Source organism: Streptomyces sp. NPDC033216 (genome assembly GCF_055577115.1).
The window spans coordinates 1-53,532 of sequence record NZ_JBVIQK010000033.1; the positions used below are offsets into that span (position 1 = coordinate 1).

General features: G+C 71.3%; 54 protein-coding genes and 1 pseudogene. 29 read left to right on the forward strand and 26 right to left on the reverse strand.

Annotation, left to right across the window (positions count from 1 at the left end; translation table 11 throughout):
* Positions 1-255: 255 nt before the first annotated feature.
* A complete protein-coding gene (locus ACZ5Y0_RS33550) occupies positions 256-834 on the reverse strand; it encodes an RsiG family protein (RefSeq protein ID WP_469132435.1) in 579 nt (192 codons plus the stop codon).
* A gap of 156 nt (positions 835-990) precedes the next feature.
* Here ACZ5Y0_RS33550 and dtd point away from each other — a divergent pair, with 156 nt between their 5' ends.
* Positions 991-1,416, forward strand: a complete 426-nt coding sequence (gene dtd, locus ACZ5Y0_RS33555; RefSeq protein ID WP_469132436.1) for a D-aminoacyl-tRNA deacylase — start codon at positions 991-993, stop codon at positions 1,414-1,416.
* Between the two features lie 13 nt (positions 1,417-1,429).
* On the opposite strand, the gene ygfZ is transcribed toward dtd, so the two are convergent.
* From ygfZ to ACZ5Y0_RS33570, 3 genes are read right to left on the reverse strand one after another with little or no spacing between them, the layout of a single operon-like run.
* On the reverse strand, positions 1,430-2,395 hold the full coding sequence (gene ygfZ / locus ACZ5Y0_RS33560) for a CAF17-like 4Fe-4S cluster assembly/insertion protein YgfZ (protein WP_469132437.1): 966 nt from the start codon (positions 2,393-2,395) through the stop codon (positions 1,430-1,432).
* Positions 2,396-2,405: 10 nt separating this feature from the next.
* The gene (locus ACZ5Y0_RS33565) at positions 2,406-2,867 is read right to left on the reverse strand and encodes a Fur family transcriptional regulator (RefSeq protein WP_469132438.1); all 462 of its coding nucleotides are present in this window, start codon (positions 2,865-2,867) and stop codon (positions 2,406-2,408) included.
* A 36-nt stretch (positions 2,868-2,903) separates the two neighbouring features.
* On the reverse strand, positions 2,904-3,479 hold the full coding sequence (locus tag ACZ5Y0_RS33570; RefSeq protein ID WP_467512186.1) for a heme-binding beta-barrel domain-containing protein: 576 nt from the start codon (positions 3,477-3,479) through the stop codon (positions 2,904-2,906).
* Positions 3,480-3,827: 348 nt separating this feature from the next.
* Here ACZ5Y0_RS33570 and ACZ5Y0_RS33575 point away from each other — a divergent pair, with 348 nt between their 5' ends.
* On the forward strand, positions 3,828-4,190 hold the full coding sequence (locus ACZ5Y0_RS33575) for a DsrE family protein (RefSeq protein WP_469132439.1): 363 nt from the start codon (positions 3,828-3,830) through the stop codon (positions 4,188-4,190).
* 378 nt (positions 4,191-4,568) lie between these two features.
* On the opposite strand, the gene ACZ5Y0_RS33580 is transcribed toward ACZ5Y0_RS33575, so the two are convergent.
* From ACZ5Y0_RS33580 to ACZ5Y0_RS33615, 8 genes are all read right to left on the reverse strand, one after another.
* Positions 4,569-4,829 carry a DUF3099 domain-containing protein gene (locus ACZ5Y0_RS33580; protein ID WP_469132440.1) on the reverse strand — a complete coding sequence of 87 codons (261 nt, stop codon included), beginning with the start codon at positions 4,827-4,829 and terminating at the stop codon, positions 4,569-4,571.
* Between the two features lie 165 nt (positions 4,830-4,994).
* Entirely contained in the window at positions 4,995-5,282 is a 288-nt protein-coding gene (locus ACZ5Y0_RS33585; protein WP_361788538.1) for a DUF1416 domain-containing protein, read from the reverse strand.
* A gap of 44 nt (positions 5,283-5,326) precedes the next feature.
* Positions 5,327-6,166, reverse strand: a complete 840-nt coding sequence (locus ACZ5Y0_RS33590; RefSeq protein ID WP_469132441.1) for a sulfurtransferase — start codon at positions 6,164-6,166, stop codon at positions 5,327-5,329.
* Between the two features lie 136 nt (positions 6,167-6,302).
* Positions 6,303-6,386, reverse strand: a complete 84-nt coding sequence (locus ACZ5Y0_RS33595) for an Ms5788A family Cys-rich leader peptide (protein ID WP_353850233.1) — start codon at positions 6,384-6,386, stop codon at positions 6,303-6,305.
* A gap of 204 nt (positions 6,387-6,590) precedes the next feature.
* Positions 6,591-7,325 (reverse strand): LmeA family phospholipid-binding protein, encoded by a 735-nt coding sequence (locus ACZ5Y0_RS33600; RefSeq protein ID WP_469132442.1) that lies wholly within the window; start codon positions 7,323-7,325, stop codon positions 6,591-6,593.
* 115 nt (positions 7,326-7,440) lie between these two features.
* Complete coding sequence (locus tag ACZ5Y0_RS33605) at positions 7,441-8,853, reverse strand: hypothetical protein (RefSeq protein ID WP_469132443.1); 1,413 nt, start codon at positions 8,851-8,853, stop codon at positions 7,441-7,443.
* A 1-nt stretch (position 8,854) separates the two neighbouring features.
* Positions 8,855-9,109, reverse strand: coding sequence for a MoaD/ThiS family protein (locus tag ACZ5Y0_RS33610; protein WP_469132444.1), 255 nt, complete (start codon positions 9,107-9,109; stop codon positions 8,855-8,857).
* A gap of 42 nt (positions 9,110-9,151) precedes the next feature.
* Entirely contained in the window at positions 9,152-9,991 is an 840-nt protein-coding gene (locus tag ACZ5Y0_RS33615; RefSeq protein ID WP_469132445.1) for an alpha/beta hydrolase, read from the reverse strand.
* A 173-nt stretch (positions 9,992-10,164) separates the two neighbouring features.
* On the opposite strand from ACZ5Y0_RS33615, the gene ACZ5Y0_RS33620 reads away from it, so the two are divergent.
* The 7 genes from ACZ5Y0_RS33620 (at position 10,165) to ACZ5Y0_RS33650 (ending at position 18,021) form a co-directional block, all read left to right on the forward strand.
* On the forward strand, positions 10,165-10,944 hold the full coding sequence (locus ACZ5Y0_RS33620; protein WP_469132446.1) for a winged helix-turn-helix transcriptional regulator: 780 nt from the start codon (positions 10,165-10,167) through the stop codon (positions 10,942-10,944).
* 86 nt (positions 10,945-11,030) lie between these two features.
* Positions 11,031-12,053 carry a LacI family DNA-binding transcriptional regulator gene (locus ACZ5Y0_RS33625; protein WP_467512203.1) on the forward strand — a complete coding sequence of 341 codons (1,023 nt, stop codon included), beginning with the start codon at positions 11,031-11,033 and terminating at the stop codon, positions 12,051-12,053.
* A 154-nt stretch (positions 12,054-12,207) separates the two neighbouring features.
* Positions 12,208-13,356: a S1C family serine protease gene (locus ACZ5Y0_RS33630; protein ID WP_469132447.1), complete on the forward strand. Its 1,149-nt coding sequence runs from the start codon at positions 12,208-12,210 to the stop codon at positions 13,354-13,356.
* A 29-nt stretch (positions 13,357-13,385) separates the two neighbouring features.
* Positions 13,386-13,595, forward strand: coding sequence for a hypothetical protein (locus tag ACZ5Y0_RS33635; RefSeq protein ID WP_469132448.1), 210 nt, complete (start codon positions 13,386-13,388; stop codon positions 13,593-13,595).
* A 53-nt stretch (positions 13,596-13,648) separates the two neighbouring features.
* Positions 13,649-14,383: a response regulator transcription factor gene (locus tag ACZ5Y0_RS33640; RefSeq protein ID WP_469132449.1), complete on the forward strand. Its 735-nt coding sequence runs from the start codon at positions 13,649-13,651 to the stop codon at positions 14,381-14,383.
* Positions 14,380-15,810, forward strand: coding sequence for a HAMP domain-containing sensor histidine kinase (locus ACZ5Y0_RS33645; RefSeq protein ID WP_469132450.1), 1,431 nt, complete (start codon positions 14,380-14,382; stop codon positions 15,808-15,810). The genes ACZ5Y0_RS33640 and ACZ5Y0_RS33645 overlap by 4 nt, the downstream gene beginning before the upstream one ends.
* 126 nt (positions 15,811-15,936) lie before the next feature.
* Positions 15,937-18,021, forward strand: coding sequence for a pectinesterase family protein (locus ACZ5Y0_RS33650; protein WP_469132451.1), 2,085 nt, complete (start codon positions 15,937-15,939; stop codon positions 18,019-18,021).
* Between the two features lie 105 nt (positions 18,022-18,126).
* Here ACZ5Y0_RS33650 and ACZ5Y0_RS33655 read toward each other — a convergent pair whose 3' ends face one another.
* The gene (locus ACZ5Y0_RS33655; RefSeq protein ID WP_469132452.1) at positions 18,127-19,929 is read right to left on the reverse strand and encodes a bifunctional metallophosphatase/5'-nucleotidase; all 1,803 of its coding nucleotides are present in this window, start codon (positions 19,927-19,929) and stop codon (positions 18,127-18,129) included.
* Between the two features lie 294 nt (positions 19,930-20,223).
* Between ACZ5Y0_RS33655 and mshD the strand changes: the two genes are divergently transcribed.
* Entirely contained in the window at positions 20,224-21,150 is a 927-nt protein-coding gene (mshD, locus tag ACZ5Y0_RS33660) for a mycothiol synthase (protein WP_469132453.1), read from the forward strand.
* A gap of 15 nt (positions 21,151-21,165) precedes the next feature.
* Here mshD and ACZ5Y0_RS33665 read toward each other — a convergent pair whose 3' ends face one another.
* The 5 genes from ACZ5Y0_RS33665 to ACZ5Y0_RS33685 all read right to left on the reverse strand — a co-directional run bounded on the left by ACZ5Y0_RS33665 (position 21,166) and on the right by ACZ5Y0_RS33685 (position 25,855).
* The gene (locus tag ACZ5Y0_RS33665) at positions 21,166-21,939 is read right to left on the reverse strand and encodes an ABC transporter (protein WP_469132454.1); all 774 of its coding nucleotides are present in this window, start codon (positions 21,937-21,939) and stop codon (positions 21,166-21,168) included.
* Positions 21,927-23,480, reverse strand: a complete 1,554-nt coding sequence (locus tag ACZ5Y0_RS33670; RefSeq protein WP_469132455.1) for an ABC transporter permease — start codon at positions 23,478-23,480, stop codon at positions 21,927-21,929. Before ACZ5Y0_RS33670 ends, ACZ5Y0_RS33665 begins: the two co-directional genes overlap by 13 nt.
* Positions 23,477-24,346, reverse strand: coding sequence for an ABC transporter ATP-binding protein (locus ACZ5Y0_RS33675; RefSeq protein ID WP_469132456.1), 870 nt, complete (start codon positions 24,344-24,346; stop codon positions 23,477-23,479). Before ACZ5Y0_RS33675 ends, ACZ5Y0_RS33670 begins: the two co-directional genes overlap by 4 nt.
* 47 nt (positions 24,347-24,393) lie before the next feature.
* Positions 24,394-25,236: a zf-HC2 domain-containing protein gene (locus ACZ5Y0_RS33680; RefSeq protein ID WP_469132457.1), complete on the reverse strand. Its 843-nt coding sequence runs from the start codon at positions 25,234-25,236 to the stop codon at positions 24,394-24,396.
* 67 nt (positions 25,237-25,303) lie between these two features.
* Positions 25,304-25,855 (reverse strand): RNA polymerase sigma factor, encoded by a 552-nt coding sequence (locus tag ACZ5Y0_RS33685; protein WP_469132458.1) that lies wholly within the window; start codon positions 25,853-25,855, stop codon positions 25,304-25,306.
* A gap of 240 nt (positions 25,856-26,095) precedes the next feature.
* Here ACZ5Y0_RS33685 and ACZ5Y0_RS33690 point away from each other — a divergent pair, with 240 nt between their 5' ends.
* The 8 genes from ACZ5Y0_RS33690 to pstB all read left to right on the forward strand — a co-directional run bounded on the left by ACZ5Y0_RS33690 (position 26,096) and on the right by pstB (position 35,290).
* Positions 26,096-26,509, forward strand: coding sequence for a hypothetical protein (locus tag ACZ5Y0_RS33690; RefSeq protein ID WP_469132459.1), 414 nt, complete (start codon positions 26,096-26,098; stop codon positions 26,507-26,509).
* Positions 26,510-27,021: 512 nt separating this feature from the next.
* Positions 27,022-29,253: an RNA degradosome polyphosphate kinase gene (locus ACZ5Y0_RS33695; RefSeq protein WP_469132460.1), complete on the forward strand. Its 2,232-nt coding sequence runs from the start codon at positions 27,022-27,024 to the stop codon at positions 29,251-29,253.
* Positions 29,234-30,358, forward strand: coding sequence for a CHAD domain-containing protein (locus tag ACZ5Y0_RS33700; protein WP_469132461.1), 1,125 nt, complete (start codon positions 29,234-29,236; stop codon positions 30,356-30,358). The genes ACZ5Y0_RS33695 and ACZ5Y0_RS33700 overlap by 20 nt, the downstream gene beginning before the upstream one ends.
* 36 nt (positions 30,359-30,394) lie before the next feature.
* On the forward strand, positions 30,395-30,865 hold the full coding sequence (locus ACZ5Y0_RS33705; RefSeq protein WP_469132462.1) for an NUDIX hydrolase: 471 nt from the start codon (positions 30,395-30,397) through the stop codon (positions 30,863-30,865).
* 234 nt (positions 30,866-31,099) lie between these two features.
* Entirely contained in the window at positions 31,100-32,233 is a 1,134-nt protein-coding gene (gene pstS / locus ACZ5Y0_RS33710) for a phosphate ABC transporter substrate-binding protein PstS (RefSeq protein ID WP_469132463.1), read from the forward strand.
* Positions 32,234-32,372: 139 nt separating this feature from the next.
* A complete protein-coding gene (pstC, locus tag ACZ5Y0_RS33715; RefSeq protein ID WP_469132464.1) occupies positions 32,373-33,383 on the forward strand; it encodes a phosphate ABC transporter permease subunit PstC in 1,011 nt (336 codons plus the stop codon).
* Positions 33,380-34,441, forward strand: coding sequence for a phosphate ABC transporter permease PstA (gene pstA, locus ACZ5Y0_RS33720; protein ID WP_469132465.1), 1,062 nt, complete (start codon positions 33,380-33,382; stop codon positions 34,439-34,441). Before pstC ends, pstA begins: the two co-directional genes overlap by 4 nt.
* Positions 34,442-34,513: 72 nt before the next feature.
* Positions 34,514-35,290, forward strand: a complete 777-nt coding sequence (gene pstB / locus ACZ5Y0_RS33725; protein ID WP_383235992.1) for a phosphate ABC transporter ATP-binding protein PstB — start codon at positions 34,514-34,516, stop codon at positions 35,288-35,290.
* Positions 35,291-35,520: 230 nt separating this feature from the next.
* Here pstB and ACZ5Y0_RS33730 read toward each other — a convergent pair whose 3' ends face one another.
* Complete coding sequence (locus tag ACZ5Y0_RS33730; protein WP_469132466.1) at positions 35,521-36,519, reverse strand: inorganic phosphate transporter; 999 nt, start codon at positions 36,517-36,519, stop codon at positions 35,521-35,523.
* Positions 36,520-36,526: 7 nt separating this feature from the next.
* Positions 36,527-37,147, reverse strand: a complete 621-nt coding sequence (locus ACZ5Y0_RS33735; protein WP_469132467.1) for a DUF47 domain-containing protein — start codon at positions 37,145-37,147, stop codon at positions 36,527-36,529.
* A 224-nt stretch (positions 37,148-37,371) separates the two neighbouring features.
* Here ACZ5Y0_RS33735 and ACZ5Y0_RS33740 point away from each other — a divergent pair, with 224 nt between their 5' ends.
* On the forward strand, positions 37,372-37,713 hold the full coding sequence (locus ACZ5Y0_RS33740) for a metal-sensitive transcriptional regulator (RefSeq protein WP_469132468.1): 342 nt from the start codon (positions 37,372-37,374) through the stop codon (positions 37,711-37,713).
* Between the two features lie 26 nt (positions 37,714-37,739).
* On the opposite strand, the gene ACZ5Y0_RS33745 is transcribed toward ACZ5Y0_RS33740, so the two are convergent.
* Together ACZ5Y0_RS33745 and ACZ5Y0_RS33750 are read right to left on the reverse strand one after the other, a co-directional pair.
* A complete protein-coding gene (locus ACZ5Y0_RS33745; protein WP_170109916.1) occupies positions 37,740-37,913 on the reverse strand; it encodes a hypothetical protein in 174 nt (57 codons plus the stop codon).
* 156 nt (positions 37,914-38,069) lie between these two features.
* Complete coding sequence (locus tag ACZ5Y0_RS33750; RefSeq protein ID WP_469132469.1) at positions 38,070-38,906, reverse strand: SCO4651 family lipoprotein; 837 nt, start codon at positions 38,904-38,906, stop codon at positions 38,070-38,072.
* 143 nt (positions 38,907-39,049) lie between these two features.
* Here ACZ5Y0_RS33750 and ACZ5Y0_RS33755 point away from each other — a divergent pair, with 143 nt between their 5' ends.
* Positions 39,050-39,223 carry a hypothetical protein gene (locus tag ACZ5Y0_RS33755; protein WP_469132470.1) on the forward strand — a complete coding sequence of 58 codons (174 nt, stop codon included), beginning with the start codon at positions 39,050-39,052 and terminating at the stop codon, positions 39,221-39,223.
* 87 nt (positions 39,224-39,310) lie between these two features.
* Positions 39,311-40,888, forward strand: a complete 1,578-nt coding sequence (locus ACZ5Y0_RS33760) for an FAD-binding oxidoreductase (protein ID WP_469132471.1) — start codon at positions 39,311-39,313, stop codon at positions 40,886-40,888.
* A 331-nt stretch (positions 40,889-41,219) separates the two neighbouring features.
* On the opposite strand, the gene ACZ5Y0_RS33765 is transcribed toward ACZ5Y0_RS33760, so the two are convergent.
* Positions 41,220-41,933 (reverse strand): phosphatase PAP2 family protein, encoded by a 714-nt coding sequence (locus tag ACZ5Y0_RS33765; RefSeq protein WP_469132472.1) that lies wholly within the window; start codon positions 41,931-41,933, stop codon positions 41,220-41,222.
* Positions 41,934-42,174: 241 nt separating this feature from the next.
* Complete coding sequence (locus ACZ5Y0_RS33770) at positions 42,175-43,182, reverse strand: C40 family peptidase (RefSeq protein ID WP_469132473.1); 1,008 nt, start codon at positions 43,180-43,182, stop codon at positions 42,175-42,177.
* 272 nt (positions 43,183-43,454) lie between these two features.
* Between ACZ5Y0_RS33770 and ACZ5Y0_RS33775 the strand changes: the two genes are divergently transcribed.
* On the forward strand, positions 43,455-44,195 hold the full coding sequence (locus tag ACZ5Y0_RS33775) for a carbonic anhydrase (protein WP_469132481.1): 741 nt from the start codon (positions 43,455-43,457) through the stop codon (positions 44,193-44,195).
* Between the two features lie 11 nt (positions 44,196-44,206).
* Here the strand turns inward: ACZ5Y0_RS33775 and ACZ5Y0_RS33780 are convergent, their stop codons facing one another.
* Positions 44,207-44,968 (reverse strand): trypsin-like serine peptidase, encoded by a 762-nt coding sequence (locus tag ACZ5Y0_RS33780; RefSeq protein ID WP_469132474.1) that lies wholly within the window; start codon positions 44,966-44,968, stop codon positions 44,207-44,209.
* Positions 44,969-45,057: 89 nt separating this feature from the next.
* Here ACZ5Y0_RS33780 and ACZ5Y0_RS33785 point away from each other — a divergent pair.
* The 7 genes and pseudogenes from ACZ5Y0_RS33785 to ACZ5Y0_RS33815 all read left to right on the forward strand — a co-directional run.
* Positions 45,058-45,297, forward strand: a pseudogene (locus ACZ5Y0_RS33785) (DUF397 domain-containing protein); the annotation flags it as partial.
* 388 nt (positions 45,298-45,685) lie between these two features.
* Complete coding sequence (locus ACZ5Y0_RS33790; protein WP_003991275.1) at positions 45,686-45,994, forward strand: hypothetical protein; 309 nt, start codon at positions 45,686-45,688, stop codon at positions 45,992-45,994.
* A 187-nt stretch (positions 45,995-46,181) separates the two neighbouring features.
* A complete protein-coding gene (locus ACZ5Y0_RS33795; protein WP_469132475.1) occupies positions 46,182-47,009 on the forward strand; it encodes a DUF8175 domain-containg protein in 828 nt (275 codons plus the stop codon).
* Positions 46,999-48,354, forward strand: a complete 1,356-nt coding sequence (locus tag ACZ5Y0_RS33800; RefSeq protein WP_469132476.1) for a hypothetical protein — start codon at positions 46,999-47,001, stop codon at positions 48,352-48,354. The genes ACZ5Y0_RS33795 and ACZ5Y0_RS33800 overlap by 11 nt, the downstream gene beginning before the upstream one ends.
* A complete protein-coding gene (locus ACZ5Y0_RS33805; protein ID WP_469132477.1) occupies positions 48,351-49,910 on the forward strand; it encodes an SCO6880 family protein in 1,560 nt (519 codons plus the stop codon). Before ACZ5Y0_RS33800 ends, ACZ5Y0_RS33805 begins: the two co-directional genes overlap by 4 nt.
* An 8-nt stretch (positions 49,911-49,918) precedes the next feature.
* Positions 49,919-51,343, forward strand: a complete 1,425-nt coding sequence (locus ACZ5Y0_RS33810; protein ID WP_469132478.1) for an ATP-binding protein — start codon at positions 49,919-49,921, stop codon at positions 51,341-51,343.
* Positions 51,344-51,355: 12 nt separating this feature from the next.
* Complete coding sequence (locus ACZ5Y0_RS33815; protein WP_469132479.1) at positions 51,356-52,831, forward strand: P-loop NTPase family protein; 1,476 nt, start codon at positions 51,356-51,358, stop codon at positions 52,829-52,831.
* Between the two features lie 3 nt (positions 52,832-52,834).
* Here ACZ5Y0_RS33815 and ACZ5Y0_RS33820 read toward each other — a convergent pair whose 3' ends face one another.
* Positions 52,835-53,380, reverse strand: coding sequence for a GNAT family N-acetyltransferase (locus ACZ5Y0_RS33820; RefSeq protein ID WP_469132480.1), 546 nt, complete (start codon positions 53,378-53,380; stop codon positions 52,835-52,837).
* Positions 53,381-53,532 lie beyond the last annotated feature (152 nt).

The following is a 53,532-nucleotide window of genomic DNA, read 5'->3' on the forward strand; positions in this document are numbered from 1 at the left end:
TCGGGCGGGACTGGGGGGGANGGGGGGGGGGGGGGGTTTGGGGGGGGGGGGGGGGGGGGGGGGGGGGGGGTGTGGGTGGGGGGGGGGGGGGGGGGGGGGGGGGGGGGGGGGGGGGGGGGGGGGGGGGGGGGGGGGGGGGGGGGGGTCTCCCCCCCCCCCCCCCCCCCCTCCCCCACCCCGTCCCGGTGGCTGCGTCCCCGACCTCCCGGCGGCGCCGTGCGCCTCGTCCTCGGACTCCCCCGGCGGGCCGGGACTTCAGAGCAGGAGATCGGCCACCTGGGCTTCTCCGTCCCGGTAGCGGCGGGTGATCTCCTTGCCGCACTTGTCCGCCGTGTGCTGGAGGTGCTGGCGGCGGCGGGAGACCTGGTGTTCGTAACCGACGAGGCGGGCCATCGCCTCGTGCAGTTCGGGGTCGGTGCGGGCGCTGAGATCGGAGAGTTCGACCTCGGCGAGCATCTCCGACGCCAGCCGCCGGTACTCCTCGCTCTGCGGGGTACCCAGCGTGACGTGCCGGGCGGAGGAGCGGTGACGGGCCGGGGCGTCGGTGAGGATCTCCGGCAGGCGGTCCACGACGGACGCCGCTCCGGCAGGAGAACGCCGGGCCAGTTCCGCGCGCAGGATGTCGATGCGGCCCTGGAGCAGCCGTCGTAGGTAGCTGAGGTCGGCCTCGTCGCGCTGCGCGTCCCGGCGCAGGGTGCGAAGCTCGGGCAGCCTCAGCGCGGTCAACTCGTGTGCGGGTGGTTCCGTCGGCGGCGGACAGGGTGGACTGTCCGTGCGCTGCACGGGCGGACGCTGGGTGGTCAGCCCCAGCTGCCCGGTACTCGGTGTGCTCATGTGCTCTACCGTCCCCTCGACCGGCGTGTGGGAAGCATCGTGCCACCCCAAGTGGCCCCAATGTGACCGAGTGCCCCCGAACGGCCCAGATGATGGCTTAAGGATTGAAAAGAAGCCCTCGCCGGGGTCCGCCGTCCGCACGGCATGATGGGGCGCATGCGTGCAGTGGTGCAGAGGGTGGACGGGGCGAGCGTCGTCGTGGACGGCGAGACCGTGGGAGCGATCGAGGGGGAAGGGCTGTGCGTCCTCGTCGGGGTCACTCACGAGGACACCAGGGAGAAGGCCGCGCAGCTGGCCCGCAAGCTGTGGTCGATCCGCATGCTGAGCGAGGAGCGGTCGTGCGGCGACATCGACGCCCCGCTCCTCGTGATCAGCCAGTTCACGCTCTACGGCGACGCCCGCAAGGGCCGCCGCCCCACCTGGAACGCGGCCGCCCCCGGCGATGTCGCCGAGCCGCTCGTGGACGAGGTCGTCGCCCGGCTGCGCGCGCTCGGCGCGACGGTGGCGACGGGCCGCTTCGGCGCTCAGATGCGGGTGTCGCTGACGAACGACGGCCCGTTCACCGTGCTGCTCGAGATCTGACCGGGGCCGGGGGTCACGGCTCGACCACGACCTCCTGTGCCGCCGCCGTGGTGTCGGCGAGCAGCGGCGCGTCCAGCGGGACGTTCCGCTTCACCAGGGCCAGTGCCACCGGGCCCAGCTCGTGGTGGCGTACGGAGGTGGTGATGAAGCCGATCCTGCGGGCGTCGGGGCCCTCGTCGGCGCGGCGCAGCTCGGTGCCGGCGGGCGGCAGGTGGACCTCGCTGCCGTCGAGGTGCAGGAAGACCAGCCGGCGTGGCGGCTTGCCCAGGTTCTGCACGCGGGCGACGGTCTCCTGGCCCCGGTAGCAGCCCTTCTGGAGGTGCACCGCGGTGCCGATCCAGCCCAGCTCGTGCGGGATGGTGCGGTGGTCGGTCTCGAAGCCGAGGCGCGGCCGGTGCTGCTCGACGCGCAGCGCCTCGTAGGCGAGGAGCCCGGCGACGGGGCCGGACCTCGCGGCGTAGGACTCCAGGTCCGCGCGCGGCAGGAACAGGTCACGGCCGTACGCCGTCTCGCGGACGACGACGCCCTCGGGCACCTCGGTGATGGAACCGGCGGGCAGGTGCACGACCGCGGTGTCGGCCGTCCGGTCGGCGACCTCGACGCGGTAGAAGAACTTCATCGACTCCAGGTACGCGATCAGCGCGTCCTGGGTGCCGGGTTCGACGTGGGCCCAGACGGTCGTGCCGTCGTCCACGAGATAAAGCGCGTGTTCGATGTGGCCGTTCGCGGAGAGGATCAGCGCCTCGGTGGCCCGGCCGGTGGGCAGGTCGCTGACGTGCTGGGTGAGCAGGAGCTGCAGCCAGCTCAGCCGGTCGTCGCCGGAGACCGTGACGACTCCGCGGTGCGAGAGGTCGACGAATCCGGTGCCCTCGGCGAGGGCGCGCTGCTCGCGGAACAGGTCGCCGTAGTGGGCGGCGACGCCTTCGTCCACGCCCTCGGCGGGGACGGCGCCGGGCAGGGACAGCAGAGGGCTTTTCATGGACGTAAGCCTACGACTCGGTAGTCGGTCCCTCGCCGGTCGCACCCTCGGCGGCGCCGGCCGCGCAGTCCTTGCAGCGGCCGAAGATCGCGAAGTGCTTCATGTCGGTGTCGAAGCCGAAGGTCGCGCGGAGCTTGGCCGTGAAATCGGCGGCCACGTCCACGTCCGCCTCGATCACGTTGCCGCAGTCACGGCAGACCAGGTGGATGTGGTGGTGCCGGTCGGCGAGGTGGTACGTCGGCGCCCCGTGCCCGAGGTGGGCATGGCTGACCAGCCCCAGCTCCTCCAGGAGTTCCAGCGTCCGGTAGACGGTGGAAATGTTGACCCCCGACGCCGTCTTCCTCACTTCCACGAGGATGTCGTCGGGGGTCGCGTGCTCCAGGGTGTCCACGGCTTCGAGCACGAGTTGCCGCTGCGGGGTCAGCCGGTAACCGCGCTGCCGCAGATCGCTCTTCCAGTCGGTGCTCACCACACCGAAGAGTCTAGGACCCTTTCGGCGTGGGGCCGCCTACTTGAAGAAGGCGATGCCGTCGTCCGGCATGTCGTCCGGGAGGGCCTTCGCCCAGCGTTCGACCTCCTCCGGGGTGACGACCTTCTTCAGGTGGGCCGACATGTACGGGCGCAGCTCGACCTCGGGGGTCTGCTTCTCGCCCACCCACATCAGGTCGCTCTTGACGTAGCCGTACAGGCGCTTGCCGCCCGTGTACGGTCCGGAGGCGGCCGTGCGGGCCACCGCGTCCGTGACCAGGTCGATCTGCGGCTTCTTGTCGGCCATCTCGCCGTACCAGATCTCGACGACACCGTCGTCGCGGACCATCGTCACCTCGACCTTGCGGTCGGCGTCGATCCGCCAGAAGCCGGACTCGGACTCCAGGGGGCGGACCTTGTTGCCGTCCTGGTCCAGGACCCAGGTGCGGGAGTGGTACTCCAGGAAGTCCCGGCCGTCGTGCGAGAAGGTGGCCTCCTGTCCGAAGTTGCACTTCTCGGAGCCGGGGAAGTCGTGCACGCCCGCGCCCGCCCAGGTGCCCAGCAGGAAGGCGAGGGGGACGAGGTCCTTGTGCAGGTCGGACGGGATCTCGATCATCGGTGGCACTTCCTAGACGTGGGTCAGCGCTGGCCCTGGTACAGCTTCTTCACGGTCAGCCCGGCGAAGGCGAGGACGCCGACGCAGACCAGGACCAGCAGGGCTTCGAAGAAGATCTCCACGGGGTGCTCCTCGGATGAGCGTGCTTCGGGATGACGTACAACAGGGCCGCGCCCCAGCTTACGCGGCCGGGGACCGGCTCTCCTTGGGAGGTGGGCCCTCGCCGGGGCGTCGCCGCGGCGGCCGGCGCCTGGACGACCCGCCTACACGTCGGCGGCTGTACGGGCCGACCGCCCCTGCTCCGGCCCGTACATCGAGGAGAGGGGAGCCGTTGCTTACGATTCGGTCATGGCGAAGAAGCTCGTGATCAAGGTGACGGCGGGGGCCGATGCCCCCGAACGGTGCTCGCAGGCGTTCACGGTGGCGGCGGTGGCCGTGGCCAGCGGGGTGGAGGTCTCCCTGTGGCTGACCGGCGAGTCCGCCTGGTTCGCGCTGCCGGGCCGGGCCGCCGAGTTCGAGCTGCCGCACGCCGCCCCGCTGCCCGACCTGCTCGACTCGCTCCTGCTCGGCGGCAAGGTCACGCTGTGCACGCAGTGCGCGGCCCGGCGGGACATCACCGAGAAGGACGTCCTGGAGGGCGTACGGATCGCCGGGGCGCAGGTGTTCGTGCAGGAGGCGCTGGCGGACGAGACCCAGGCGCTCGTCTACTGAGACGTCTCCACCTACCGGCGGAGCCGGTGGCCGAGGGGCCGGGCAGGCCCGTACGCCGCCCTGGGGCTGGTACGCGGCGAGCCGCGCGCCCGCGGTGACGGCCCGACCCGTCTCCTTCTCCAGGAGGCCCGACCTCGCTGTCGAGGCGCGGCGTCATCCGCTGCTCGTCAGGTCCGCGGGTGGGTCGGACGGGCGGACCTGTACCGGTCCGTTCTCGAAGGCGTGCGCCGAGCCGGTGGCTCCGGGCGCGGGCCGCCGAGGGCCCGGTTCGGGTTCCCGGCGCGCACCACGTATTCGAGCAGCCGCATGGCGGACCCGACCGGCTCGTACGCGTCGAGCACCGCGGTGGACGGCCTCACGCAGGACCTGCCCACCTTCCTACGGGTGCCGCTTCTTCCCGTCCAGCTCGTCCCACCACTCGTCGGACTTCGGATCGCCGGAGGGGTCGTCCCACCAACGGTCCTCGGGGCCGCGCCGGTTGGCGACGACCGCGGCGAGCGGGGGGATGACCATCGCGACCACACACATCCCGACGGCCACGGGAACCGACCACAGGCGTACGACGCCCCAGGCCAGGACGAACAGCGCGATACAGGTGCCCATCATGGCGAAGTAGGCGTGCCGACGGCGGGCGTACATGTCTCCAGGGTAGGTCCGGGCGGGGCGGTCCGGCACGGCCCGCCGAACCGGAGCCGGACACGCCGAAGGGCCGCACCTCAGGTGTCCAACCCGAGAGGTGCGGCCCCGCGGCCGTCCGGCCGTCCGCGTCCGACTGGTGTCGGTCAGCGCCCGTCAGCGTCGGTCTCAGACGGCGATCGCGACCTCCGCGAGGCCGCCCCGCTGGGCGACGACCGTGCGGTCGGCGGTGCCGCCGGGCACGAGGGCGCGGACGGTCCAGGTGCCTTCGGCCGCGTAGAAGCGGAACTGTCCGGTGGCGGAGGTGGGGACCTCCGCGGTGAACTCGCCGGTCGAGTCGAGGAGCCGGACGTAACCGGTCACCGGCTCGCCGTCGCGGGTCACCTGACCCTGGATGGTGGTCTCACCGGGCTTGATCGTCGAGGCGTCCGGGCCGCCGGCCTTCGCTCCGCACATGTCTTTCTCCAGAGGTGTCTGACCAGAAGGTCGGGTCGGTTGGGTTACTTGCCGGCGCCGAGCTCGATCGGCACGCCGACCAGGGAGCCGTACTCGGTCCAGGAGCCGTCGTAGTTCTTGACGTTCTCGACACCGAGCAGCTCGTGCAGCACGAACCAGGTCAGGGCCGAGCGCTCACCGATGCGGCAGTAGGCGATGGTGTCCTTGGACAGGTCCACCTGCTCGTCGGCGTAGAGGGCCTTCAGCTCCTCGTCCGACTTGAAGGTGCCGTCGTCGTTGGCGTTCTTGGACCACGGGATGTTGCGGGCGCTGGGCACGTGGCCGGGACGCTGCGACTGCTCCTGCGGCAGGTGGGCCGGGGCGAGCAGCTTCCCGGAGAACTCGTCGGGCGACCGGACGTCGACCAGGTTCTGCGAGCCGATGGCCGCCACGACGTCGTCGCGGAAGGCGCGGATGGCGGTGTTCTGCGGCTTGGCCCGGTAGGTGGTCTCGGGGCGCTCGGGCACCTCTTCGACCAGCTCGCGGGCGTCCAGCTCCCACTTCTTGCGGCCGCCGTCGAGGAGCTTGACGTTCTCGTGGCCGTACAGCTTGAAGTACCAGTAGGCGTAGGACGCGAACCAGTTGTTGTTGCCGCCGTACAGGATCACCAGGGTGTCGTTGCCGATGCCCTTCGCCGACAGGAGCTTCTCGAAGCCCTGCTGGTCGATGAAGTCACGGCGGACCGGGTCCTGGAGGTCCTGGGTCCAGTCGATCCGGATCGCGTTCCTGATGTGGTTCTTCTCGTACGCGGACGTGTCCTCGTCGACCTCGACGATGGCGATGTCCGGGTTGTCGAGGTTGGCCTCGACCCAGTCGGCGTCGACCAGGACGTCGCTGCGGCTCATGCTCGTTCTCCTCCGGGGCAGTTACGGCGGGGGTGCAAGAAAGGAGGGTGCGCGGCCGGGTCTCGCCGGCGGCCGACGCACGGACGCCCTGGGAGGAGGGCGTCGGGAGGGCGCGGAAGGCCGGCTGGGCTTCCGCTCAGACAGGGCGACAGAGCATGGCGGCGACGCGGCATAGGTCTACTGCCCGCCGCTTCGTGAGATCCGCCTGTCGCTGCTTCATGCGGTCGATCGTAGGGAGGTTGGGGCGGACGTGTCACCAGCGCTCCGCATTATGAGACACGATCGTCCGCATAGCGAGACGCACGAAGCGCCCGGGCCGTCACCGCACGGCTTCCGGGCGCTCATGTCGATCTGTTTCCACCGGCACATCTACGGGCCGGACGGCGGCGTCTCGCCTGTCGGACACCCGTCGTCCACCGGTGGACTACCCGGCGAGGCGGACGTTGGAACCCTTCACCGTGATCTCCACACCGTTCTTCGCCGCCTCGACCTTGTCGAGCTGGATGCCGCCGGGCAGGTCGTCGATCTTCTGCTCGAAGTCGGTGATGCCGCGCACCTCGTCCTCGGCGACCTGGAACGGACCGAAGCTGGGCAGCGAGTCGGCGTGCACCCGGACGGTGTCGCCCTCGGCGGTGACCGTGCTCAGCACGGCGACGGGCTGCGGCAGCTTGGTGCCGCCGATGCTCGCCTCGACGGTGACCTTGATCTTGCCGTTGCCGCCGTCGGAGAGACCGATGACCCGGGCCGTGGCCGGGCCGATCTCGGTGGGCTCGGACTTGGCGGTCTTCAGCAGCTCCGCGTAGCTGATGGACGCGGTGCCGGTGGCGCTGGACGCGGTGGCGGAGCTGTAGTCGCCGGAGAACTCGACGCCCTTCATGTCCGCCTTGAGATCGTCGATGCGGATCTTCCGGCCGTCGGCGCCGGCGACGGCCTCGTAGTCGTCGATGCCGACCTCGACGTCGTCCAGCTCGCCGCCGACGACCTGGGTGAGGAAGGGGAAGCCCTTGATGGACACGTCCGGGGTGGTCGCCAGGTTCTCGTTCGCCCGGAGCTTGTCCGCGGCCTCGCCCTCGGCGAAGTTCACGGCGAGGCGGTCGGCGAGCACGAACAGGCCGCCCAGAACCACGACGACGACCAGCAGTATTCGAAGCGCTCGCATGCGGTTGTTCCCCCACCTGGATGGTCGGACGGTCATTGACCACTCACGGTAACTCCGGACGCGGAGGGTGTCCGGAGTTTGTCGATCACCTGTGACACAGGCGACCGTCCGCCTCCTACCCCAGCGCCCGTCCCAGCACGTACACCGCCGGTGCCGCGGCGGCCAGCGGCAGGGCCACGCCCGCCGTGAAGTGCACGAAACGCGACGGGTAGTCGTAGCTCGCCACCCGGTGGCCGATGAGCGCGCAGGTCGCCGCGCCCGCGCCGAGCAGAGCGCCCTCGGCGCCCAGCCCGGTCATCCCGCCGACCGCGATGCCCGCGCCCGCCGCCGCGAGCAGCGCGACGACCACCGACGCGGGCGTCGGCAGCGGCAGCGCGCGGGCCACCACGGCGACGGCGACCGCGGCGGCGCCGACCGTCACCGCGTCCGGGTCGGCCCCGAGGTGGCCGGTCGCGAGGATCGCCAGCGCGGACGAGGCGACCGTCGCCATCAGGCCGTACATACGCTCGTCGGGGTCGGCGTGCGAGCGGAGCTGGAGGACGAGGCAGAGCAGGACCCAGACGCCGAGGCTGCCCAGGATCGCGGCCGGGGCGTTCTCCCGGCCGGCCGCGAGGAGCGCCACGTCGGAGACCAGCGCACCGAGGAAGGCCAGCGCGATGCCCTGCCGGGCCGGCCACATGCCGTTCAGCCGGAACCAACCGGCCGCCGTGACGGCCTGGAGGACGACGAGCGGGACGACCAGTGCGTACGTGCCGATCGCCGCCGTACCGGACAGGAGCAGGCCGAGGAGCGCGGTGAGCGCGGCGGGCTGCATGCCGGGCTCGATGATCGGCGAACGGCCTTCGAGGCGAGCCCGCTGCGCGTCGGTGACGCGCGCGTTGCCGGCCATGGTGGCGGGCCCGTAGGACGGCCCGCCCTCACCTTCCGGCAGCACCTCGGGAGCGGCAGGGGCCGGCACGGGGGCGGGCTGCGCGGCGTGGGCGGCCGGCTGCCGCCCGTACGACGCCTGCTGCCCGTACGCGTGCTGTCCGTGCGGCGCGTGCTGTCCGTACGACGTCTGCTGTCCGTGCGGCGCGTGCGGCGCTTGCTGTCCGTAAGACGCCTGCTGTCCGTGCGGCGCCTGCTGCCCGTGCGGCGCTTGGTGCTGCGCCTGTTGCTCGTGCGGGTGCTGCTGGGCCTGGCCCTGCCGGTACGGGTCTTGCGGGTACGGGGGTGGCTGCCGCTGACCTTGCGGGGCCTGGCCCTGCCCGTAGGGGTCTTGCGGGTACTGGGATGGTTGCCAGGCCGGGGCCTCGCCCGTCTGCGGGGGCAGGTAGGCCGTCTCCGCCGGGTCGGCCGCCGCGATGGGGGGCTGCACGCTGGTCTCCCAGGTCTGCCCCTGCCACTGCTGGGTGTGCTGGAGGTGGGCCTGCGGGTCCTCGTACCCGTACTCCTGCTGCCGGGCCGGCCACTCCCGCTGCCGCGGCGCCTGCTGCTGGTACGGGTCGTATCCCTGCGGGTACTGGCCCTCGTACGGCTGGTCGCTCATCTCACCCTCCTGCGAACGGCGGGAGCACCTCGACCGTGCCGCCGTCGGCCAGCCGTACCGTCTCATGTCCGCGGGTGCCCACGGGGTCACCGTCGACGAGGAACGAGCAACGCCGCAAGACACGCACGAGTTCGCCGGGGTGTCGCTCCCGCGCGGCCTGGAGCGCCTCGGCGAGGGTGTCCGCGTCGTGCGGCTCCTCGGCGACTCCGGCCGCGGCCTTGGCGGCCGCCCAGTAGCGCACCGTGACCTTTGCCATCTCGTCCCTCAGTCAGTCTCTTCGGTGGTCGACAGGGTCAGGCTAGCCCGCCCGCGCGGCCGCCCAGGTACCGATGCGGGTGAGGAGGTCGTCGGTGGCGGCCTGCTCGGCGTGGCCCATGCCGGCCTCCACCCAGAGTTCGCCGTGGTCACCGGCGGCCTCGGCCAGCATGCGGGGGTGGTCGAGGGGGAAGTAGCCGTCGCTGTCGCCGTGGACGATCAGCAGCGGTGTGGGCGCGATCCGCGGGACCGCCTCCACCGGGGAGAGGGGGACGGGGTCCCACCCGCGGTGCTGGATGCGGGTACGGAAGCCGTAGCGGCCGACCAGGCGGCCCGCGGGGCGGGTGACCAGCCAGTGCAGCCGGCGCATGGGTGCCGTACCTCGGTAGTACCACCGGGCGGGGGCGCTGACGGAGACCACCGCGTCGACCGTGCCGGTGTGCAGGGCCGCGTGCCGCAGCACCACCGAGCCGCCCATGGAGAAGCCGACGGTGGCCACGCGCGTGTGCCCGAGCCGGCGGGCCCGGGCGACGGCCGCGTCCAGGTCGAGGACCTCTCGGTCGCCGACGGTGGAGCGGCCGCCGGATCGGCCGTGCCCGCGGAAGGAGAAGGTGACGACGGCCCCGTGCCGGGCGAGCGCCGCCGCGATCCGGCGCACGTGCGGGCGGTCCACGTCACCGGTGAATCCGTGGGCCACGACGAACACCAGGTCGCGGGAAGGCGGCGCGGAGGCGTCGGACCCGACCGCTCCCGGGTCGTACACGGACTCGATGGAGACGCCGTCGGCCGTGGGCAGGAACGTCCGCAACGGTGCGCCCGCGCCCGTCTCAGGGTTCGGACGAACGGTGGAACGTGCCACATGACCTGCCGGACCGTTGCTCATGTGGGCTATTGTGCTGGGCAGAGGACTCGGGCAGCGTTGCCCCCGGGTCCTTTCGTGCTTTCGGAAGCGTTGTATACGAAGCGGGAAACCGCAGGTGTACGGGCGCCGGGACGCGCAGAGCAGTGCCGCAGTGCCGCAAACGTCCTCGCAGGGACCGAGGAGGAACCAGACGTATGAGTTCTCTGCTGCTCCTGACCAACGCCCTCCAGCCGTCGACGGAGGTGCTGCCCGCGCTCGGACTGTTGCTGCACAACGTGCGAGTGGCCCCGGCGGAGGGCCCCGCCCTCGTCGACACACCGGGCGCCGACGTGATCCTGATCGACGGGCGCCGTGACCTCCCACAGGTCCGCAGCCTGTGCCAGCTGCTGCGCTCCACCGGCCCCGGCTGTCCGCTCGTCCTGGTCGTCACCGAGGGCGGTCTCGCCGCCGTCACCGCCGACTGGGGCATCGACGACGTCCTGCTCGACACCGCCGGCCCGGCGGAGGTCGAAGCGCGGCTCCGGCTGGCGACGGGCCGTCAGCAGATCGTCAACGACGACTCCCCCATGGAGATCCGCAACGGCGACCTGTCCGTCGACGAGGCGACCTACTCCGCCAAGCTCAAGGGCCGGGTCCTCGACCTCACCTTCAAGGAGTTCGAGCTGCTGAAGTATCTGGCGCAGCACCCCGGCCGCGTCTTCACCCGTGCCCAGCTCCTCCAGGAGGTCTGGGGCTACGACTACTTCGGCGGTACCCGGACGGTCGATGTGCACGTACGACGGCTGCGCGCCAAGCTCGGCCCGGAGCACGAGTCGCTGATCGGAACCGTCCGCAACGTCGGTTATCGATTCGTTACTCCCGAGAAGATCGACCGTGCCGCCGAAGAGGCCAAGGCCACCGCGGGACGGGCAAAGCCGGAGGATGCGGACAACGGGGCGCCCGTGGGCGCCGCGGAGCTCTCCGCGGAGGCATAGCCGCCGCTCAGGCCGGGCGTCGCTCCCGCGCAGGGAAGCCGTGAGACGCCCTGCCCGGGGCGGATCCATCCGCGTAGACTCCGCGCGTGGCCAAGGTAACCAGGGATGATGTGGCGCGGTTGGCGGGGACGTCCACCGCCGTCGTCAGCTATGTCATCAACAACGGACCCCGGCCGGTCGCCCCGGCCACGCGCGAGCGTGTCCTCGCCGCCATCAAGGAGCTGGGATACCGGCCCGACCGGGTCGCGCAGGCGATGGCTTCACGGCGGACGGACCTCATAGGCCTGATCGTCCCGGACGCGCGCCAGCCCTTCTTCGGGGAGATGGCGCACGCGGTCGAACAGGCCGCCTCCGAGCGCGGGAAGATGGTGCTGGTCGGCAACTCGGACTACATCGGCGAGCGCGAGGTCCACTATCTGCGCGCCTTCCTGGGCATGCGGGTCTCCGGCCTGATCCTGGTCAGCCACGCGCTGAACGACAACGCCGCCGCCGAGATCGACGCCTGGGACGCCCGTGTGGTGCTGCTGCACGAGCGGCCCGAGGCCATCGACGACGTCGCCGTCGTCACCGACGACCTGGGTGGCGCCCAGCTCGCCGTACGCCACCTCCTGGAGCACGGCTACGACTACGTGGCCTGTGTGGGCGGCACCGCGGACACGCCCTCCGTCGGCGACCCGGTGTCCGACCACGTCGAGGGCTGGCGGCGGGCCATGGACGAGGCCGGCATCCCCACCGAGGGGCGACTGTTCGAGGCCCCCTACAACCGTTACGACGCCTACAAGGTGGGCCTGGAGCTGCTGTCGGGACCGGACCGGCCGCCGGCCGTCTTCTGCTCCACCGACGACCAGGCGATCGGCCTGCTGCGGGCGGCGCGCGAACTGCGCATCGACGTGCCCGGCGAGCTGGGCGTCGCCGGCTTCGACGACATCAAGGAAGCCGCGCTCGCCGACCCGCCGCTGACGACGGTCGCCTCCGACCGCTCGGCGATGGCCCGCGCGGCCGTCGACCTCGTCCTGGACGACGGGCTGCGGGTCGCGGGCTCGCGCCGCGAACGTCTCAAGGTGTTCCCGTCACGGCTGGTGGTCCGCCGCTCCTGCGGCTGCGAGTGACCCCGCGGGCGGCATCCGTCCACCCCGCGTGAGACTTCTCCGAGAGCGGCCGGTCCTGTGCGGGGACCGTCTTCATCACGGGCACACGAGGTTCTGCCGGGCTTCTCAGGGAGCACTCAGGCAGCTCTCATGGTCGGGCGGAAAGCTCTGTTCCATGACCGAGAGCATCCGCCGCAGCGGCGAGTACGAGAACCATGAGAACCCGTACCAGGGCGCCCCGCAGCACGCTTCCGTCCCCGTGAACCCGGAGTGGCCGCCCCCGCCGGCGTACCGGCCGGCCGCTCAGCGGCCCGTCGCGCCGACCGCCGTGGGGCAGGCGCCGGCCCAGCCGGCCGGCGCGTGGGGCACCGCGGCCGCCGGTGACGGCGACGGCGGCGGGACCGCTCACCTGACCCCCGTGGCCGAGCCCGCGCCCGTGCCTCCGAAGAAGCGCGCGACGCGCGGCCCGGTCGCCCTGCTCGCCGCCGTGGCCATCGCCGCCGCGGCGATCGGCGGCGGCACCGCCTACGGCATCCAGGAGCTGACCGGCAAGGACCAGGTGGTCACCTCCTCCACGACCACCAGCGTGGTGCCGGCCAGCAGGAGCGGCGACGTGGCCGGCATCGCCGCCGCGGTCAGCCCGAGCGTCGTCGAGATCAACGCCGCTCTCAGCGGCGGCTCCTCGACCGGCTCCGGCGTGATCATCACCGGCGACGGCGAGATCCTCACCAACAACCACGTCGTCGCCGGCGCCTCCGCCATCAAGGTGTCGACCAGCGACGGCAAGGAGTACACCGCCAAGGTCGTCGGCACCGACAGCAAGAAGGACCTGGCCCTGATCAAGCTGGAGAACGCCTCCGGCCTGAAGGCGGCCACCCTCGGCGACTCCGACGGCGTCAAGGTCGGCGACACGGTCGTGGCGATCGGTTCCCCCGAGGGCCTCACCGGCACCGTGACCAGCGGCATCATCTCCGCCCTCGACCGGGACGTGACCGTCTCCACCGACGAGAGCCAGGGCCGGCAGCAACAGCAGCAGGGCGGCGGCTGGCCGTTCGAGTTCGGCGGCCGGCAGTTCAACGGCGACACCGGCTCGTCCACCACGACGTACAAGGCGCTCCAGACCGACGCCTCCCTGAACCCCGGCAACTCCGGCGGCGCCCTGATCGACGCCAACGGCGACATCATCGGCATCAACTCCGCGATGTACTCCGCCGCCGACGCCACCTCCTCCACCGCCGGCAGCGTCGGCCTCGGCTTCGCCATCCCGATCGACACCGTCAAGGCCGACCTCGCCACCCTGCGGGCCGGCGGTTCCGACAGCTGAGCTCCCTTCCAGCGCTCAGGGAGGACGTCATGATCAAGCAGGTTTCGCACCCGGTGACCGGCGTCGGCGCCGCCGACCTCGCCCTGGCCCTCGACGTGGCGTACGAGCTGCACGCCCCGACCGCACCGACACGGGCCGCGGAGGTCGCCGCCCCGCAGCTGATGGGCCTGCGCACCAGCGCCGCCCGCCCGCACCGTCGCAAGGTGCCGTTGAACCGGCTCACTACGATGCGAGGCTGAGAGGGTTTCCGCCCGCAGCACCCCGCCGCCCCCCGCACCTGAGGATCCACGTCATGAACCCCGCCGAAGGCGACCGAGACACCCAGCGCATCCTGATCGTCGACGACGAGCCCGCGGTGCGCGAGGCACTCCAGCGCAGCCTCGCCTTCGAGGGCTACGCCACGGAGGTCGCCGTGGACGGCGCGGACGCCCTGGAGAAGGCGACCGTCTACCGGCCCGACCTGGTCGTCCTCGACATCCAGATGCCCCGCATGGACGGCCTCACCGCCGCCCGCCGCTTCCGCGGGGCCGGGGACACCACCCCGATCCTCATGCTGACCGCGCGCGACACCGTCGGCGACCGCGTCACCGGACTCGACGCGGGCGCCGACGACTACCTGGTCAAGCCGTTCGAACTGGACGAGCTGTTCGCCCGCGTACGGGCCCTGCTGCGGCGCAGCTCCTACGCCGCGGCGGCCGGCGCGAACACCGACGACGACGAGGCCCTCACCTTCGCCGACCTGCGCATGAACCTCGCCACCCGGGAGGTGACGCGTGCCGGGCGGGCCATGGAGCTGACCCGTACCGAGTTCACGCTCCTGGAGATGTTCATGGCGCACCCGCGCCAGGTCCTGACCCGCGAGCAGATCCTCAAGGCGGTGTGGGGCTTCGACTTCGAACCCTCGTCCAACTCGCTCGACGTGTACGTCATGTACCTGCGCCGCAAGACGGAGGCCGGCGGCGAACCGCGCCTCGTGCACACGGTGCGGGGTGTGGGATACGTGTTGCGGCAGGGCGGCGCGGAGTGAACCGGGTCGTACGACGGCTGCGGACCCTTCCCATCAGGGCCCGGCTGTCGATGCTGGTCGCCGCGGCGGTGGCGTTCGCGGTGGCCGCGGTCTCGGTGACCTGCTGGTTCATCGTGCAGGGGAAGTTGTACGAGCAGGTCGACGGCGACCTGAAGAAGATGGTGGCGCAGCCGAGACTCGAGGACCAGATCGAGAACGTCCTCAGGATGTGTCCGCAGGACACACAACCCAACAAGAGCTTCTTGGGGAACAGCTACTTCCAGGTGGTGACGGAAGACGACACCGTCTGCGTCAACTCGTTCTCCGCGGGCAAGGTGAGGGTCTCCGCCAACGACCGGAAGGTCATCGCGAACGCGGACGACACCGCCGACGGCGTCTTCTACGACAGCAGGGCCGAGAACGGTGAGGCCGTTCGGGTTCTGACGCTGCCCGTGCAGACCACCGATGGGCCGGTGGCACTCGTCCTCGCCACCCCTCTCAAGAGCACCGAGAAGACCCTCAACGAACTCGCCCTCATCCTCCTCCTCGTCTCCGGCATCGGCGTCCTCGCGGCCGGCGCCGCAGGCCTGGCCGTCGCCCGCGCGGGCCTGCGCCCCGTGGACAAGCTGACCGAGGCCGTCGAGCACGTGGCCCGCACGGACGATCTCCGCATCCGCATCCCCGTCGAGGACGACAGCGAGGACGAGGTCGCCCGGCTGTCCCGGTCGTTCAACTCGATGACCTCCTCCCTGGCCGACTCCCGTGAGCTTCAGCAGCAGCTCATCGCGGACGCCGGGCACGAGTTGCGCACGCCTCTCACGTCCCTGCGGACGAACATCGAGCTGCTCACCCGCAGCGAGGAGACCGGTCGCCCCATCCCGGAGGCGGACCGCAAGGCCCTGCTCGCGTCGGTGAAGGCGCAGATGACCGAACTGGCCGCACTGATCGGCGACTTGCAGGAGCTGTCCCGCTCGGACGCCCAGCGGGGTGAACGGGTCCAGGTGGTCTCACTGGAGGACACCGTGGAGTCGGCCCTGCGCAGGGCCCGGCTGCGGGGCCCGGAGTTGACGATCACGGCCTCGCTGGATCCCTGGTACGTCCGGGCGGAGCCGGCCGCGCTGGAGCGGGCGGTGGTCAACATCCTGGACAACGCGGTGAAGTTCAGTCCGGCGGCGGGTTCCGTCGAGGTCGGGCTGTCCGACGGTGTCCTGACCGTCCGGGACCACGGCCCCGGCATCCCGGAGGGCGAACTCCCGTTCGTCTTCGACCGTTTCTGGCGCTCCCCGAGCGCGAGGGCCCTGCCGGGCTCGGGCCTCGGCCTGTCGATCGTCGCGCGTACGGTCCAGCAGGCGGGCGGTGAGATCACGGTGGCCCGCGCGGAGGGCGACGGCACACTGGTGACCGTACGGCTGCCCGGGGCGCCGACGCCTCCGCCCGAGCTGCCGTAGGGCCCGCGCCGACGCACTCCCCGACGAATCTCCCTGAGCTCGGCAACCTTTCCGCCGTGAGCGGCGACCCCCCGGTGACCGGCACCTCTTCCGGATGGTCCCCTCCCACGGAACGGAACCCCACACATGACCGACATCCGTCGCAAGCCCCGGCACCGCAGGCGCAGGACCGCCGTGGCGGTGGGCATGCCTCTCGCCCTCACGGCCGCCGGCACCTTCGCCTACGGCTCGGACCTCGGGCTGTTCGGCACGGACGCGCAGGCCAGCGCGTCCGCGGCCCCCGCCGCGCCGGCCTGGGCGACCGCCACCGCCGACGGCTTCGCGTCCGTCGACTCGCTCGGGCAGAACGGGACGTACGGCGGCCGGAACGGCAAGACCGTCACCGTGAAGACGCTCGCCGACCTGGAGAAGTACGCGACGGCCGCCGAGCCCTACGTCATCGTCGTCGCGGCGACGATCAACATGAACCCGGTCGGCAAGGAGATCAAGGTCGCCTCCGACAAGACGATCGTGGGCGCCGGGACCTCCGGACAGATCGTCGGCGGCGGGTTCTTCCTCGGCACCGGTGTCCACAACGTGATCATCCGGAACCTCACCATCCGGGACACGTACCAGGGCGTCTGGAACGACAAGGACCACGACTTCGACGCGATCCAGATGGACGGGGCGCATCACGTCTGGATCGACCACAACGATCTGCGGCACATGGCCGACGGGCTCATCGACGTCCGCAAGGACAGCACCAACGTCACGGTGTCCTGGAACAAGCTGAGCGACAACAACAAGACCTTCGGCATCGGCTGGACCACGAACGTCGTCACCGACATCACGATCCACCACAACTGGTTCCGCGAGACCGAGCAGCGCAACCCGTCCACGGACAACGCCGCCCACGCGCACCTCTACAACAACTTCCTAAAGGACGCGGCCGGCACCACGATCAAGTCGTCGTACGGCAACTACTCGCGCGGCAGGACGAGGATGGTCCTGGAGAACTCCTACTTCCAGGGCATGAACAACCCGGTCACCAAGGACAGCACCGCGACGATCGTCCAGAAGGGCAACACCTTCACCGGCACGAGCGGGCGCAACGAGAGCGGCGGCACCGCCTTCGATCCCAGGTCCTTCTACGCGTACACCCTCGACAGGACCGCCGACGTGCCCGCGCTCCTCAAGGCGGGCGCGGGGCCGCGTCCGAGCATCGGGACCGCGTCCACCCCCGCGGCGAGCGCCACCACCAAGGCCGCCGCCGCCACCACGCTCACCGTCGCCGCCGACGGCTCCGGCCAGTACCGGACCGTGCAGGCCGCCGTGAACGCCGTACCGGCGAACAACCCCTCGCGCGTCGTCATCTCCGTGAAGCCGGGGACGTACCGCGAGGTCGTCAAGGTCCCGTCCAACAAGCCGCACGTCACCATCCAGGGTTCGGGCGCGAGCCGCAAGGACACGACGATCGTCTACAACAACGCGTCGGGTACGCCCAAGCCGGACGGCTCCGGCACGTACGGCACCGGCGGCAGCGCGACCGTCGCCGTGGAGGCGGACGACTTCCAGGCCCGCAACCTCACCTTCTCCAACGACTTCGACGAGGGCGCACACCAGAACATCGCCGGTCAGGCGGTCGCCCTGCGCACCGCCGCCGACAAGGTGTTCCTCGACGGCGTCATCGTCAGCGGCGACCAGGACACCCTGCTGGTGGACACCGCGTCCAAGGACAAGCTGGGCCGCGTCTACATGACCAACTCGTACGTCATCGGCAACGTCGACTTCATCTTCGGCCGGGCGACCGCGGTGATCGACAAGTCGGTCATCACCCTGAAGAAGCGATGGAACGGCACCTCGGCCGGCTACATCACCGCCCCGAGCACGGCGGCGGGCCGCAAGGGCATCCTGATCGCCAACTCCACGGTGAACGGCGACGTCTCCGACCGCACCTTCTACCTCGGCCGCCCCTGGCACGCCGGCGGCGACGCGACCCTCGACCCGCAGACCACGGTGCGCAACACCACCCTCAGCGCCGCGATCCGGACCACCCCCTGGACCGACATGAGCGGCTTCTCCTGGAAGGACGACCGCTTCGCCGAGTACATGAACAAGGGCCCGGGCGCGGCCACGGGCCCCACGAGCACCGACCGCCCTCTCCTGACCGACGCGCAGGCCGCGAACCAGGAAGTCGCGGACTGGCTGGGCGGTTGGACGCCGTCGGCCTGACCGCGCGCCGTGACAGGGACGCGACCCACGAGGTGGCGCCGGACACGCGCAGAGGCGGCCGCGTCGGTGACGCGGCCGCCTCTCTCGGTGGGAGGACCCCCAAGGTCACTGCACGATCGTGATCCGGTTCGTCACCGGCGGCGCGATCGGGGCGGTGGCCGAGGAGTTGGCCAGCAAGTACTGCTCCAGGGCGGTCAGATCGTCGAGGCCGACGAGGTCGTTCGTGCCCTGGCCCAGGGTGGTGAAGCCGTCGCCGCCGCCCGCGAGGAAGCTGTTCGTGGCGACGCGGTAGGTGGCGGCCGGGTCGATGGGGGCGCCGTTCAGCTTGATGGAGTCCGTGACCACACGGTCCGCGCCGCTCCGGGTCAGGTCCAGCGTGTACGACAGGTTCGCCGACGGCTGAAGGATCTTCGGCGCGCTCGCGTTCGTCCCGCTCACCTGCTCCTTGAGCACCTGGACGATCTGGGCGCCGGTGAAGTCCTGGAGGTTCACGGTGTTGGCGAACGGCTGGACGGTGAAGCCCTCGGCGTAGGTGACCACGCCGTCGCCCTCGCCGCCCTTGGCCGCGTAGGTGAGACCGGCCCGCACCCCACCGGGGTTCATCAGCGCGAGGTCCGCCTCCGCGTCCAGCTTCTTGCCGTACCAGAGCTGCGCGTCCGCGATCAGGTCGCCCATCGGGGACTCGGTGCCCGTGTTGGGGACGTCGGCGGAGACGTGGCCGATCGCGCGGTTGCCGATGGGCGCCGCGAGGGTGTTCCACTTGCTGATCAGCTCGGTCATGTCCGTCGCCTTGGGAACGGTCCGCGTGACCACGTGGTTCGCCGACTTCACCGCCGTACGGGCGATGTCACCCGTGAAGCGGTCGTACGTCAGCGTGGTGTCCGTGTAGAGACGGCCGAACGAGGCCGCCGAGGTGACCGTGCGCGGCTTGCCCGACGGGTCGTTGATCGTGCAGGCGTACGCGGCGTGCGTGTGACCCGTGACCAGGGCGTCCACCGACGGCGAGATGTTCTTCGCGATGTCGACGATCGGACCGGAGACGCCGTCCCCGGCGCCCGGCGAGTCACAGTTGTAGTTGTAGGACGTGGAGGCCGGCAGGCCGCCCTCGTGGATCAGCGCCACGATCGACTTCACGCCCTGGCGCTGGAGTTCCTTGGCGTACCGGTTGATCGTCTCGACCTCGTCCTTGAAGGTCAGGCCCTTGACGCCCTCGGCGGAGACGATGCCCGGCGTGTTCTCCAGGGTCACGCCGATGAACCCGATCCTGACGTCCTTCTTCTTCCAGACCCAGTACGGCTTCAGGATCGGCTTGCCGGACTTCTCGGACAGGACGTTCGCCGCGAGGTACGGGAAGTCGGCGCCGCCGAACTCCTCGTCCGTGTAGCAGCCGTCCGTCGGGTGGCAGCCGCCCTTCTGTAGGCGGGCCAGCTCCTTGGCGCCCTCGTCGAACTCGTGGTTGCCGACGGAGGTGACGTCCAGGTCCAGCTTGTTGAGCGCCTCGATGGTGGGCTCGTCGTGGAACAGGCCGGAGATCAGCGGGGAGGCGCCGACCATGTCACCGCCGGCCGCGGTGACGGAGTACCGGTTGCCCTCGCGGGCCTGCCGCAGATGCGTGGCCAGGTACTCCACACCGCCCGCGTCGATCGTCTTCGTCGAGCCGTCGTCCTGGAGTTCGGTGACCCGGCCGGAGGAACCGCTCGGCGGCTCCAGGTTGCCGTGCAGGTCGTTGAACGACAGCAGCTGCACGTCCTGGTAGCGGCTCGGCAGCGGCTTTCCGTGCTTGCTGTCGTGCGCGCCCGCCGGCAGCGCGGCGACCAGTGCGCCGGCGGTGGCCAGACCTGCGGCCGCCGCGAGCAGCCCGTACGTACGGCGTCTGCGGCTCGGATGCGATTGGGAAGTGGCTGGCATGCGCCCCCCTGTGGTGTCTGCTGTGGTGTCGACGTCCTCGGGGCCGGGGAGGCCCTGCGAGGCGTCTGAGGTAGTGGCCCCGTCGGGCCGCAGCCTAGAGTCAACGCGCGTAGCGCGACAGGGGGTTCATGGTTACATCCTGGTTTCCCTTTACCTTCCCCTTGTCGTCCGCTTTGCCCCCACCCCGTCCCCCTCCCTGTTCCGGTGCCTCACCGCCCCCCGCTTTCCAGATGGATCCCCGTCTCCCTTCCCGGTGCCGCCACTTTGCCTAGGCCGCCCTTTACCCTCGTACGCATGACCAGCGACGACCCCGTATCGGCCCCCGGCTCACGATCCATCGAGAAGCTTTCCGCGCTCTCCCCCGCACAGACCGAGGCCGTCCTCGAACTGCTCGCGGAGGCCGCCCACAGCGACGGCCGGCAGGCGGTGTCCGAACAGGGCCGGCTGCAACTGCGGGGTGGCCCCCGCGACGGCGTCTCCCACCTGCTGCTCTCCGTGGCCGACGAACTGGTCGCCTACGCCCAGCTGGAGGACACCGACCCCGTCGAGGCCCCGGCCGCCGAGCTGGTCGTCCATCCCGCGCACCGCGGGCACGGGCACGGCCGGGCGCTCGGCTCCGCCCTGCTCGCCGCCTCCGGCAAACGTCTGCGGGTCTGGGCACACGGCGGCCACGCCGCCGCCCGGCACCTCGCCCAGGTGCTCGGGCTGGCGCTGTTCCGCGAGCTGCGCCAGATGCGCCGGCCGTTGACCGACCTCGACCTGCCCGAGCCGGTGCTCCCCGAGGGAGTGACCGTGCGGAACTTCGTCCCCGGTCAGGACGACGAGTCCTGGCTGGCCGTCAACGCCGCCGCCTTCGCCCACCACCCGGAACAGGGCTCCCTCACCCAGCGGGACCTCGACGACCGCAAGGCCCAGCCCTGGTTCGATCCCGCCGGTTTCTTCCTCGCCTTCCGCGGGGACCGGCTCATCGGCTTCCACTGGACGAAGGTCCACGCCGAGGAGGGGCTCGGCGAGGTGTACGTCCTCGGTGTAGCCCCCGGCGCGCAGGGCGGCGGCCTCGGCAAGTCCCTCACCACGATCGGCCTGCGGCACCTCGCGGCCCAGACGCTGCCCACGGCCATGCTCTACGTCGACGCCGACAACAAGGCGGCGGTGTCGGTGTACGAGCGGCTGGGGTTCGTCACCTACGAGACGGATCTGATGTACCGGACGGAGACCTGACGGAGCCCACGACCCTCACCCTTCCCGAGGGGGGGCACCCCCGGACGGGCTGAGCCGCACTGCCCGGCGTCGCAGAGGCTCCGGCGTGCACAGCGCCGTCGACGCCAGCGTCACCGCCAGGAGCACCGCCCATCGCACGTGGGTCTCCTCCCACCAACGGTCCCCCGGCAGGGTCAGCAGCCCCCAGCGCGCCGGGAGGAGGACAGCCACCGCGGTCGCCGTGCCGAGCCGTATCGCCGCTCTCCTTCCCACCCGCGCGCCGTCGGTGAAGCGCACCGCGGCGCTCGCGAGGGCGATGGCGCCGCCTGCCGTCGCCAGGGCCTCCAGGGTGACCGGGCCCACGGGCGGGCGAGTCGGTCCGGGCAGCAGCAGCAGGGCGGCCGTCCACCACAGGCCCAGCAGCGGGGCGGCCATCGCGAGGCGCAGGCCGGCTCGGAGAGGACGGCCGAGCGGGCTTGCGGCGGTGGTGTGCCGGGCCGGGTCGTCGAGCAGGAAGGCCAGCCCCACCGCGCCGGTCAGCGCGGTCAGCCGAAGCACCACCAGTCCCAGGTCCTGTCCCGGTGCCTGGTCCGGCAGCCGCGTACTCGCCGCGAGCAGCAGCCCCGTCCCCGCCGCAGCGGTCAACACCCCCCAGGGCAGGGATCGCCACACCGGCGGGGCGAGGGACCGGAGGATGGTGCGGGGTCCGGTGCGTGGGGCCAGGCCGTGCTCATGTCCGTCGCCGTCGCCGTCGCCGTCGCCGTTGCCGTTGCCGTTGCCGTTGCCGTTGGTGATGGTCAGGCGTCGCACGCCTCCACCCCCTCCGGCACCGTGACGCCCAGCAGCTTCGCCGCTTCGGCCGTCGAGGTCTGCGCTGACGTCAGCTCCGACCAGTGCGCCTTGACCCGGGCGGTGATCTCCGCCCGGGGCCCGGCGAGCAGCTCGCCGACGACCGTCGTCTGGTGGGCCGTCAGGTGCAGCCCGTTCGTGGGGGCCAGGACCTCACCGGCGCCGGTGGTGCTGTCGTCCAGCCGCACGTCGTGGAACGTGGCCGCCGGGGCGGGGTCGGTGCCCAGCACCAGCCACATGATCGTCACCGCGCGGGCGTCGCACATGTTCTCCGTCGTCGCGTCCTCGGTCCCCGCCACGAGGACGGTGGCGGCGCCCACCGCGAACTCGGGGACGCGGTTGCCGCCCCAGCGGGTGCCGACGGTCACCTCACCCGGTGTGGCGGAGGGGGTCAGCGCGGAGTCCACCTCGACGCCGCCGCCGGTGCCGATGCGCTGGCGCACCGTCAGTCGGGCCTCGGCCGCGCTGCCGCCGGCGGCGGACCGGAGTCGGTCGACGACCGCCGCCCAGTCGTCCCGCACGCCCTTCCACTCGGGGAAGGAGCAGTACGTCGATCCGTCGTACTGCGTGCACGACTGAACCTTTTGCGGAGTCGTGGACGCCGTCTTCCGTGCCGCCTCCAGGGCCGCCGTGTCATGCGGGAGCTGGCCGATCGCGCCGGCCGCGATGACCGCGAGGGCGAGGACGGTCGCCCCCCTGACGGCGCGGGTACGGCCACCGGACAGCAGCAGGGCCGCGCAGGCCATCAGGGCGCACAGGCCGAGCAGATAGAGCGCGTGCCAGGCGGCGGGGCGGCCGAGGAGGTCGCTGGGGACCGGGTCGCCGCCGGAGATGCCGGAGAAGACCATCGGGGAGAGCCGGCCCGCCCACGGGTCGCCCGACTCGGTGGCCTGGGTGGCGAGGACCATGAGCAGATACGCGGCGATCACGAAGATTATGGGCGCGAAGGAGGTGGGCACGAGCCGGGCCAGCAGGACGCCGATGATGCCTGCCATCAGGACGACCAGCGGCCCCACGGCCAGTTCGCCGACCGAGCCGTGACCGATCGCGTCGGGTTTGAGGGCTTCCCGGGTGAACTCGGCCGTGACGACGACCGCGGTGAGCACGGCGAAGGGCGCCGCGGAGAGCAGGTGCGCGAGGACGCGCCGCCAGGACTCCATCGCCATGACGTCGAACTGCTGGACCGTGCCGTGCTTGCGCGAGCGCAGGGCGGCGGCGTTGGTGCAGACGAGCAGGGCGACGGCGAGGAGCAGGGGGGCTGTCTGGGTGCCGCGGTCGACCGTGTTGAGCACGGGGTAGTCGCTCATGCCGTCCTGGAACGTCAGCCGCGCGGTGGTGAAGCCGACGTAGAGCAGCAGGAAGACCAGTATCGGGACCTGGAGGAGGAGTTCGCGGGTCTCGAAGCGGGCCAGGGCGAGAACGGCGCCGGTGCGGCTCCCGGACTCCTGGGGCTCCGGGACTGCGGGGGCGGAATCCCTGACCGTCGTGATGGTGGTGCTCATGCGGTCACCGTCCGGCTGTCGCTGTCGAGGGTGAGCAGATAGCCGTCCTCCAGGGTGGGTTCGAGCAGGTCGGCGCCCTCCGGCGGGTCCCCGATGTTGCGGAAGGTGCCGGTGCCGGTGCGCCAGCCGGCCAGCGCGGCCGGGTCCCGTTCCCGACTGCTCCAGACCCGGCCTGCCGCACGCGCGGTCAACTCGGCGGGGGTGCCCTCGAAGCGGACACGGCCCCGGGCGAGGACCACGACCCGGTGGCAGAGCATCGCCACGTCCTCGGTCTGGTGGGTGGACAGCAGGACCGTGCGGTCCTCGCCGGCCTCGGCGATCAGTCCGCGAAAGCGCATGCGCTGCTCGGGGTCGAGGCCGACGGTCGGTTCGTCCAGGACGAGGAAGCCGGGGTCGCCGACGAGCGCGGCGGCCAGCGCGACACGCTGCCGCATGCCGCCGGACAGTCTCTTGATCCGCTTGCCCCGTACGTCGGCGAGGTCGACGGCGTCCAGCACACGCCGCACTTCGCGCAGCCGGGCGGCACGGTCGGTCAGCTCCTTCAGGATCGCCACGTAGTCGACGAAGGCGAAGACCGTGAAATCGGGGTGGAACCCGGGTGTCTGGGGCAGATAGCCGAGCGTGCGGCGCAGAGCCAGGCGGCCGGCCGAGGTGCCGGGGTCGTGGCCCAGTGCGGTGAACTCGCCCCGGTCCGGTGGTACGGCCGTGGCCAGCACTCGCAACAGCGTGGTCTTTCCGGCGCCGTTGGGGCCGAGCAGGCCGGTCACGCCCCGCGTCAACCGCAGCGAGACGCCGTCCAGGGCGTGGGTGCCGCCGTAGCGCAGGGACAGGCCGGTGGCCGTCACGGTGGTGGGCGGGGTGGTCATGCGGGGCTCCTGGGATTGCGGTCGGTGGGCGGGGACGGGCGGGGGCGTCATACGGCGCCGCCGTCCGCGAAGCCGCCCACGGGACGCGTGTCGAAACGGTCCCGGGTCTGGTAGAGCAGGACGGTGGCGAGAGCCGCCATGGCTGCCGCGGTCGACTGCCCGGCCGCCGTGAAGGGCACGAGCGTGGAGTGGGCGTGCGCCTGCGACCGGGCCACCACCAGCAGCGTCAGCCAGGCGCCGCCCACCAGGGCGGGCGCGAGGACCGGACCCAGCCGGGGGGTCAGCGCCAGTCCGGTGGCGGTCAGGGCGAGCGCGGGCAGCAGCCAGGTCAGGGCCAGCAGCCCATATCCAGGCAGGGCGAGGGTGGCCAGGCCGTTGAACGCGAGGCCCGCCGTCACCACCGCGACCGTCCGGATCATCAGCAGACGGAAGCCGTGCATCGGCGCGACGACGGCCATCTCGTACGACGGGTCGAGGGCCGGTCCGTACGACAGGGCGACCCCGCCGAGCGGGAGCAGCGGGGCGAGGGCGAGGAACAGCGCGGGCTGGTCCACCAGGCGCACCGCCAGGACCGTCATGACCAGGAGGGACATCACCGCCAGCAGCCACGACCGGCGCAGCACCGGGGTGGCCGTCAGCAGCCGGGCGGTGTGGTCGGCCACGCCGAGCCGCACCAGCAGCCGCTCGATCAGGCTCGGCCGGGGCGCGTCCAGCTCGGCGTCCAGCCGCTCCCAGGCGGCGTCCAGCCCGACCGGGTCGACCGCTCCCGCCAGCCGGGTCCGGCACTCAGCGCACTCCGTGAGGTGTGTGTCGGCGGACCACAGCAGGGGCGCCGCCAGCTCGCCCCGCGCGTAGGCGCGCAGGTCCTCTTCCGTCACGTGCCACGTCATGCCAGGACCTCCTTCGCTCTGCCGGCCTCCACGCATCCGCGCGGGCGCCCTTCCGTCACGTACCGCCTCATGCCAGCGCCTCCCGCAGTTGCTTGCGAGCCCGCTGGGCCCGCGTCTTGACCGTGCCCGGGGGGATGCCGAGCAGGACGGCGGCCTCCCGGGTGGTGAGTCCGTCGATGACGGTGGCCTGGAGGACCGCCCGCAGCTCCGGTGAGAGGCGGGTGAGGGCACCGGCGAGAGCGCCGTGCTCCACTCCCGCGAGCACGCGCTCCTCCGCCGAGGCCTCGTCGCGATGGCGCAGCCGGGCCAGCGCCTGACGCAGTCGCCCCCGCGCCCCGTCACCGCGCACGGCGTCGACGAGGCGGCGGGCGCCGATGCGCCACAGCCAGCCGGCCGCGTCCTCGGAGTGGCCCTCCGCACGGAAGCGGGCGGTACCGCGCCACACCGCGAGGAACGTCTCCTGGACGACGTCGTCGACTATCGCGGCGTCGGCGCAACGGCTGCGCATGCGCGCGGTCAGCCACGGCGCGTATCGCCGGTACAGCTCCTCGAAGGCATGACGGTCCCCGTCTGCCGCGATGGCCCGCAGCAGCTCCCCGTCGCTTCTCGTTTCGCTCACATCCCCTCATCGGACGAGCCCCGCCGATCGGTTCACGATGAGGCACCCGAATTTCTTCGCCCACCACTCCCGGCGGCCCCGCACCGCTCCCCACCCCCCTGCACCGTCCGCAGCCCTCCGCACCCCTCCGCGGCGGACCCCAGGCCGCACCAGTCCCCGGCTCCGCTTGACGTGCTCAGCCCTCTTGCCTCCGCAACCCCGGGCGGCCCGGCTCACCGCCCGCCCGGAGGAGGCCGCCGCATGACCACCGCCCCACCCCGGCCCCCGCGCCATCCGCCCCGGCTCCACGTAGCCTGGGCTGGATGCGGCGCCTGCACCGCCCCGGCCTTGTCCTCCGGGCCGCTCTCGTCGCCGTCCTCGCGCTCGCCCTGCTCGCGATGTCAGGGCCCGCTCGGTGACGCGGCCGCCGTCGCCTACGCCCTGTGCGCCCTCGCCCTGGGCACCCTCACCACGCTCCTGACGCGCCGCGGCCTGCCCGCGCCGACCGTCTCCGCCACCCTGACCTGGCTGCTCGCCCAGGTCCCGGTGCACTTCCGCACCTCCCTGTGGCCTGCCCGGACCCGGACCTCGGCGACCGAGGAGGTCCACGCACCGGACAGGGCCGGCAGGTGGAGCACGGCGCGCTGGTCCACGGCAGTCCCGCCCCCCGGGTGAACCACTGGGACTGCGACGGCACCGCCGGGGAGTCGCGGCGCTGCCCGCACGACCTCGGTGCCACCGGCTACTACGCCACCTACCACCCGGAGTCCCCTTTCCGGCCCCTGCACCTGGTGGGGACGGACCTCCTCCTGGCCGTCGCCGCCGTGGCCACCGCCGTGTCCTTCCGCCTCCTGCGCCACCGCACGGCCCGACCCACCCGAGGGCTACACCATCGCGGGCCCGGTACGTCCCTCCACGGGGGGGGAGGGACGTACCGGGCCCGAGGTCGTCCGGGAACCAGCCGGACAAAGCACCCCCCACCCCCCGCGAGCCGCCCCCGGATATCCCGCACGCCATGTCTCCGTAACCAGCGGTTCAGAAGACCTTGCGACGCTCGGGCAATGAACCGCGCCGTGCCCGAGCCCTCGCCGCCCCCCGAGGACAAAATCCTCGCCGGGGATGCCACCGCGCTCCCCCGCGCGCGTTCCGACGCGCCTGTGTCGCTGTCGGCGCGGAAGAATGGATCCATGAGCCAGTCGAACGCCCAGGCCAAGGTCCAGCACGAGCAGCCCTCCGTGGGCTCCATAGCCGCGCACCGCCCGCACACGGTGGCCGCCGCCGTATCCGATCTGGAACCCGACATCGACGCCGACCTCGACGGATACGAGGAGTCGCCGTACGACGGGCCGCAGCTCCCGCAGGGCCGCTTCCTCGACCGTGAGCGCAGCTGGCTGGCGTTCAACGAGCGGGTTCTCGAACTCGCCGAGGACCCGAACACGCCCCTCCTGGAACGGGCCAACTTCCTCGCCATCTTCGCGAGCAACCTCGACGAGTTCTTCATGGTCCGGGTGGCCGGACTCAAGCGCCGCATCGCCACCGGCGTGGCCACCCGCTCCGCCTCCGGCCTCCAGCCGCGCGAGGTGCTGGAAATGATCTGGGCGCGCTCCCGCGAGCTGATGGCCCGGCACGCCGCCTGCTACCACGAGGACGTCGCGCCGGCCCTCGCGGAGGAGGGCATCCACCTGGTCCGCTGGAGCGAGCTGACGGAGAAGGAGCAGGCCCGCCTCTTCACGCTGTTCCGGCATCAGATCTTCCCGGTCCTGACGCCCCTGGCGGTCGACCCGGCGCACCCCTTCCCGTACATCTCGGGTCTCTCCCTGAACCTCGCGGTGATCGTGCGCAACCCGGTCAGCGGGCACAAGCACTTCGCGCGCGTGAAGGTGCCGCCGCTGCTGTCCCGCTTCCTGGAGTGCTCCCCGGGCCGCTTCGTCCCCGTCGAGGACGTCATCGCCGCCCACCTGGAGGAGCTGTTCCCGGGCATGGAGGTGCTGGAGAGCCACGCCTTCCGCCTCACCCGCAACGAGGACCTGGAGGTCGAGGAGGACGACGCCGAGAACCTCCTTCAGGCCCTGGAGAAGGAACTCATGCGGCGCCGCTTCGGTCCGCCGGTGCGCCTGGAGGTGGAGGAGTCCATCGACCGCGAGGTGCTCGACCTGCTGGTGCGCGAGCTGAAGATCGGCGAGGCCGAGGTGTACCCGCTGCCGGGCCCCCTGGACCTCACCGGCCTCTTCCGCATCCACCGCCTGGACCGGCCCGAGCTGAAGTACCGCAAGTTCATCGCGGGCGTCCACCGCGACCTGGCCGAGGTCGAGTCGGCCTCCGAACCCGACATCTTCGCCGCGCTGCGCAACCGGGACGTGCTGCTGCACCACCCGTACGACTCGTTCTCCACCTCCGTGCAGGCCTTCCTCCAGCAGGCGGCCGACGACCCGGACGTCCTCGCCATCAAGCAGACGCTGTACCGGACCTCCGGCGACTCCCCGATAGTCGACGCGCTCATCGACGCCGCCGAGTCCGGCAAGCAGGTCCTCGTCCTGGTCGAGATCAAGGCCCGCTTCGACGAGCACGCCAACATCAAGTGGGCGCGCAAGCTGGAGGAGGCCGGCTGCCACGTCGTCTACGGTCTCGTCGGCCTGAAGACCCACTGCAAGCTGTCCCTGGTGGTCCGTCAGGAGGGCGAGACGCTACGGCGTTACAGCCACGTCGGCACCGGCAACTACCACCCGAAGACGGCCCGGCTGTACGAGGACCTCGGCCTGCTCACGGCCGACCCGCAGGTCGGCGCCGACCTCTCCGACCTCTTCAACCGGCTCTCGGGCTACTCCCGCCGCGAGACCTACCGCCGGTTGCTGGTCGCCCCCAAGTCCCTGCGCGACGGCCTGATCTCGCGGATAGACAAGGAGGTCCAGCACCACCGCGCCGGACGTCCCGCCCACGTCCGCATCAAGGTCAACTCGATGGTGGACGAGGCGATCATCGACGCCCTCTACCGGGCGTCCCAGGCCGGCGTCCCGGTCGATGTCTGGGTGCGCGGCATCTGCGCCGTGCGGCCGGGCGTGCCGGGTCTGTCGGAGAACATCCGGGTCCGTTCGATCCTCGGCCGCTTCCTGGAGCACTCGCGGGTGTTCGGCTTCGGCAACGGCGGCGAACCCGAGGTGTGGATCGGCAGCGCCGACATGATGCACCGCAACCTCGACCGTCGTATCGAGGCCCTCGTCAGGGTCGTCGACCCGGCCCACCGCGCGGCCCTGAACCGGCTGCTGGAAACCGGTATGTCGGAATCCACCGCCTCCTGGCACCTCGGCCCGGACGGTGAGTGGACCCGGCACGCGACCGACGCGGACGGCCAGCCCCTGCGCAACGTCCAGGAGATGCTCATAGACGCCCGGAGGCGCCGGCGTGGCACAGCGACACCATGACCTGACGGATTCCACGGCCGGGCACGCCGCCCGGCCCGTGACCGGGGAGGCTCTCGCGGGCTATCTCCGTGGCCAGGCCACCGAGTTCCTCCGCGCGCTGCGCCTGCACCGCGAGACCGGCGGCGGGCCGAACGGCTCGGGCGGCGGCACCGCACCCGCCGTCGACGCGGTGCGCGCCCTGCGCCGCTCGGCCCGCCGGATCAGCGGCAGCGTGCACACCTTCCGTCCACTGCTCGACCCAGGGTGGTCGGAGGAGATCCGCCCCGAACTGGCCTGGCTCTCGGGCACCTTGGCCCTGGAGCACGCCTGCGAGTCCCGCCTGGAGCGCCTCCTGTTCGCGCTGCACCGGCTGTCGGGGGCGACGGCGGCACTCCCACAGGCCTCGGGGGCGAGCGCGGCCCCCGCGACCGCCGGGTCCGCGGCCACCGCCCAGAAGGCCGCCCCTCCGAGGGCGGCCGGCACCGCTCCCGACCGCGGCAGTCTCACCGTGGGCGCGGCCAAGGCGGGCGCCCTCCTCGACCGCCAGCTCACCCTCGCCCGCACCCGGGCCCACTCCACCGCCCTCCAGGCCCTCGGCTCCTCCCGCTTCCACGCCGTCGCGGACAAGGTCGCCGTCCTGGCCAGCGAGGTCCCTCTCGCGCCGCACGCCGCCGACGCCGACGCGCGCCCGCCGGCCGCCGCGGCCGCGGAGCGCCTCACGGACGCGGTGGCCGCGCTGCCCCTGGTGACCGCGGGCCATCCGTACAACGCGGAGGCGCTGGTCCTGGGCCTGTCCCCGGACCCGGCCCCACACCCGCAGGACGCGCCCTGGCACCAGGTCCGCCTCCTGCTGCGCCTGCACCGGTACGCCCTGGAGGTCCTGCACGGCGACGACGCACCGCTGGACGTGCGACTGCTCTCGGCCGGCCAGGCCCTCGACCGTCACCGCGACGCCTCGGAGGCGGCGGCCGCGGCGGCCCACGCGGCCCGTACGCCCCGCATCGCCCCCGCGACGGCGTACGCGCTGGGCGTGCTGCACGCGGACCAGCGGCACGAGGTGGAGGCGGCCCGTTACGCCTTCCAGCGGTCGTGGCAGAAGCAGGCCGTCGCCACGAGCACGTCGTAGCCCCGAAAGCCCACCCCCTCCAGGAGGCGGTGACCGGTGAGTCATCCCCACGGCACTCCCGACGGCACCCCGCACGCCGCTCCCGACGGCAGCCCCGCCGAGACCCCCGTCCGGGCGGCCGGCTGCGTCCTGTGGCGCCGGTCGCAGGCCACCGGTGAGCTGGAGATATGCCTGGTCCACCGGCCGAAGTACGACGACTGGTCCCACCCCAAGGGAAAGCTCAAGCGCGGCGAGGACTGGCTGGCGTGCGCCTTGCGGGAGGTGGCCGAGGAGACGGGCCGTACGGCACATCCGGGGGCCCGGCTGCCCACGGTCCGCTATCTCGCCCAGGGCCGCCCCAAGGAGGTCCGCTACTGGGCGGCCGAGGCCGGCGCCGGCCGGTTCGTACCGAACGACGAGGTGGACCGGGTGCTGTGGCTGTCCCCGGCGACCGCCCGCGACCGTCTCACCCAGCCGAGGGACCGCGCCCTCGTGGACGCGCTGCTCACCACCCTGCGCCCGACGTAGCCCAGCACGCGGACCGGAATCACCCCGTGTCCTCGACGTGAGCGTTCCGTGACCTAACCACACCGCCTCCAGGGGTTCACCCCGCGTTCATTCGGGCCCGTAGGCGGCTTCACCTGTTCTGCCTAATTTCGGCCTTACCGGTGCGGTGCGCGACCTCAGGGGAAGCGCTCGTGCCGCCCCGTCTTCGCACGCCGCCGGATTCAGGACGGCGGCTCCTGGAAGGATCTCCCTCAAGTGAAGCTTCAGCGCATGAACCGGCGGGCCCTCACCCTCGGTGCTCTCGCCGTCTCCGGCGCCCTGGCCCTCACGGCGTGCGGCTCCGACGACACCGGCTCCAACGGCAGCGGCGGCAGCAGTTCCTCCGCCGCCACGGGTGCCAGTGACATCAAGTGCGACGACGCCAAGGGCCAGCTCCTCGCCGACGGCTCCTCCGCGCAGAAGAACGCGATCGACGCCTGGGTCAAGAACTTCACCCAGGCCTGCCGCGAGGTCCAGGTCAACTACAAGGGCTCGGGTTCCGGCGCCGGCATCACCGCCTTCACGCAGGGCACGGTCGCCTTCGCCGGCTCCGACTCCGCGCTGAAGCCCGAAGAGGTCACCGCCTCCAAGGAGGTCTGCACCGGCGGCCAGGGCATCGACCTGCCGATGGTGGCCGGCCCGATCGCCGTCGCGTACAACCTCTCCGGCGTCGAGAACCTCGTCCTGGACGCGCCGACCCTGGCGAAGATCTTCGACGGCAAGATCAAGAAGTGGAACGACGCGGCCATCGCGAAGCTCAACCCCGACGCGAAGCTTCCCGACCTCCAGATCCAGCCGTACCACCGCTCGGACGAGTCCGGGACCACGGACAACTTCACCAAGTACCTGATCGCCGCCGCCCCGAACGACTGGAAGTACTCCGGCGGCAAGGCCTGGCAGGCCAAGGGCGGCCAGTCGGCGTCCGGTTCCTCCGGTGTCGCCCAGGGCGTCAAGCAGACCAACGGCGCCATCGGCTACATGGAGCTGTCGTACGCCAAGGACGGCCTGGGCACCGTCGCCCTGAACACGGGTGCCGCCGCCCCGGTCAAGGCCTCCTCCGACGCCGCCACCAAGGCCGTCGCGGCCGCCAAGGTCGTCGGCACGGGCAAGGACCTGGCGCTGAAGATCGACTACACCAGCAAGGCCGAGGGTGCCTACCCGATCACCCTGGTGACGTACGAGATCGTCTGCGACAAGGGCAACAAGGCCGCCACCCTGCCCGCCACCAAGGCCTTCCTGCGCTACCTGGCCAGCGAGCAGGGCCAGGGCATCCTCTCGGGCATCGACTACGCGCCGATCCCCGACTCCATCATCACCAAGGTCCGCACCACCATCGAGGGCCTGAGCTGATCTGAAGGTGCGGTCCGGCGCCGGGGTCACCACCCGGCCCGGACCGCACCGTCCGGTGCACCGCCGCCAGGGGCCGCACGCACACCCGGCCCCGCCCGAGCCGCCCATCCACGAGCGGCTCCGCAGACCGGAGAACCCCATGGACGTATCGACACAGACCACCGACAAAGCACCTCCCCCCACGGTCCCGCCCACCCTGACCGAGCAGAAGCGCGCGGCGCGCGGCGCCACCCGACCCGGTGACCGGATCTTCCTCGGTCTCTCCCGCGGGTCGGGCATCCTGCTGCTCGCGGTCATGGCCGCGATCGCGGGCTTCCTCGCCTACCGGGCCTCGCTGGCCATCAGCGAGGACGACGCGAACTTCCTCACCGCCTTCGAGTGGAACACCAGCCTGGTCCCGCCGAAGTTCGGCATCGCCGTCCTCGCCTTCGGCACGGTGGTCTCCTCGATCATCGCCATGGTCCTCGCGGTCCCGATCGCCGTCGCCATCGCGCTGTTCCTCACCCACTACGCCCCGCGCAAGCTGCGCAGCCCGATCTCGTACGTGATCGACCTGCTCGCCGCCGTGCCGTCCATCGTGTACGGCCTGTGGGGCGCCCTGATCCTCGTACCGCACATGGACGGCCTGTTCGGCTGGCTGGACGACTACCTGGGATGGACGGGGATCTTCTCCTGGGACCGGGGCGCCCCCCGGTCGATGCTGACCGTCGGCGTCCTCCTGGCGATCATGATCCTGCCGATCATCACCAACGTCAGCCGCGAGGTCTTCCGCCAGGTCCCGCAGATGCACGAAGAGGCCGCTCTGGCCCTGGGCGCCACGCGCTGGGAGGTCGTCCGGATGTCCGTGCTGCCCTTCGGCCGCTCCGGGGTGATCTCCGCGTCGATGCTCGGCCTCGGCCGCGCCCTCGGCGAGACGATGGCCGTCGCCACGGTCCTCTCCCCCGACTTCGACATCCACGCCAGCCTGCTCAATCCGGGCGGCGGCACCTTCGCCCAGAACATCGCCAGCAAGTTCAACGAGGCGAACGAGTTCGGCCGGGACGCGCTCATCGCCTCCGGTCTGATCCTGTTCGTCATCACCCTGCTGGTCAACGGCGCGGCCCGCGCGATCATCGCCCGCCGCAAGGAGTACTCGGGGGCCAACGCATGAGCCACGCCGTCGTCAACGACAAGAGCCCCGGCAGCCTGCGCGGCGCCAGCCTGCCGAAGTGGTCCCCCTGGGCCGTGGCGGGCGGTTCGATCGCCCTGGCCGTGATCATCGGTCTGGCCGCGGGCCTCGACAGCCGCGTCCAGTGGGGCCTGATCGCCGGCCTCCTCTTCCTCCTCGGCACCTACGGCATCGCCGCACGCGTCGAGGGCCGCCGCCAGGCCAAGGACCGCATCGCCACCGCCCTGGTCTGGGTCGCCTTCCTGATCGCCGTCGTGCCGCTCGCCTCGCTGATCTGGGCGACCGTGCAGCGCGGCACGAAGGTCCTGGACGTCTACTTCCTGACCCACTCGATGGGCGTCGTCGCCGACTCCGAGCCCGGCGGCGGTATCTACCACGCCATCCTCGGCAGCCTGGAGCAGGTCGGCCTCGCCACCGTGATCGGCGCCCCGATCGGCATCCTCACCGCGATCTACCTGGTGGAGTACGGGCGCGGCAACCTCGCGCGCGCGGTCACCTTCTTCGTCGACGTCATGACGGGCATCCCGTCGATCGTCGCGGGTCTGTTCATCCTCAGCCTCATGCTGATGTTCGACATGCAGCCCTTCGGCTTCGCCGGCTCACTGGCGCTGGCCATCCTGATGATGCCGGTCGTCGTGCGCTCCACGGAGGAGATGCTCAAGCTCGTCCCCAACGAGCTGCGCGAGGCCTCCCTCGCCCTGGGTGTCCCCAAGTGGCGCACGATCCTGAAGGTGGTCGTCCCGACCTCGATCGGCGGCATCATCACCGGCGTCATGCTGTCGGTGGCCCGCATCGCGGGTGAGACCGCCCCCGTCCTCCTGCTCGTCTTCGGCAACCCGTTCATCAACTCGAACCCCTTCGAGGGCGCGCAGGCGTCCCTGCCGCTGTACATCTACCAGCAGTACGCGCAGAGCGCCGGTTCGCAGGCGGCGTACGACCGTGCGTGGGCGGCATCGCTCACGCTGATCGCCTTCGTGATGATCCTCAACCTGGTGGCCCGCGGCATCGCCCGCTGGAAGGCCCCGAAGACCGGTCGCTGAGCAGCGACGCGCGGCTGCCGCCGCGCGGGACCCCGGCGACCCCCTCAGACTTCTGGAAGTGAAGTAGCAGACATGGCGAAGCGAATCGACGTAAGCGGACTGACCGCGTACTACGGCTCCCACAAGGCGATCGAGGACATCTCGATGACCGTCGAGCCGCGCTCGGTGACGGCGTTCATCGGCCCCTCCGGCTGCGGCAAGTCGACCTTCCTGCGCACGCTGAACCGCATGCACGAGGTCACCTCCGGTGGCCGCGTCGAGGGCAAGGTGCTCCTCGACGACGAGGACCTGTACGGCCACGGCATCGACCCGGTGTCGGTGCGGCGCGAGGTCGGCATGGTGTTCCAGCGCCCGAACCCCTTCCCCACGATGTCGATCTTCGACAACGTGGCCGCCGGCCTGCGGCTGAACGGCAACTACAAGAAGAACGAGTTGCAGGACGTCGTGGAGAAGTCGCTCAAGGGCGCGAACCTCTGGAACGAGGTGAAGGACCGCCTGAACAAGCCGGGTTCGGGCCTCTCCGGCGGTCAGCAGCAGCGGCTGTGCATCGCGCGGGCGATCGCGGTGGAGCCGAACGTCCTGCTGATGGACGAGCCCTGCTCCGCGCTCGACCCGATCTCCACCCTCGCCATCGAGGACCTGATCGGTGAGCTGAAGGAACGCTTCACGATCGTCATCGTGACGCACAACATGCAGCAGGCGGCGCGCGTCTCCGACCGCACGGCCTTCTTCAATCTGTCGGCCGTCGGCCAGCCCGGCCGGCTGATCGAGATCGACGACACGGAGCGCATCTTCTCCAACCCGTCGGTCCAGGCCACCGAGGACTACATCTCGGGCCGCTTCGGCTAGAGAGCCCAGACCCCTCGCGGTGCTGCATGGCGGTGCCACCGCGAGGACGCAGAGAGCCCGCCCCCTGGCTCCCGGGGGGCGGGCTCGCGCGTTGTGGGTCCGGGGCTACGGAACGCCGTCCGGGGCCGAGGAACGCCCTCCAGGTACCCCTTCGCCCGGCGGCCGCGGGTGCTCTCCTCGGTTCTGCGCGGACCCTCCCCGCGCCTGAGGCCGCCCCCGCGGGGACACCCCTACAGAAACGCCAGGTCGACGATCCAGAAGGCGCAGGCCGCGACGACCGCCGCCGCCGGCATGGTGATGAACCAGCCGAGGACGATGTTCTTGGCGACGCCCCACCGCACGGCGTTGACCCGCTTGGTCGCGCCCACACCCATGATCGCCGAGGTGATGACGTGCGTCGTCGAGATCGGCGCCTTGAAGAGGAACGCGGAGATGAACATGATCGACGCGCCGGTCGTCTCCGCCGCGAAGCCCTGCGGGGGGTCCAGCTCGATGATCTTGCGCCCCAGCGTCCGCATGATCCGCCACCCGCCGGCATACGTGCCGAGCGACAGCATCACCGCACAGGCGATCTTCACCCACACCGGAATCGGGTCGTCGGAACCCTGCACGTCGCCGATGACGAGCGCCATCACCACGATGCCCATCGTCTTCTGGGCGTCCTGAAGACCGTGCCCGAGCGCCATGCCGGCCGCCGACACCGTCTGCGCGATCCGGAAACCGCGCTTGGCCTTGTGCGGGTTGGCACGGCGGAACATCCACATGATCGCGCACATCACCAGATAGCCGGCGATGAGGCCGACGAACGGGGAGACGAACATCGGGATGACGACCTTCTCCAGGACGCCGGACCAGATGACTCCCGTGCCGCCCGCCAGTGCCGCGCCCACCAGGCCGCCGAACAATGCGTGGGACGAGGACGAGGGCAGGCCGAAGTACCAGGTGACCAGGTTCCAGGCGATGGCGCCGATCAGCGCCGCGAAGAGGATGCCCATCCCCTTCGAGCCCTCGGGCGTCTCGATCAGGCCCTTGCTGACGGTGTGCGCGACCCCGCTGCCGAGGAACGCGCCCGCGAGGTTCATCACCGCGGCCATGGCGAGCGCCGCCCGCGGCGTCAGCGCCCGCGTCGACACCGACGTGGCGATGGCGTTCGCCGAGTCGTGGAAGCCGTTCGTGTACGTGAATCCGAGCGCGACCCCGATGGTCACGATCAGTGCGAAGGTGTCCATGAAGAGGTCAGGACTCCTTGACGGCGATGGTCTCCACCGTGTTCGCCACGTGCTCGAACGCGTCCGCCGCTTCCTCCAGCACGTCCACGATCTGCTTCAGCTTCAGCACCTCGATGGCCTCGTACTTGCCGTTGAAGAGCTGGGCGAGCAGCTTGCGGTGGATCTGGTCGGCCTGGTTCTCCAGCCGGTTGACCTCGATCCAGTACTCGGTGAGGTTGGACATGGTCCTCAGGTTCGGCATGGCCTCGGCGGTCAGCTCGGCCGCCCGCGCCAGCACCTCGATCTGCTGCTCGACGCCCTTGGGCAGTTCCTCGACGTTGTAGAGGACGACGAGGTCGACCGCCTCCTCCATGAAGTCCATGATGTCGTCGAGGGACGACGCGAGGTTGTAGATGTCCTCGCGGTCGAACGGCGTGATGAAGGAGGAGTTCAGCTGGTGGAAGATCGCGTGCGTGGCGTCGTCACCGGCGTGTTCCGCGGCCCGCATACGCTCTGCGATCTCGGCCCGGCCGGCGGTGTCCGCCCCGAGCAGTTCCATCAGGAGTTTCGAGCCCGTGACGATGTTGTCCGCGGACGCGGCGAACATGTCGTAGAAGCTCGTCTCCCTGGGGGTCAGACGAAAGCGCACGTGGGGTCCTCAGGATGCATCGGTTTTCGGTCAGGCTGATGCTAGGCGCATCATCCGGCCACGGCTAATGGGCCGCCCACCAGTGTCGCCCATCGGGCACGGTGTCCCGCATCGGGGCCGCCCGGTGGTCCGGTCCCACGGCCGCCGGTACGACGGCCACCACCCCTGTACCCGGCAAAGTTCGGTACCATATACCCAGTAGGGGTATATGTCTGGAGGACGCGATGACGACCACCGAGGCCGGGGCGGCCACCGAAGAGGTCGTGACCGACCACGACCGCGGTGTGCACGGCTACCACAAGCAGAAGGACGAGCACCTCAAGCGTCTGCGCCGCATCGAGGGCCAGATCCGGGGCCTCCAGCGCATGGTCGAGGAGGACACCTACTGCATCGACATACTCACCCAGGTGTCCGCCTCCACCAAGGCCTTGCAGTCCTTCGCGCTGCAACTGCTGGAGGAGCACCTGCGCCACTGCGTCGCCGACGCGGCCGTCAAGGGCGGCGACAAGATCGACGCGAAGGTCGAGGAGGCCACGAAGGCCATCGGCCGCCTGCTGCGCACCTGACCGCTCGCCCCGACGGGGCCCGCGCGTCAGCCGGCGCGGGCCTCCCGCTCCTCGGCCACCCTCAGCACCTCGTCGATGCTCTCCAGACTGAGCCGGTCCTCGGCGGCGGAGGCCGCGATGATCAGCTCCCCGCACAGTTCGATCTCGGCGAGGGCCACGTGATCCTGTACCGCCGTACCGCCGACCGGAGCCACGCGCATCACCTCGTCCCTGCCGTCACCGACTTCCTAGAGTAGGGAGCGGCGTACAGCCCGCGCATGGCACGGACGGGCTAGTCCTCATACCGGTTCCATGGCCGGATCCAGCCCCCACCGGCCGGTCACGGCCGGGTTCGCGCTCCGGCGCGCCGGCCCTGTTCACTCTTCGGCGATGCGCCCGGCATAGATGTCCGCCGACGCCGGCAGCCGTACGTCGACCGGCACCCCGAAGTCGTACAGCAGCGTCGTCGAGGCGACGGCGACGGCCTCCTTCTGCCGGCCGTTCACGAAGCTGAACCGGTGCCGGACCTTGCGGATGCGCCCCGCCTCGTCGAGGTAGACATCGAAGGGCACCCGGGTGGTGGCGAACCCTTTCGCCGCCGCTCCCAGCGCGTCGCGGCCGCCGGCCGAGGCGCCCTTCGCCGCCACCGCGAGGTCGGCGGTGCCGCGAAAGTGCCACACCTCGGTCCCCGCCAGCCGGCTCCGGGACACATAGGTCGCGGTCCGCGTCCCGCGCAGCACCTCGGCGGCGGCGTACGGATCGGTCGCGCCGCCGGTCACCAGGTTCCCGTCGGACAGCGTCGCCGTGTCCACCCGCACCCACTTGTCGGCGGGCACGCCCGCTCCCCGGTTCTTCATGAACAGCGCTCCGGGCGCGAGGAGTTCGACGATGGGCCGGTGCCCACTGGTCCCGGCCGGATCCTGCGGGAGCACCACCTTCAGGTGCCCGAGCTGCCGGCGGTAGTCGTAGACACCCTCGCCCCGGATCGTCACGCGCGTTCCGCCGGTGGCCATCTCCATCGACGTCCGGGCCTTCGAACTGCCCGCCGTCACCAGCGCGTCGGCCGCCCGGCGGAGCGTCTCGACCGGGTCGGCGGCCGGGGCGTCCTCGGCGGCGTTCCCGGGCCCGGCACATCCGGCGGCGCCGGCACAGACCCCGGCCACGAGCCCCGCGACGACCGCCGTACCCCACCGTCGCTGCTGCCGCTGAGCCATCGCCTGTCTACTCCCAGCCGGTACGTCCGTCACGGGCCCCCTGTCGTTCCCGATAACGACGGGTGGGTGGCCCTCGTCACGCGCGGCCGAGGCCCGCGGTGGTCGCAGGCTTCGCCTTGCCGGGGCTGGGTACGGTTGACTCCGTGACGCAGCAGGACCGTTCGGCCTCCTCCCCCGGCGACGGGGAGTCCCACACCACGACGACCGTCGAACACGGCCCCTTCTGCCTGGCCCGCTGCACCTGCGGCTGGCGCGGCCCGGCACGCAGGGCGAGAAGCCTGGCCCGCGCGGACGCCGCGGGCCACACCCACGACTGACCTGTCCGTCCTCCTCTCGCGGGAACCTCCGGGCCCACGGACCCGTCTCGCTCCATGAAGTCGACGGAAGGCACAGGGCGGTCAGACATGCAACGGCGTACGTTCATCGCAGGCGGCACGGCCGCCGTGGCGGCAGTCGCCACGGCGGCATGCCGGTCGGAGGACACCGGCGGCTCCTCCGCGACGGGAGCCGCCGACGGGGCCGGCTCCGGGACCGCGGACGGGAAACTCCCGCTGCGCGCCACGAGCGCCACGGCCGCCGCGAACTGGGCGGCCCTCGGCCGCTCCCTCGACGGCCCCCTGATCCGCCCCGGCGACGCCTCCTGGACGGCCGCCCGGCAGCTGTACAACACCCGCTTCGACTCGCTGAAACCGGCCGCGGTCGCCTACGTCGCCCACACCGACGACATCCGTACGGCCCTCGCGTACGCCCGCGCCCACGGCACCAAGGTCGCCATCCGCAACGGCGGCCACTCCTACGGCGGCTGGTCCTCGGGCAACGGCCGGCTGATCCTCGACGTCTCCAAACTGAGCCGGGTCCGCGCGAGCGGCACCTCCGCCGTCGTCGGCGCCGGTGCCAAACTGATCGACGTCTACCGGGCGCTCGCCGCCAAGGGCACCACGATCCCGGCCGGCTCCTGCCCGACCGTCGGCGTCTCCGGCCTGGTCCTGGGCGGCGGCCACGGCGTCGTCTCCCGCGCGTACGGCCTGACCTGCGACAGCCTCACCCGGGCGACGATCGTCACGGCGGACGGCAGGCAGCTCACCGCCGACGCCACCCACAACAAGGACCTGTTCTGGGCGCTGCGCGGTGCGGGCAACGGCAACTTCGGCGTCGTCACCGAACTCCACTTCACCACCCACCCGGCACCCCAGGCGGTGACCGGCTACCTCTCCTGGCCCTGGTCGAAGGCCGCGGCGGTGGTGAAGGCCTGGCAGGAGTGGGGCCCGTCCCAGCCCGACGAGATCTGGTCCGCCCTCCACCTGGCGAGCACGCCCGGCGGCACCCCGAAGATCTCCGTCTCCGCCTTCTGCATCGGCACCTACGGCCAGCTCCAGAACGCCGTCGACCGCCTCGCGGACCGCGTGGGCGCCCCCGCGACGAGCGTGTCACTGCGGCGCCGCTCCTACGAGGAGGCCATGGAGATCTACGCCGGCTGCTCCTCCTTCGCCACCGACGCCCAGTGCCACCTGCCCGGCTCGACTCCCGGCCGCTCCCCGCGGGGCGCCCTGGGCCGCGAGACGTACGCGGCCCGCTCCGACTTCTTCGACCGCTCCCTCTCGGCGGCCGGCATCCAGACGCTGCTCCGGCAGATGAGGACCGTCCGGGGCGGCTCGGGCAGCATCGCGCTCACCGCCCTGGGCGGCGCGATCAACAGGGTCTCCCCCACGGCCACGGCCTTCGTCCACCGCCGTTCCCGCATGCTGGCCCAGTACCTCGTGTCCTGGCGCGCGGGCACCAGCGGCGCGACTGCCCAGTCCTGGCTCACCACGGCTCACCACGCCATGACGCCTCACGCCTCGGGCGCCGCCTACCAGAACTACGCGGACCCCGCCCTCACCACGTGGAAGAAGGCGTACTACGGGCCGGCACTCCCCCACCTGACACAGCTGAAGCACCAGTACGACCCCGACAACGTCTTCACGTACGCCCAGTCCCTGTGACCCGGCAGGCCTTCGACCGCCCACCAACAGTCCGCGGACTCGCCCGCCCGGCCCGGCCGGCGCAGCGCGCCGCCCCTCGGCCTGCGGATAGCGCCCCCAGGCCTACGGCGACCTGCCGCCGCCCGCGCGCCTGCGTGCCGCCTGGGACGGCGAGGGAGGTGGTCACTGGGCCCCCGCTCGAGCGAACCCGGCAGCGGGGGCCCGGCACGCCGGGCCACACGACCACCCTCACCACGCACCCCGGTCGACCCCCAGCAGCCCACTGCCGGGCGCCACCGCCCCCAGGTCGCGTCTGACGATCCCCGCCGGGTGCGCGAACTGTCAGACACCCCTAGGCCGCAAGATCCCGCTCCTCAGCAGACGCCGCCTCCACCCGGGCCCCCCGCACCAGCGCGTCGTTCTCCGCTCCCCGTGCGGAGCGCGCCCGCACGACCCACCCCGCCCACGCGGACCCCTCGACCGCCTTCATCACAGGGGTGAGCAGCATCGAGGCCGGCGGGGACAGCAGCAACGCCACAGCCGTGCCGAGCGCGAACCCCCCGACCACGTCCGTCGGATAGTGCACCCCCATGTAGACCCGGCAGAACCCCTCCGCCAGCCCCAGCCCCAGCCCCACGAGCCCGAACTTGCGGTTGGCGACGAACAGCGCGACCCCCATCGCCATGGTGATCGTCGCGTGGTCGCTCACGAAGGAGTAGTCGGTCTTGCCGGAGACGAGAACCTCGAGCCCCTGGTGATCGAGGAAGGGCCGGGGCCGCTCCACGAATCCCCGTATCGGCACGTTCACCAGCACCGCGATCCCGGCGGCCAACGGCGCCCACACCAGCGCGGCCACGGCGGAGGCGGCCTCCTCGGCCGACGCGGGCCGACGCCGCACGGTCCACCAGCACCAGACCACGAGCAGCACCATCGCCAGCAAGAGCCCGTACTCGCCGACGAACTCGACGATCCGGTCCAGCCAGTGCGGCGCGTCCCTGGCAAGGCCGTTGATGTCATAGAGCAGGTCGACGTCGGGGTTCGACCCGGATGCGGCGAGTCCAGCCATGGTGCTGCGGCCCCTTCGTCGTGTGCTGTGCCCGGCGTGCCTCACGCACGCCGCTCGTACCCACCCCCGTGGTCGTAGTTTCGCGTGCGCCGTTCTGTCGGTCAGTCACAGGCATTGCTCGGCTACGTCAACAGGAACGCACGACCGTCGTTGATACGTTCCACTCTCCACCGAATGATCACGCAGACGTTATCGAAGAGAGACACGTCGCCGCAGCTCAGGGGACGGGTCACCGTCCTATTCAGATCCTGGTGGGGAGCGCTTTTGCGCCATCTTCGGTGACCCGCGTGGCACCGAAGTACTTCCGCGTGTCGATCGGGTCGAACCGGATGACGGCCCCCGTGCGGGGCGCGTCGATCATGTACCCGCCGCCGACGTAGATGCCGACGTGGTCGATGGCGCGGGAGTTGGTGGGATCGGTCGAGAAGAACACCAGATCGCCCGGCAGCAGCTGGTCCCGTGAGGGGTGCGGCCCCGCGTTGTACTGGTCGTTGGCCACCCGGGGCAAGGTGATGCCGACACTTTCGTAGGCCGCCTTGGTCAACCCCGAACAGTCGAACCGTCCGCCCTGCTCAGGCGTACCGTTGCCACCCCACAGATACGGCGTCCCCAGCTTCTTCTGCGCGAAGTAGATGGCCCCGGCGGCCTGCTCGGACGGATCGACCCGGGTGACCGGCGCGGCGAAACTCCTCGCCAGCGTGGTGATCGTCTTCACGTAGTTCTGGGTCTCCCGGTAGGGCGGCACACCGCCGTACTTGATGACCGCGTAGGCCCCCGCGTTGTAGGACGCGAGCATGTTGTGGGTGGGATCGCCGGGCACCTTCCTGACGTACGAGGCAAGTTCGCAGTCGTACGTCGCGGCCGATGGAATCGCGTCATTCGGATCCCAGACGTCACGGTCCCCGTCCCCGTCCCCGTCGATGCCGTGCGTGGCCCAGGTGCCGGGGATGAATTGCGCTATCCCCTGGGCGCTCGCGGGGCTCTTCGCATGCGGGTTGAATCCGCTCTCCTGGTAGAGCTGGGCGGCGAGCAGCGCGGGGTCGATCGCGGAGCAGAGGTTCCCCCACTTCTGCACGAGCGCCTGATACGCGGCAGGCACGGCGCCCTTGGCCAGCCCGACGCTCCTGCCGCCGACGCCGTTGGACAGGTTCCCGGCGATGACGTACACGCCGACGACGAGCAGCATCACGAAGCTGAGCCCTGCCGCAGTCGCGGCACCCGCCAGGATCCACGCCTTACGCACCGTCAACCGCCCCTCGCCCGCGCGGGTTTCCGCCCGTGCCAGTCTATGAGCTTCCCCCCTGAAATCCCGTGCAACCGAGTTCTCGCAGCCGGTTCGGCCGTTTCACGGAGGCATCGTCTGCACTCCTCCCGCCCGTCCTCGCCGACGCGTACTCGTCAAGGCCGGTCATGGTGTGCGCCAAGCTCTGCCCATCCTTCGGTCTCCAATTGCCCATCCACTCCCATGATTGGGCAACCTCCCCTCCGGGCTCAGGACTCGCGCATACGTTCCCCTCCGTGATCCCTGACGTTGACGACACCCCCTCCTCGATCCCTGCCCGCCGCGCCCTGCTGCGCGGCAGCCTCGTCGGTGCGATGGCACTGGGCGGCGCGGCCCTCACCGCGACCGCGGCCTCCGCCACGCCCGCCCCCCGCACTCCCGCCGCACCCGCCCGCCCCACGACCGCCCCCGAGGCTCTGCGGGAACTGGCCGCCGGCAACCGCCGCTGGCGCTCCTTCCGCGAACGGCATCCCGACGAGACCCCGGCCGTCCGCCGCAGCCTGACGCAGGGGCAGCATCCGTTCGCCGTCGTCCTGGGCTGCATCGACTCCCGCGTCCCGCCCGAGTTGGTCTTCGACCAGGGCCTCGGCGACCTGATGACCGTCCGCACGGCCGGCGAGGTCCTGGACGAGGCCGTCCTCGGCAGCGTCGCGTACGGGGTGCTGGAACTGGGCATACCCCTGGTCATGGTCCTCGGTCACCAGTCCTGCGGTGCCGTGCGCGCCGCGGTCGCGGCGGACCTGTCCGGCGAACGGCTGCCCGCCCACATCCAGTACCTGGCCGACCAGATACGCCCGTTCGTCGACCGCACGAAGGAGGGCGACGCCCGCGTCGACGCCACCATCGACGCGAACGTCCTGGCCGTCCGCTCCCGGCTCGCAGCCGAACCCGACCTCGCCGCGAAGATCACGGCCGGTGAGCTGACCGTGGTGGGCGCCCGCTACGAGCTGACGACCCAGGCCGTCCGCCGCCTCGCCTGACCCGCCGCCCCCTACGGGCCGGAGGCCGCCTCCCGGTACAGCCCCGCGGCCTCCGCCCCGAGGACCACGCTGTACGACACGTCGTCCGTGGCGCCCCCCTCCTCGTGTCCCCCCAGTACGCCCACGACCTCCCCGTACCCGTTGACCCACGGGCTGCCACTGGTGCCCCCGCTGAAGCCGGGACACGCGACGCGCTGCTGGGTACGGCTGTGCGAGCGGGGCCTGTTGGTGCAGGTGAGCGGCGTCTCGCGGGAGTCGGGGTAACCGGTGACGGTCACGTCGGTGGCCCCGACGTCCGTCCGGGTCACGAACCGGTCGGCCCCGACGACATCCTCGACGCGCCTCCCGCCCTCCTCCCCGACCACCGCGAACGCGACGTCACTGTCCTCGTCGCGCCCGCCGGCCCACCCGCCGGGCAGGAAGTCCCGCTGCACCTTCCACACCCCGTAGGGGGCCTTCCCGTCCCGGTATCCCGGTACGAAGGCGAGGGCGCCCTGCCCGGCGAGACAGTGCGCGGCGGTGACCAGGAGATCGCGGTGCGGGCTGTGGACGACGGACGCCGTGCAGAAGTGCGTTCCGGCGAGCGCCTCGGCACCCCCCGCGCCACCCGTGTCGAACAGCGCCCCCACCCGCGCCGCCCCCGCCGTCGCCCCCGCGACGAACGTCACCCCGAGCGGACCGGCGCCGCCCCCGGCGGCCGCCTCCGAGGCCGAGGTGACCGCCAGCAGCACGGCACCGAACAGGGCGCCGTAGGGACGCGGGCTGCGCTTCATCGCACCCACTGTGGCCCACGAAGGTGAGAGCAAGGTCAGACCCCGCTATCGTCCACGTGTCGTCGAGGCCCGTGCGGAAGGAAGACCCCGTGACCGACATCCCCCCCGACCTGACGTGGGTCCGCGCCGCCCCGCCGGGGGCGACCGGCCCCGGCCCCTGGATCGAGATCGCCTTCGGCGAGGGCGACGACGGCGAGGCCCCCGTCCACCTTCGCGAGACCAGCGACCCGGACACCGTGGTCACGACCGACCGCCGCAAGTGGGACGCGTTCGTACGTGGGGTACGCGCGGGGGAGTTCGACCACTTCGTCGAAGGGGGGGAAGGGGGGACGGCGCCGAGGGCTCACTCACCGAGGGCCTCGCCACGCCCTGACACCAGGTCACGAAGGGTGACGGCACCGGACACCGGCCCAGCCGCCCGTCCGCCGCCGGTCATGAGAACATCGAAACGGCCTTTCACCCGACCGGTCGTCAGAAACGGCACAGGTCCGTGAAGTGGGTCAACGACGGGACCACACGAGAGGTTCCGTTCCGACTTCATTGCCCGGGGTGACCCGGCGTGATACACAGAGTGACGAGTGCGTGCTATTCGTACGAATCCCGCCCGTCAATGGCGCCAAGTCGACATACGAAGGCGGCGTTGTCGGCGACAATGAGACCTGACCTCTGCACACCGCAGGGGACTCACGGAACTACCCACCAGGGGCGGTGACTTACATGCTCTTTGCGGCCGACAAGGGAGACATCAACACCATCATCGGCGGGATCGCTCCGGACTGGGGCCCCTTCGGCAGCCTGGGCAACGAGGCCAAGGTGATGATCGAGGTGGTGATGGCCGTCGCCATCCTCCTCTGCCTCGGCATCGCGATCTGGGGCGCCGCCAAGCAGCGCATCGGCGCGACGGCCCTGCGCGACACCTTCAGCGCGGAACAGGGCAAGGGCCTCATCATCGCCGGTCTGACAGGCGTCTTCATCATCGGATCCCTCGGCACCCTGTTCACGATCGTGTACGGCATGGCCGTCTAACGAGCGTCGCCCCGCAAGTCCGCTCCGGGCACGCCCGGCCCTGTCCACCCCACCCACCCGTCGTGCCCACCGGCTGAGGTTGCGTCTCCCTGATGTCGAGTCACCACACCGCGCCCGCGCGGGAACCAGCACGGCTACCGTCGTACTACCAAGCGTTCCGGTACGGCAGCGAGGGGGCGTACACGGCATGAGTCCCGGAGACGAACACGACTACGGCGAGCCCGCGGGCACCCGCGTACGCCTCCCCGAAGCCGACCCCTACGGCGGCGGCCACCGCCCCGCCCGCTCGTCCTCGCGCAACCTGGTCATGGTGGTCGGCGTCGTCGTCCTGCTCATCGCGGCGATCGCCTTCGCGAACCGTGGAGGAGAAGATTCCCCTTCCTCCGCTGCCGGGGGCGAGAGCAACGGCAACAAGCCGCGGGCGTCGTCGACGGCGGCAAGCGGGACGAAGCCGGTGGAGTCCAAGACCGACGGCATCCCGTCGGGCTTCGCCCGGACCGAGCAGGGCGCCCAGAGCGCGGCGGCCAACTACGCCGTGGTCCTGGGGTCCGCGGAGATGTTCAACACTGCCCGTCGGCACCAGATCGTCGACACCGTGTACGCGCCCGACGTCGCCGCAGCACGCCAGTCCGCCCTGGACACGGCGTACTCGAGCGAGACGTTCCTGAGCAACATCGGCCTCGACAAGGACGGCACGGCGCCGAGCGGTCAGAACTTCGTCTCGCGCATCGTTCCGGTGGGTAGCAAGGCCACGGCGTACAACGTGAACGCGGCCACCGTCGAGGTCTGGTACACGTCGCTGTTCGGCCTCTCGGGCGAAGCGTCTACCAACCCCGTGTCCGAGAGTTGGTACACCACCACCTACCAGCTCAGGTGGATCAACGACGACTGGAAGGTCGCCGACTTCCAGCAGAAGGACGGGCCCGTTCCGGTCGGGCGCGACCAGAAGGCCTCCACCGCCGACGACATGACGAAGGCCGTCGAGGAGTACGGAGGGTTCACGTATGCGCGCTAAGCACCTCTCCCTGAAGCTGACGGCTGCCGTTGTCGCCGCTCAGACCACCGCAGTGCTGTTGGCAAGCCGTGCATTGGCCGCGACACCCAGCCCGAGTCCCTCGCCGTCGGCCTCCGTCTCGCCCTCGGCGTCAGCCTCGCCGAGCAACAGCACCTGCGACCTCATCCGGGGGCCCGCCGAGGAGTACTGCGAAAAAGGCAACACCCCCTCCCGCACCACCCCCGGCGTCTCCGACACCCTCGACCCGCTCTCCTCCCTCGCCAAGGGCTGTGCCGACGCCGCCGCCTGGACCGTCGAGAAGCTCAGCGTCGCCGTGCAGGACACCGCGAACGTCGACTTCACCAACGCCCGGTTCCTCCAGCAGTACGCCGTCGTGTTCGCCGCGTCGACCGTCCTGACCCTCCTGCTGTGGCTGCTGGCCGTCGCCAAGCGAGCGGTCCGAGGCGTCCCCCTCACCACCGCCATCGGCGAAGCCGTCGGCTTCCTCTGGCTCACCGTCCTCGCCTCCGCCTTCACCCCGCTGATCCTCTACACGGTCGTCTCGGCCACCGACGGCATCAGCGAGGTCCTGGCGAAGACGACCGGCAACCAGACCGACACCTTCTTCGGCACCTTCTCCGCCGCCCTGGAGAAGGGCGAGGACATCGGCGGCGGCCCGATCATGCTGATCGTGGTCTCCCTGGTGTCGATCCTCGCCGCCGGCGTCCTGTGGCTGGAGCTGGTCCTCAGGGCCGCCCTGCTCTACGTCGGCGCCCTGCTCGGCACCGTCGTCTACGCGGGCCTCGTCGACAAGAACCTGTGGGGCCACGTCCGCCGCTGGGCCGGCATCATGATCGCCGTCATCCTGGTCAAACCGGTCATCGTGATCGTCCTCGGCCTGGCCGGCGCGCTCTCCGCCGACGACGGCCCGAACGCCTTCGGCGCCGTCGTCTCCGGTCTGTCCATCATCCTGCTGGCCATCTTCGCCAGCGCGATGATCTACCGCTTCGTGCCCGGCTTCGGCGACGAGATCGCCAACTCGCGCAACAACCGCATCATGCAGGGCGCCGAGGGCAAAGCCGCGGCCGTCATCAGCTCCCCGGCGAGCCTGGTCGCCCAGGGCATCAAGACCCACAGCACCCGCGCCGACAGCAACGGCGGCGGTGCGTCCTCCTCCAGTGGCCAGCGCCCGGCCAACCAGACCGCCGGCGGCATGGCCGCGCACAGCTCGCGCACCTCGAACGGAGGCGGCGGTTCTGTCCCCTCCGCCGCCCCCGCGCCCCGCGCGAGCAGCCCCGTGAACACCCCGCACGCAGGCAACACCCGCAACAGCAGTACCAACCGCACGGGAGGTGAAGGGCGTTGACGACCGAGTCCCACGTGTCCCACGCGGTCACGCCCCGCCGTACATATCTGATCGGCCGCGCCCGGCCGAACGCGATCGTCGGCCGCAACCGCGAGTCCGGAGAGATCGCGCTCATCGTCATCGGCGCGTTCCTCGGCATGATGTGCGGTCTCCTCGTCCCCCTGCTGGCCCTGCGGATCGTGCTGCTCGCCGGCTTCCCGATGATCGCGCTGGCCGCCGTCTACGTGCCGTACAAGCACCGCACGTTCTACAAGTGGTTCGAGATCAACCGCAGTTACAAGCGCACCCTGCGGCGCGGCACGGTCTACCGCTCGGCCGCCATGGAGGCGGGCACCCGGATCGACGGGCAGGAGGTCGAGGTCGGTCCGCCGCCCGGCATCGGCCGCATCAACTGGCTCGCCGCCCCCTTCGGTCCCGACGAGATCGCCGTACTGCTGCACGCCGACCGCCGTACCGTCACCGCGGCCATCGAGATCGAGGGGCCGGGCGTCGGCCTGCGCGACAGCGAGGACCAGGAAGCCCTCGTCGACCGCTTCGGCACCCTCCTCAAGCACGTGGCCAACGGCGACGGCTTCGTCACCCGCCTCCAGATGCTCGCCCGCACCCTCCCGGCCGACCCCGACGCCCACGCCAAGGACGTGTCCCAGCGCGGCGACGACAAGTCCCCGCCGTGGTTGCAGTCGTCGTACGACCAGCTCCAGTCGATGGTGTCGACGAGCAGTGAGCAGCACCGCGCCTACCTGGTCGCCTGCATGCACTACACGCGCGAACTGGCCGCCGAGGCGAACGCCATGGCCCGCGCCGCCCGCCCGCAGCACGGCCGCAAGCTGGACCGCGACGCCGGTCTCGCCGTCGTCATGGCCCGGGAGCTGACCGACATCTGCTCCCGCCTCCAGGAGGCGGACATCCGGGTCCGCCAGCCCCTCGGCCAGGGCCGGCTGTCGTCGCTGATCCACTCCATGTACGACCCGGACCACCCGATCGACCACATCCAGGCGATGACCCGGCGCAACGCCTGGCCGGCCGAGCTGGACGCCATGGAGCCGACGCATCTCAAGGCCAAGACCCGTGAGTCCTCCACCCGAGCCCCCTGGTGCCACGCCACGGCCTGGGTGAAGGAATGGCCGATGACGCCCGTCGGCGTCAACTTCCTGGCCCCGCTCCTCGTCCACACCCCGGACGTCATCCGAACGGTCGCCGTGACGATGGATCTCGAACCCACCGAGGTGGCCATCGAACGCATGCTGACGGAGAAGACGAACGACGAGGCCGAGGCGAGCCGGGCAGCGAAGATGAACCGCACGGTCGACCCGCGCGACGTGGCCGCCCACTCCCGCATCGACCAGCGCGGCGAGGACCTCGCGAGCGGCGCGGCCGGCGTGAACCTCGTCGGCTACATCACCGTCTCCTCCCGCAATCCGGAGGCATTGGCCCGCGACAAGCGGACGATAAGGGCGTCCGCGGGCAAGTCGTACCTCAAGCTGGAGTGGTGCGACCGAGAGCACCACCGCGCGTTCGTGAACACCCTCCCGTTCGCCACCGGCATCCGAAGGTAGGGCTTTACATGCGCGACCCGATGTCCGTCCTCACCGACGCCTTCACGTCCTTCCTCTTCGGCAAGGTCGAGACGACCCGCCTGCCCGTGCGCACCTCCACCGGCCAGGCCCAGGCGGTCTACCTCCCGACCGCCGCCCCCGGCCTCGGTGACTCGGGCGTGATCATCGGCCGCGAGGTCTACTCCGGCAAGGGCTACATCTACGACCCCTTCCAGCTGTACGGCCAGCAGCTCCCGGCCCCGCACTGGCTGGTCCTCGGAGAGTCCGGCAACGGCAAGTCGGCCCTCGAGAAGACGTACGTCCTGCGTCAGCTCCGTTTCCGCGACCGCCAGGTGTGCGTCCTGGACGCCCAGGGCGAGGACGGTGTCGGCGAGTGGAACCTCATCGCGCAGGCGCTGGGCATAACTCCCATCCGCCTGGACCCGGCCGCCGCCCTGGACCACGGCATCCGCCTCAACCCGCTGGACCCGTCGATCACGACCACGGGCCAGCTGGCACTGCTGCGGACCATCGTCGAGGTCGCGATGGGCCACGGTCTGGACGAACGCTCCGGCTTCGCCCTCAAGGTCGCCCACGCCTACGTCAACGAGACGATCGTCGAACGCCAGCCGGTGCTCAGCGACATCGTCGAGCAGCTACGGCATCCCGAGCCGGAGTCGGCCGAGGCGATGAACGTCGCCCTGGACGACGTACGGGCGTGGGGTCTGGACGTGGCGCTGGTCCTGGACCGCCTCGTCGACGGTGACCTGCGCGGCATGTTCGACGGTCCGACGACGGTCGGCATCGACCTGGACGCCCCGCTCATCGTCTTCGACCTGTCCCACATCGACCGCAACTCCATCGCCATGCCGATCCTGATGGCGATCGTCGGTGTGTGGCTGGAGCACACCTGGATCCGCCCCGACCGGAAGAAGCGCATCTTCCTGGTCGAGGAGGCCTGGCACATCATCAACAGCCCGTTCGTGGCCCAGCTGTTCCAGCGGCTGCTGAAGTTCGGCCGCCGCCTCGGCCTGTCCTTCGTCGCGGTCGTCCACCACCTGTCCGACGTGGTCGACGGAGCGGCGGCGAAGGAGGCCGCGGCCATCCTCAAGATGGCGTCGACGCGCACGATCTACGCCCAGAAGGCGGACGAGGCGAGGGCGACGGGCCGCGTACTCGGCCTGCCTCGCTGGGCGGTGGAGATCATCCCCACCCTCACCCCGGGTATCGCGGTCTGGGATGTCAACGGCAATGTCCAGGTCGTCAAACACCTGATCACGGACACGGAACGCCCCCTGGTCTTCACCGACCGCGCGATGACCCAGTCGTCCGCCGACCTCGCCGAGGACGACGCGCTGCGCGCCGCCGAGCTGGAACAGGAACAGCGGGCGGCGGCCTTCATGGAACAGCACCTCCCCGACTTGGACGGCTCGTCCGAGTCGACGGTGGCGTAGGCAGGGGGCGCGATGCGACCGGGCGACGACCGCGGCCAGAGCCGAGGCCAGGGTCAAGGAGGCATCCCCGACGGCCTGCTGATCGGCCTGCTCGCCTTCCTGCTCGGCATGACGCTGCTGGTGTGGACGGCGACAGGCCTGGCGGCCCTCTTCACCCATGGCTCCTGGCCGGCCGGCGTCACCTTCCCCCGCACCCCCCTGGCCATGCGCCACCTCGTCGGCCGGCCGCACGACATGACCGGAGCCTGGCCGGACGCCGCCCCGTCGGCCCTCTCCGGCTACGGCCTCTTCTGGGGTCTGTTCATCGGCCAGGTGATGGTCCTCCTGGTGCTCACGGTGTTCGTCCTGGGTACGGTGGCGAGATGGAGGGCCGTACGGGCCGGGAGGCGGACACCACCGGGCCACGAGGTACCGGTGCCCGCACCGGCCGAGCGACCGGTGGTCCCCCCGGCGCACCAGGAGGTACCCAGTCCCCGGACGGAACCCGAGCCGGAAACCCCGGCGCCGGCTCCCGTCGCCCATGCCGGACCCGAACCGGCGATCGGCTGGGCGGCGTCCCGCCCGGAGGGACCGGTCCTCTACGCCCCACCGGAGACCCGCCACACCACGGCGGCCCAGGCAGTCCGGGATGCCGAGGGTGCCGTGCTGGTCCTCACCTCGCACCCCGCCCTCTGGGGGGACACCAAGGACGCCCGGGCCAAGCTCGGCCCGGTCCTGCTCTACGACCCGACGCACCTCTGCGACACTCCGGGTCGCCTCCACTGGTCCCCCACGGCGGGCTGCGAGGACAAGGTGACGGCGGCGGCCAGAGCGGTCGCCCTCCTCACCCCCGTCCGTCCCACCGCCCGCCTGGACCAGGCGGTCGCCGAGACCGCCGAGACGCTCCTGCGCAGCTACCTGCACGCCGCCGCCGTCGACGGCCGCACCGTCCGCCACGTCCACCGCTGGTCCCAGGGCACCGGCATCCAGGAAGCGGTCCGCACCCTTCGCACGAACCCGAAGGCGGCGGCCGGCTCCGCGGGCGAACTCGAAGCCGCCCTCACGGCTCACGCCGAACGCCGGGACATCGCCCAGGAACTGACGACCCGAGCGCTGTCCGCCCTTTCCACGGTGAACATCCGCGAGGCCTGCACTCCCAACCGAACTGACGCCCTCGCCTTGGATTCCTTCGCCAACGAAGGGGGAACGCTTTATGTGGTCGGTGAATCCATCGAGGACCCGAGGACCCATCCCGGCGCGATGCCGTTCCTCACGGCCCTCGTCTCGAGCGTGGTCGAGCGCGGCCGGCGCATGGCCGAACGGTCATCCTCCGGTCGGCTCGACCCACCACTGACCCTGATCCTGGACGACGTCGCGGCCGTGGCCCCGCTCGCCCAGCTCCCGGAACTCCTGGCCGACGGTCCCGACCGCGGCCTGCCCACCCTGGCCCTGCTGCGCTCCCGCGAACAGGCCAAGGCCCGCTGGCCGCACCGAGAGCTGCCGGTGTGACACCTACGGCCGCTCCAGGACGTACTCCAGCTCCCGCCCGTCGCCAGGCTCGCCGAGCGGCACGATGACTCCACTCGGCATGAACCCGGCCCTGCGATAGAAGGTTCGCGCCCGGCCGTTGTCCTCGTGCACGATGAGCCGCACCCGCTCCAGCCCCCGCGACCACGCCCACTCCAGCCCGGCGTCGAACAGCACCTCGGTCAACCCGATCCCGCGGTACTCGGGCCGCACGAACACTCCCACGACGTGTCCTTGCCGCCGTTCGACCGGAAACCCCGCCCAGTCCTTGGTACCGGCCTCCTCGACCAGCACGGTCAGCGTGCCGACCCACTCCTTGTCCGGCGCCTCGGCGATGATCTGCTGCGCCTTGTCGGCCCCCTCGGCAGCGCCCGCCGTCCGCTGCATCCAGAAGGAGTCCGGCCTCGCCAGCCCCTCCTCGTACGTCTCCAGGAAGGCGAGGTGCGCGACCGGGTCCCGCAGGGCAAGAAGCCGCAGCTCCTTCGCAGCCGGCCACTCCTCGGCACGCACGGACCTGATCAGGTAACTCATGGGGCCACCGTAGTACCAGGACACGGCCCACTCATCCGAATAAAGCCGCAACCAGGGACCCATAACGCGGAAAACCCCCGTGCCGAATGGCACGGGGGTTTCCCTCAAAAATTGTTCGGCGGCGTCCTACTCTCCCACAGGGTCCCCCCTGC

Excerpts from the sequence above, each read along its gene's own strand:
- dtd (WP_469132436.1), top strand. The coding sequence starts at position 991 with ATGCGTGCAGTGGTGCAGAGGGTGGACGGGGCGAGCGTCGTCGTGGAC.
- ACZ5Y0_RS33800 (WP_469132476.1), top strand. The coding sequence starts at position 46,999 with ATGCGCGCTAAGCACCTCTCCCTGAAGCTGACGGCTGCCGTTGTCGCC.
- ACZ5Y0_RS33590 (WP_469132441.1), bottom strand. The coding sequence starts at position 6,166 with ATGAGCCGCAGCGACGTCCTGGTCGACGCCGACTGGGTCGAGGCCAAC.
- pstA (WP_469132465.1), top strand. The coding sequence starts at position 33,380 with ATGAGCCACGCCGTCGTCAACGACAAGAGCCCCGGCAGCCTGCGCGGC.
- ACZ5Y0_RS33790 (WP_003991275.1), top strand. The coding sequence starts at position 45,686 with ATGCTCTTTGCGGCCGACAAGGGAGACATCAACACCATCATCGGCGGG.
- ACZ5Y0_RS33760 (WP_469132471.1), top strand. The coding sequence starts at position 39,311 with ATGCAACGGCGTACGTTCATCGCAGGCGGCACGGCCGCCGTGGCGGCA.
- ACZ5Y0_RS33670 (WP_469132455.1), bottom strand. The coding sequence starts at position 23,480 with ATGAGCACCACCATCACGACGGTCAGGGATTCCGCCCCCGCAGTCCCG.
- ACZ5Y0_RS33695 (WP_469132460.1), top strand. The coding sequence starts at position 27,022 with ATGAGCCAGTCGAACGCCCAGGCCAAGGTCCAGCACGAGCAGCCCTCC.
- ACZ5Y0_RS33780 (WP_469132474.1), bottom strand. The coding sequence starts at position 44,968 with ATGAAGCGCAGCCCGCGTCCCTACGGCGCCCTGTTCGGTGCCGTGCTG.
- ACZ5Y0_RS33610 (WP_469132444.1), bottom strand. The coding sequence starts at position 9,109 with ATGGCAAAGGTCACGGTGCGCTACTGGGCGGCCGCCAAGGCCGCGGCC.
- pstC (WP_469132464.1), top strand. The coding sequence starts at position 32,373 with ATGGACGTATCGACACAGACCACCGACAAAGCACCTCCCCCCACGGTC.
- ACZ5Y0_RS33585 (WP_361788538.1), bottom strand. The coding sequence starts at position 5,282 with ATGTGCGGAGCGAAGGCCGGCGGCCCGGACGCCTCGACGATCAAGCCC.
- ACZ5Y0_RS33600 (WP_469132442.1), bottom strand. The coding sequence starts at position 7,325 with ATGCGAGCGCTTCGAATACTGCTGGTCGTCGTCGTGGTTCTGGGCGGC.
- ACZ5Y0_RS33580 (WP_469132440.1), bottom strand. The coding sequence starts at position 4,829 with ATGTACGCCCGCCGTCGGCACGCCTACTTCGCCATGATGGGCACCTGT.
- ACZ5Y0_RS33620 (WP_469132446.1), top strand. The coding sequence starts at position 10,165 with ATGAGTTCTCTGCTGCTCCTGACCAACGCCCTCCAGCCGTCGACGGAG.
- ACZ5Y0_RS33765 (WP_469132472.1), bottom strand. The coding sequence starts at position 41,933 with ATGGCTGGACTCGCCGCATCCGGGTCGAACCCCGACGTCGACCTGCTC.
- ACZ5Y0_RS33640 (WP_469132449.1), top strand. The coding sequence starts at position 13,649 with ATGAACCCCGCCGAAGGCGACCGAGACACCCAGCGCATCCTGATCGTC.
- ACZ5Y0_RS33750 (WP_469132469.1), bottom strand. The coding sequence starts at position 38,906 with ATGGCTCAGCGGCAGCAGCGACGGTGGGGTACGGCGGTCGTCGCGGGG.
- ACZ5Y0_RS33650 (WP_469132451.1), top strand. The coding sequence starts at position 15,937 with ATGACCGACATCCGTCGCAAGCCCCGGCACCGCAGGCGCAGGACCGCC.
- ACZ5Y0_RS33570 (WP_467512186.1), bottom strand. The coding sequence starts at position 3,479 with ATGATCGAGATCCCGTCCGACCTGCACAAGGACCTCGTCCCCCTCGCC.
- ygfZ (WP_469132437.1), bottom strand. The coding sequence starts at position 2,395 with ATGAAAAGCCCTCTGCTGTCCCTGCCCGGCGCCGTCCCCGCCGAGGGC.
- ACZ5Y0_RS33615 (WP_469132445.1), bottom strand. The coding sequence starts at position 9,991 with ATGAGCAACGGTCCGGCAGGTCATGTGGCACGTTCCACCGTTCGTCCG.
- ACZ5Y0_RS33635 (WP_469132448.1), top strand. The coding sequence starts at position 13,386 with ATGATCAAGCAGGTTTCGCACCCGGTGACCGGCGTCGGCGCCGCCGAC.
- ACZ5Y0_RS33550 (WP_469132435.1), bottom strand. The coding sequence starts at position 834 with ATGAGCACACCGAGTACCGGGCAGCTGGGGCTGACCACCCAGCGTCCG.
- ACZ5Y0_RS33630 (WP_469132447.1), top strand. The coding sequence starts at position 12,208 with ATGACCGAGAGCATCCGCCGCAGCGGCGAGTACGAGAACCATGAGAAC.
- ACZ5Y0_RS33815 (WP_469132479.1), top strand. The coding sequence starts at position 51,356 with ATGCGACCGGGCGACGACCGCGGCCAGAGCCGAGGCCAGGGTCAAGGA.
- ACZ5Y0_RS33745 (WP_170109916.1), bottom strand. The coding sequence starts at position 37,913 with ATGCGCGTGGCTCCGGTCGGCGGTACGGCGGTACAGGATCACGTGGCC.
- ACZ5Y0_RS33820 (WP_469132480.1), bottom strand. The coding sequence starts at position 53,380 with ATGAGTTACCTGATCAGGTCCGTGCGTGCCGAGGAGTGGCCGGCTGCG.
- pstB (WP_383235992.1), top strand. The coding sequence starts at position 34,514 with ATGGCGAAGCGAATCGACGTAAGCGGACTGACCGCGTACTACGGCTCC.
- ACZ5Y0_RS33605 (WP_469132443.1), bottom strand. The coding sequence starts at position 8,853 with ATGAGCGACCAGCCGTACGAGGGCCAGTACCCGCAGGGATACGACCCG.
- ACZ5Y0_RS33680 (WP_469132457.1), bottom strand. The coding sequence starts at position 25,236 with ATGACGTGGCACGTGACGGAAGAGGACCTGCGCGCCTACGCGCGGGGC.
- ACZ5Y0_RS33575 (WP_469132439.1), top strand. The coding sequence starts at position 3,828 with ATGGCGAAGAAGCTCGTGATCAAGGTGACGGCGGGGGCCGATGCCCCC.
- ACZ5Y0_RS33795 (WP_469132475.1), top strand. The coding sequence starts at position 46,182 with ATGAGTCCCGGAGACGAACACGACTACGGCGAGCCCGCGGGCACCCGC.
- ACZ5Y0_RS33655 (WP_469132452.1), bottom strand. The coding sequence starts at position 19,929 with ATGCCAGCCACTTCCCAATCGCATCCGAGCCGCAGACGCCGTACGTAC.
- ACZ5Y0_RS33810 (WP_469132478.1), top strand. The coding sequence starts at position 49,919 with ATGCGCGACCCGATGTCCGTCCTCACCGACGCCTTCACGTCCTTCCTC.
- ACZ5Y0_RS33690 (WP_469132459.1), top strand. The coding sequence starts at position 26,096 with ATGACCACCGCCCCACCCCGGCCCCCGCGCCATCCGCCCCGGCTCCAC.
- ACZ5Y0_RS33595 (WP_353850233.1), bottom strand. The coding sequence starts at position 6,386 with ATGAAGCAGCGACAGGCGGATCTCACGAAGCGGCGGGCAGTAGACCTA.
- mshD (WP_469132453.1), top strand. The coding sequence starts at position 20,224 with ATGACCAGCGACGACCCCGTATCGGCCCCCGGCTCACGATCCATCGAG.
- ACZ5Y0_RS33730 (WP_469132466.1), bottom strand. The coding sequence starts at position 36,519 with ATGGACACCTTCGCACTGATCGTGACCATCGGGGTCGCGCTCGGATTC.
- ACZ5Y0_RS33740 (WP_469132468.1), top strand. The coding sequence starts at position 37,372 with ATGACGACCACCGAGGCCGGGGCGGCCACCGAAGAGGTCGTGACCGAC.
- ACZ5Y0_RS33675 (WP_469132456.1), bottom strand. The coding sequence starts at position 24,346 with ATGACCACCCCGCCCACCACCGTGACGGCCACCGGCCTGTCCCTGCGC.